We start from the raw sequence: 55,681 nt of genomic DNA on the forward strand, positions 1-55,681 counted from the left end.
ACGACGCCGAGGTCGCCGCCCAGCTCACCGAGGTCGTCGCGAAGCTGCACGGCCACGCCGGCGAGGCCGTCGCCGCCTGACCTCCCGTCTTCCGACGGCTTTCGGGGCCGGAGTCCGCACCGGGCTCCGGCCCTTCGCCGTGTCAGGTCACCGCGGTGGCCGCCAGGGCGCGCAGCTCCGCCAGGGCCGCGGCGACCGCCGGACGCCGGTCGCCGCCCGCGCGGGTGCAGGTCAGGAACTTGCGGTGCGGGCGGCCCGCGCACCGCACCCGCACCAGCGGCAGGGCCGGGGAGAGCGCGGCCAGCCGGGGGACCAGCGCGACCCCGAGGCCGTGGGCGACGAGGTGGGCGGTCACGTTCCAGTCCAGGGCGTGGTGGACCACGTCCGGGGTGAAACCGGCCGCGCCGCACGCCGACATCACGTGCGGCCGGCACGGGCTCTGGGGCACCGGCGCGATCCAGGGCTCCCGGGCCGCCTCCGCCAGGTCGATGCCGTCCCGCCCGGCCAGCGGATGGCCCTCGGGGACCACCAGGTCGAACGGGTCGTCGAGCAGCGGCCGCTGGTCGAACCGGGCGTCGCCCGGCGGCGGGTTGTGCGGCGTCGACTCCACCACCGCGAGATCGGTCTCCCCCTCGAAGAGCAGGTCGAACGCCTCCGGCACGCCCGCCTCCCGGATGCGGACCGCCAGTCGGGGGTGCCGCTCGCGCAACCGGGCGGTCATCGGGGCCAGCAGCACCGCGACCGCCACCGGGAACCCGGTCACCCGCAGCGGCCCGGCCGGGGTGTCCCGCCCCGAGTGCAGCTCCCGCTCGGCCTCCTCCCAGCGCGCCTGGATGGCGTCGGCGTGCGCGAGCAGACTCTCCGCGGCCGGGGTCAGCCGCACCCCCCGGCCCTGCGGTTCCAGCAGGTCGACGCCGAGGTCCCGGGCGAGCTGGCGGATCTGCTGGGAGGCGGCGGACGGGGTGAAGTGCAGCGCGCGGGCGGCGGCGGTGACCGTGCCGTAGTGCGCGACCGCCCGCAGCACGTGCAGCCGGCGCAGATCAATCATGAAGCCCACGCTTCACGGTGAGGTCCGGGAAGTCAACCTGGACGTGAACGGACACGGCGGCGCACCCTGGCCGGGACGCGACAATCAGCCGTCCCTCCCCCGCCCCTTCCCGACCATTCCCGTCCGTTCCCGTCCGCTCCCGACCGAGGAGGCCGCCATGACCAGCACGACCGGGACCGCCTGCCCGCACTGCGGCTGGCCGGACCGCGCCGAGCCCTACCGGGTGGTGTCGCGGCACCCCACCGCCCACGGCCACACCACCTGGGTGCGGTGCGCCTGCGGCTCGCTCCAGGCCCGCCTCACCGACGGCCGCGGCACCCGGGTCGTCTCCCGCAGTTGCCCGACACGCGGGTGAGGACCGGCCGGACCTGACGCCCCGGGATCGCCGCGCGCGGACGTCGTGGCCCGGGACCGTCCGCGCCTACCAGGGCAGCGGACCCGACCGGTCGAAGAACGTCCCGGTGGGCCCGTCCGGGCCGAGCAGCGCCGCCCGGACGATGACCTCGGCGCCCTCGGCGACGGTCTGGATGCCCGTGTTGCCGTTCAGGTCCGTCTTGGTGAAGCCGGGCTCCACCGCGTTGATCCGCATCCCCGGGAACGCCTTGGCGTACTGCACGGTCACCATGTTGACGGCCGCCTTGGACGCCGGGTAGGCCACCCCCGGGTAGGCGTAGGCCGGTGTCGTCGGATCGGTCACGCCGGTCAGCGAGGCCAGGCCGCTGCTGACGTTGACCACGACCGGCGCGGCCGACCGGCCGAGCAGCGGCAGGAAGGCGTGCAGGACCCGGACGACGCCGAAGACGTTGGTGTCGAACAGGGTGCGCAGGTGGTCGGCGGTGGTGTCGGCCGCGCCGATCACCACGTTGCCCTCGCCGCGCCCCTCGATGCCGGCGTTGTTGACCAGGACGTCCAGGCCGCCGTCGGCCTCGACGGTCTTGGCGGCGGCGGCCACGGAGGCGTCGTCGGTGACGTCGAGCGGCAGGTACCGCGCGCCGAGCCGGTCGGCGGCGGCCCGGCCGCGCTCGGGGTCGCGGCTGCCGACGTAGACGGTGTGGCCCTCGGCGAGGAGACGGCGGGCGGTCTCGAAACCGAGACCCTTGTTGGCTCCGGTGATCAATGTGTTCGTCATGTCCACCAGCGTCGGACCGGGCGGCGCGGGCAGCCAGGTACCCCGTCTTCCTGGGACCACGGGTACCAGGAAGCCCGGCCCCGGCGGGTGTTCACTGGGACCATGGCGAGCACGGAGTTCGGACGGACGCTACGACGCTGGCGGGACCGCGTGTCCCCCGCCGCGGCCGGACTGCCGGCCGGCGGCCCCCGGCGGGCCGCGGGCCTGCGCCGCGAGGAACTGGCGCTGCTGGCGGGCATCTCCGTCGACTACGTCACCCGGCTGGAACAGGGCCGGGCGGCCAACCCCTCGCCGCAGGTCGTCGAGGCGCTGGCGCGGGCGCTGCGGCTGCCGCCCGAGGAGCGGGCGTACCTCTTCCGGGAGGCCGGGCTGGCCCCGCCCGGTCCCGGCACGGTACCGGCGTACATCACCCCCAGCGTCCACCGGCTGCTGGACCGGCTGACCGGCACCCCGGTCGCGGTGTACGACGCGGCCTGGAACCTGCTGCTGGCCAACCCCCCGTACGCGGCCCTGATGGGCGACCCGTCCGGCTGGCGGGGGCTGGAACGCAACAGCGTGTGGCGCGCCTTCGCCGGTCCCGGCAGCCGGGCGCGGTTCACCCCCGAGGAGCGGCGGCTGTTCGAGGAGTCGCTGGTCGGGGATCTGCGGGAGACGGTGAGCCGGTACCCGGCCGATCCGGGACTGCGGCGCCTGGTGGCCGAGCTGCGGGCCCGCAGCGGGCGGTTCGCGACGCTGTGGGACGCGGGTGTCGTCGGCCGGCACCTGGCGGCCCGCAAGACCATCGACCACCCGGAGGCCGGTCCGGTGACCCTGGACTGCGACGTGCTGGGGGTGGCGGGCAGCGATCTGCGCATCATGGTGTACTCCGCCGAGCCGGACACCCCCGATGCCGACCGGCTGGCGCTGATCTCGGTCCTGGGCATCCAGTCCCTGACGGAGTGACGGGCCGCCCGGCCGCGCGCCGTCGACGGGCCGGCGCGGGCCGTCAGCGGAGCCGGTCCAGGGCCGCGAGCCAGGTGTCGACCGGGCCGAAGGTGAGCAGCCCGCTGCCCGCGCCCGCGAGCTGACCGGAGGCGGGCAGCAGACGCGGGTACGTCCGCCGTGCCGCCGCCCGGTCGCCGAGGGCCACCGCGAGGGCGGCCTCGGCGCAGCTCAGGGCCTCCTGGAGCAGGTCGGGCGGGGGTTCGGGCAGGGCGCCCAGGGCGGCGCGGGCCCGGTCGGCGCGGCCCTCGGCGAGCAGGGCGAAGGGCCGGGCCCAGGGCAGGTACGGTCCCCAGTCGTCGCCGAGGTCGGCCTCGGGCGGGCGGCCGTGGGCCAGCTTCAGGCCGAGCAGGGCGAGGGGCAGCAGCCCGTGTGCCAGGCCCGGCATGCCGGCGCCGTCGAGGGTCCCGGCGGCGGCCCGGTAGCCGGCCTCGGCTTGGTGGTACGGGGCGCCGGTGGCGGCCTCGCGCAGGGCGCGGTACCAGGTGGTGAAGACGGTCACCAGGGGCCGTTCGTGCCGCTCGGCGAGGTGGTCCGCGGCGGTGGCGTGCCGGTCGGCGGCGGCGAAGTCGCCGTGCGCGGCGCGGGCCTGGAGGCGGATCAGATGGCCGAGGATCTCGTAGGTGACCAGGCCGTGGCGGCCGGCCAGCGCGAGGAGTTCGGCGCCGATGGCGTCCCGGCGCGGGGCCTGTCCGGGGGTGGCGCAGGACTGCATGAACGCGCCGTTGAGCGCGAACGCCAGCAGCGCCGGGTCGTCCAGGCGGCGGGCGATCCGCTCGGCCTCGGCCGCCGCCTCGGGGCCGCGCGGGGAGCGTACGCCCCGGGACTCCAGGGCGACGGTGGCCAGCAGCTTGCCGCGGGCCGCGGCGGTGGTGCCGTCGTCGGGGAGGGCGGCGAGGGTGCGTTCGGCCGCCGCGACGATCGCCCGGGCCGCCCCGGGGTCGTCGGCGCGGGTCCAGATCGCGGGCACGTCGTAGGCGCCGATCACCCGGGCCGTCAGGTCCGCGTCGCCGGTCTCCTCGGCCGCGGCGACCGCCGCCGTACGGTGCTCCCGGGCGGCCTCCAGACCGCCGCCGCCGGTCAGGGCGAGGACGCGCAGCAGGCCGACGGCCGACTCCAGGCGGGCGCGGGACCCGGCGGCGACCGTCCGGTCGTACGCCTCGGTGGCCCGGGTCCACAGCCGGGCGGCGGCCTCGGCGGGTTCGGCGGGCGGGTCGAGGGCGGGGTCCTGGGCGAGGATGCCGGCCTCCAGTCGACGCAGCCGCGGGCCCGGGTCGACGCCGAGTCCGTCGGCGAGCAGGGCGCGGGCGCGGCGCAGGGCGGCGAGGGCGTCCGCCTGCCGTCCGGTGCGGTACAGGGCGAGGGCGAGCAGCCGCCACGCCTCCTCGCGCCAGGGGTGCTCGGCGAGGTGCGCGTCCAGGTCGGGGACGGCGTCGGCGGCGCGCCCGGCCGCCATCAGGTGCTCGGCCCGCCGTTCGACCGCGCGCAGGCGCAGTTCGGTGAGCCGGGAGCGTTCGCCGCGCGCCCACTCCTCGCCGCCGAAGTCGGCGTAGGCCGGGCCCCGCCACTGACCCAGCGCCGCCGTGAGCCGGGCCGCCGCCCGGTCGGCGGGCAGGTCGCCGGCCTCGGCGACGGCCGTCTCGAACCGCCAGGCGTCCACCGCGCCGGGCGCGGCCCGCAGCGCGTACCCGGGGCCCTCGGTGACCAGCAGCCGGGCGGGGGCGCGGCGCGGGCGCTCCGGTTCCAGGGCGCGGCGCAGGTCGGCGACGAAGGTGCGCAGGGTGCCGACGGCCCGGGCGGGCGGCACCTCCCACAGGTCGGCGACCAGCCGGTCGACGGGGACGACCCGGCGCCGGGCGGCGATCAGCCGGGCCAGCAGCGCCCGGTGCCGGGGCCCCTTGAGGTCGACCGGGTCGCCGTCGCGTCCGGCCGTGACGGGTCCGAGCACCCCGAAGGCGACCGCTGTCATGTGTTCCGTCCGCTTCCCGTCCCGTCGTACCGCGCGGGGACCACCGTAACCGTGCTGATCGGTTGCTGATTCGCGGGCGGGAGGCTCGGGACCGTTCGCGGAGACGGTCCGCGACCCCCTCGACAAAGGAACGGATCAGTCATGGCACCGACCATCCCCGGCTTCGCCCACGACCGGATCGCCGTCGCCGACGGCGTGCGGCTGCACGTGGCCGTCGGCGGCTCCGGCAGCCCGCTGGTGCTGCTGCACGGCTTCCCGCAGACCCATCTGATGTGGCGGCACGTCGCCGCCGATCTGGCGGCCGAGCACACCGTCATCTGCCCCGATCTGCGGGGGTACGGCGACAGCGACAAGCCCGCCGACCCGGACGGCACCGCCTACGCCAAGCGGACCATGGCCGCCGACGTGGTCGCCCTGGCGCGGGCGCTGGGGCACGAGCGGTTCGCGCTGGCCGGGCACGACCGGGGCGCCCTGGTCGCCGTCCGGGCGGGCCTGGACCATCCGGACGCGGTGACGCACCTGGCCGCGCTGGACGTGCTGCCCACCCTGGACATGTGGGACGTGCTGCGCGGCGTCTCGGCGGCCGTCGGCTTCCACCTGTACCTGATGGCCCAGCCGGCCGGGCTGCCGGAGCAACTGATCGCGGGGGCGCCGGACGCGTTCTTCGGGCACTTCCTCGACGTCTGGACCAAGGACCCGCGGGCGCTGCCCGCCGAGGTCCGCGCCGCCTATCTGAAGGCGTCCCGGGAGGCGGTGCCGTCCATCGTCGCCGACTACCGGGCCTCGGCCGGCGTCGACCTCGTCCACGACCGGGCCGACCGGGACCGCGGCGACCGGCTGCGGATGCCGGTGACCGTGCTCCAGCAGGACTGGGGCACGGCCCTCGGCTACGACGCCGCCGCCCTGTGGCGGGCCTGGGCCCCCGACCTGCTGCACCGCACGGTGGGCTGCGGCCACTTCATGGCGGAGGAGGCCCCCGGCGAGGTCGCCGGGGCCCTGCGCGACCTGCTGGCCCGGTAGGACGGGCCCGGCGGGCGGGTCAGCTCGACGACTGGTCGTTGTCCTTGTGCGCGCCCCAGCCGTGCCAGCGGTCGATCTCGACCCAGGCGCTGACCCGGGCGCGGGACCGCTGGGGGTAGGGGCCGCCGGTGTAGTGGGTGGAGAGGCGGTCGATGTCGGCCAGGTTCTCGTCGTCGCGGGTCTCGGTGACCCGGCCGATCAGGGTGACGTGGGTGTACCAGTCGTCGGCGTCAAGGACGGTGAGGGTGACCCGGGGGTCGCGGCGCAGGTGCTTGAGGCGGACCCGGCCCTCGTCGAGGTTGATCAGCACCCGGCCGTCGTCCTCCCACAGGTACCAGGTGGCCGTGGAGACGGGGGTGCCGTCGGAGCGGAGGGTCGCCATCACGCAGGGGTTGGGGCGGCGCAGCAGGTCGACGGCCTCGGGCGGCAGCGGCGGCTTGGACACGTGAACTCCTTGATCGTTGCGTGGTCCGAGGCTACTTGGACTCGTCGAAGCTGGCGAAGTAGACGGCGGCCATGTCCTCGTCGCCGTGTCCCTGGGCGGCGGCGCGGGCGAGGCGTTCGGCGCCGGCGGCGGCCCCGTCCAGACGCAGGCCGGCCCGTTCGCCGGCCTCGACGATCAGCCGGGCGTCCTTGGCGGCGGTGGCCACCGCGAACTGCGGCGGGGTGAGCGCGCCGTCCCGGACCAGGGCGGCCTTGGCGCGCAGATAGCCCATGTCGAGCGGGCCGCCGGCGATGGCGTCGAAGAAGCGGTCCGGGTCGACGTCCAGGGCCTCGGCGAGGGCGAGGACCTCGCCGGTGGCGTTGGTGGCGGCGATGACCCAACTGTTGGCGACCAGCTTCAGCCGGGTGGCGCTGCCGGCGGCGCCGTCCTCGCCGGTCCACACGGTGCGCGAGCCGACCGCGTCGAACACCGGCGTCACCGTGGGGCGGGCGTCGGCGGGGCCGGCCGCGAGGACCAGCAACTGCCCGGCCTCGGCGGGCTGCCGGGTGCCGAGGACGGGGGCGTCGAAGAAGACCAGGCCGTGTTCCCGGGCGAACCCGGCCAGTTCGCCGAGGGCCCCGATGCCCGCGGTGGTCGACTGCACCCAGGCGGCGCCGGGGCGCAGACCGGGCGCGGCCTGCCGCATCACGTCCAGGGCGGCCGGACCGTCGTAGAGCATGGTCAGCACCACGTCGGCGGCGCGGACCGCGTCCGCGGGGGTGCCGGCGACGTGAATGCCGTCGGCGGCGAGCGGCTCGGCCTTGGCACGGCTGCGGTTCCAGGCGTGGACGGTGTGTCCGGCGCGGGCGAGGTTGCGGGCCATGGCGGCGCCCATGATGCCGGTGCCCAGGACGCTCACGGTGAGCTGGTCGGTCATGTGGTCGGCTTCCTGTTCTGGTGTCCGTGCGGTGACCGTGATCAGCTTGCCACTTCCGTCCCGGTGGCGGCTCTCCGGCCGCGCGCCGCCCCGCGGGCGCGCGGTCACGGCGCCACCCCCGTGGGTGCCGTGACCGCGCCCCGCGTGGCCTCCCCCGTCGTGCCGGTGAACGCATCGTGAGCGATGCTGGGCGTGCGGTGCAACGGGGTTTCCGGGGCACGGGCGTTGCCGGAAAACATGGGTATGCACCCTTGTGCCGAGGGGCACGAGGGTCTTGGGTGGGACGAGTGCGCCGACCCGGCCGCCCGGCTCGCAGGTCGGTGACATGGTGGAATCTCAGGAGGATCCCGACATGTCAGATTCGGTAGGCGGCTGTACCGATCAGCCGCGCTCCGCCGTCACCGAAGCGGAGGTCGAGGCTCTGGTCCGCGGCATCTGCTTCAAGACCGGCCCGCCCCGACGCCTCGGGGTGGAAGTGGAATGGCTCGTCCACGAGCTGCGCGACCCGCGGCTCCCCGTCACACCCGAACGGCTCGACGCGGCCTACGCCGCACTGCGCACCGTGCCCCTGAGGTCGGCGCTCACCGTGGAGCCCGGCGGCCAGTTGGAACTGAGCTCGCCGCCCGCGGCCTCCCTGACGGACCTCGTCGATACCGTCTCCGCCGATCTGGCCGCCGTCCGCGCGGTCCTGCGCGAGCAGAGTCTCGTCCTGGCCGGCTTCGGCCACGATCCCTGGCGGATTCCCCGCCGTTACCTGCGCCTGCCCCGCTACGACGCCATGGAGGCGTGCCTGGACCGCACCGGTCCGGCGGGCCGCGCGATGATGTGCGCCTCGGCCTCCGTGCAGGTCTGCGTGGACGCGGGGTACGAGGAGCCCGGCCCGCTCGGCCATGTGCGGCGCTGGTGGCTCGCCCACTATCTGGGCGCGGTGCTGGTGGCCGCGTTCGCCCACTCGCCGCTGGACGGGCGGCGTCCCACCGGCTGGCGCTCCACCCGGCAACTGCTCTGGGAGCACATAGGCCCGGACCGGGCGGGCGGCCCCCCGCTGGACACCGAGCCACGCACCGCCTGGGCCCGGCATGTGCTGGACGCCCCGGTGATGTGCGTACGCCGGGACAGCGGCCCCTGGGAGGTGCCCGAGGGGCTGACCTTCCGGGAATGGACCCGGTCGCGGTCGCCGCGGCCGCCGACCCGGGACGACCTCGACTACCACCTCACCACGCTGTTCCCGCCGGTCAGACCGCGCGGCCACCTGGAGCTGCGGATGATCGACGCGCAGCCCGGGGAGGACGGCTGGATCGTGCCGCTGGCCGTCACGGCGGCGCTGTTCGACGACCCGGAGGCCAGCGAGACCGCCTACCGGACCGTGAAGCCGCTGGCCGAGCGGACCGGCGGGCTGCCCGCCCCGCACAACCCGCTGTGGCGGGACGCGGCCCGGCACGGGCCGGCCGACCCGGAGCTGCGCGAGGCCGCCGCCGGGTGTTTCGCGGCGGCGCTCGAAGCGCTGCCCCGGCTCGGCGCGGACGCCCGGGTGACGGACGCCGTCGCCGCGTACCGGGACCGCTATGTCGCCCAGGGCCGCTGCCCCGCCGACGATCTGCTGGAGGAACCGGCCGGCGCGGGCCGCCGGCCGAACCGGAAGGACATCCGCCCATGACCGAGCCCGCGTACGACGCCGAGGCGCTGCGCGAGCGGGCGCTGGCCACGCTGGTCGCCGCCCGGGAGCGCACCGCGCTGCTGACCGACTGCGTGGACGGACCCGACCTGACCGCCCAGCACTCGCCGCTGATGTCACCGCTGGTGTGGGACCTCGCCCACATCGGCAACCAGGAGGAACAGTGGCTGCTGCGGGCCGTCGCCGGGCAGGAGGCGATACGGCCCGAGATAGACAGCCTCTACGACGCCTTCGAGCATCCCCGCGCCGAACGCCCCAAGCTGCCGCTGCTGCCGCCCGAGGAGGCCCGCCGGTACGCGGCGGACGTGCGCGGCCGGGCCCTGGACGTGCTGGAGCGCACCGCGTTCCACGGGTCGGACCTGACCGAGGCGGGCTTCGCCTTCGGGATGGTCGCGCAGCACGAACAACAGCACGACGAAACGATGCTGATCACGCATCAGCTCCGCAAGGGGCCGCGGGCGCTGGTCGCCCCCGACCCGGAGCCGGTGCCGCCGTACGACGGGCCGGCCGAGGTGCTGGTGCCCGGCGGCCCGTTCACGATGGGCACCTCCACCGAGCCCTGGGCGCTGGACAACGAACGGCCCGCGCACCGCCGCGAGGTGGCCCCGTTCCTCATCGACACCACACCGGTGACCAACGGCGCCTACCAGGCGTTCATCGCGGACGGCGGCTACCAGGACCCGCGCTGGTGGACGCCCGAAGGATGGGCGCACATCCAGCGCAACGCGATCTCGGCGCCGCTGTTCTGGCGCCGGGACGGCGGGCAGTGGCTGCGCCGCCGGTTCGGGGTCACGGAGGCGGTGCCGCCGGAGGAGCCGGTGGTGCACGTGTGCTGGTACGAGGCCGACGCCTACGCCCGCTGGGCCGGGCGGCGGCTGCCCACCGAGGCGGAGTGGGAGAAGGCCGCCCGGTACGACCCGGCGACCGGCCGCTCCACCCGCTACCCGTGGGGCGACGCCGACCCGGGCCCCGAGCACGCCAACCTGGGCCAGCGGCACCTGCGCCCGGCGCCCGCCGGCAGTTACCCGGCGGGGCAGTCGCCGCTGGGGGTACGGCAGTTGATCGGGGACGTGTGGGAGTGGACGGCGAGCGACCTGGCGCCCTACCCGGGGTTCCGGGCGTTCCCGTACCGGGAGTACTCGGAGGTGTTCTTCGGGCCCGAGTACAAGGTGCTGCGCGGCGGTTCGTTCGCCGTGGACGCGGTGGCCTGCCGGGGCACGTTCCGCAACTGGGACTATCCGGTCCGGCGGCAGATCTTCTCCGGCTTCCGCACCGCCCGGTCCGCGGAGGGTGTCTGATGTGCCGTCACCTGGCCTACGTGGGCCCCGAGGTGCGGCTCGGGGAGCTGCTGGTGGCGCCCGCGCACGGGCTGTACCGGCAGTCCTGGGCGCCGCGCCGGCAGCGGTACGGGACGGTCAACGCCGACGGGTTCGGCGTCGGCTGGTACGCCGGCGGCGACCCGGTGCCGGCCCGGTACCGCCGGGCCGGGCCGGTCTGGGCCGACCTGTCCTTCGCCGACCTCGCCCGGGTGGTGCGCTCCGGCGCGCTGCTCGGTGCGGTGCGGGACGCGACCCTGGCGGGGGCGGACGCGGAGGCCGCGGCGGCGCCGTTCGCCGCGGGCACCTGGCTGTTCAGCCACAACGGGGCGGTGGCCGGGTGGCCCGGCTCGCTCGCCCCGCTGGTCGCGTCCCTGCCGCCGGCCGAGGTGCTCGCGCTGGAGGCCCGTACCGACTCGGCGTTCGTGTGGGCGCTGGTGCTGGCCCGGTTGCGGGCCGGGGACGACCCGGGCCGAGCGCTGGCCGGGACGGTCGCCGAGGTCGCCGCGGCGGCCCCCGCCTCCCGGCTGAACCTGCTGCTGACCGACGGGACGGCGGTCACCGCCACCGCCTGGGGCGACACCCTGTGGTACCTGGCCCGGCCCGGCGGCGGCACCGTCGTGGCCTCCGAACCCTACGACGACGATCCCGCCTGGCAGGAGGTGCCCGACCGCACCCTGCTCACGGCGAGCCGCACCGAGGTGCTGCTGACGCCGCTGAAGGAACCGAGCGACACCCTGGCACCCGCGTCCGCTGAGGAGTCCCGCACGTGAGCCCGTTCCGCATCACCCGCATCCTGCCCGAGGACGCCACGGAGGCCGCGCTGCGCGCCGATGTCCGGGCCGGTCTGACGGGCACGCCGAAGACCCTGCCGCCGAAGTGGTTCTACGACGCGCACGGCAGCGAGCTCTTCGAGCGGATCACCGAACTGCCCGAGTACTACCCGACCCGCGCCGAACGCGAGATCCTGCGGGCCCGGGCCGGCGAGATCGCGGCGGCCACCGGCGCGGCCACCCTGGTCGAGCTGGGCTCCGGGTCGTCCGAGAAGACCCGCTATCTGCTGGACGCCCTGACCGGGCTGCGCGGCTACGTCCCGGTCGACGTCAGCGAGAGCGCCCTCACCGGGGCCGGGCGGGCGCTCGCCGCCGAGCGGCCCGGGCTGGCCGTGCACGCGCTGATCGCCGACTTCACCGCCGGGTTCACCCTGCCCGACACGCCGGGGCCCCGGCTGCTGGCGTTCCTCGGCGGCACCATCGGCAACCTGCTGCCCGCCGAGCGCGCCGCGTTCCTCACCGCCGTACGGGCCCTGCTCGCGCCCGGTGACACGCTGCTGCTCGGCACCGACCTGGTGAAGGACGAGGAGGTGCTGGTCCGGGCGTACGACGACGCGGCCGGGGTGACGGCGGCGTTCAACAAGAACGTGCTCACCGTCATCGACCGGGAGCTGGACGCCGACTTCGACCCGGACGCCTTCGAGCACGTGGCGGTGTGGGACCCCGGGCGGGAGTGGATCGAGATGCGGCTGCGCTCCCGTACCGCCCAGACGGTGAAGGTGCAGGCGCTGGACCTGGCCGTGGAGTTCGCGGCCGGGGAGGAGATGCGCACCGAGGTGTCGGCGAAGTTCCGCGAGGAGGGCGTACGGGCGGAGCTGACGGCGGCCGGGCTGGAACCGGTGCGCTGGTGGACGGACGGCGCGGGCCGGTTCGCGCTCTCCCTGAGCACGGTGCGCTGAGCGCGGCGCACCGGGCGCGGGCCCCGTCCGCCGGGCCGGGTCACTCGCCGTCGAGGTCCAGCAGGTCGGTGACGCGTTCGGAGGCCCGGCGGGCCTCGGTGGCCGCGTCGCCGCCCTTGAGGACGGCGGTCATGTACTCCTTGATCGGGTTGTCCGCCTCGACCGCGCCCCACCGGGGGGTGGTCGGGGTGGCCCGGCCCCGGGCGGCGCCGGCCGCCATCGCGGTGACGCCCTCCTCACCGGCCACGGCCGCGGCGAGGGACTTCTTGTTGGGGACGTAGTTCATGGCGCGGGCCAGTTCGGTGTTCCACTTCTCCCCCGCCAGCGCCTCGACCACCGCGACGGCCGCCTCCCGGGCGTCGGTGTTCTTGGCGACGACCAGGTCGGAGCCGCCGGTGAAGACGGCGCCGGGGGCGCCGGCGCTCTTGCCGGGCACCGGGAAGAAACCCAGCTTCCCCTCCAGCTCCGGGTTCTGCTCGACGATGGCGCGGGCCAGGCCCGGCACGGCGACGATCTGGGCGACCTGCCCGCCGGCGAACACCCCGGCCTGCGGCGGGTGTTCCTCGTCGGCGTCGACCGGCCCGTCGCCGAGCGCCTGGAGGCGGCGGTAGTAGTCCATGCCGCGCAGGGCCGCGGCGCTGTCCAGGGTGCCCTGCCAGACGGCGCCGCGCTGCCGGGCCAGTTCGCCGCCCTCCTCCCAGATGAACCCGGCGAGCGTGTACCAGTCCTGGCCGGCCAGGTAGATGCCCTGGGTGCCGCCGGTGTCGAGGCGTTCGGTGATGTCGAGCCACTCCTGCTGGGTGCGGGGCGGCGCGGTGATCCCGGCCCGCTCGAACAGGTCCTTGCGGTAGACGACCACGCGGTTGGCGGCGTACCAGGGCACGCCGTACTGCCGGGACATCCACTGGCCGGGTTCGGCGAGGCCGGGCAGCCAGTCGCGCAGGCCCCAGTCCCGCATCGACTCCAGGGTCAGGTCGAGCAGCCCGCCGTCCTCGGCGTACTGCGGGACCTGGGTGTTGCCGACCTCGATGACATCGGGTCCGCCGGTGCCGTCCGCCTTCAGCGCGGCCCGCACCTTCTCGCCGATGCCGGTCCACTGCTGGATGCGGACCTGGAGGTCGAGGCCGGGGTGGTCGCCCTCGAACTCCTCGGTGAAGCGGTCCACGAAGTCCTTCGAGGCGCTGTCCTTCATCAGCCACACCGTGACGGAGCGCTGCTCGGCGGCGTCCTCCCGGGCGACCAGGCCGCACCCGCTGAGCAGGGCGGCGGACACACAGACGAGGGCGAGGGGGCGACGACGTCTCACGGGGGGTCCTGTTTCTCTGTGCGGGGCACGGCGACGGGGAACCCGGCGTGGGGGGACGAGCGGAGCGCTCGTACGGGTGTCTGGATTTTGGTATGTACCAATGCGTTGGTCAAGCGATCGGGAGCCACCGGGCCGCCGTCTCGCGCCCGGTCACCTCTTGAGGCACCGTGGAGGCACGTCACGTCGTCACCGAGAGGAGCACCCGCATGTCGAACCACACCTACCGGGTCACGGAGATCGTCGGCACCTCGCCCGACGGCGTCGACCAGGCGGTCCGCAACGGCATCACCCGCGCCTCCGAGACCCTGCGCAACCTGGACTGGTTCGAGGTGACCCAGGTGCGCGGCGCGATCGCGGACGGGCGGATCTCGCACTGGCAGGTCGGCCTGAAGGTGGGCTTCCGCCTGGAGGGCGCGGACGGGGAGTGACCCCCTGGGCCGCCCGGCCCGGCGTCAGGTGCGGCCCTCGCGCTCCTGCGCGTCCCTCAGCTCCGCCGACCGGTCCGCCCACCGCGCCCGCAGGACGGTGAACCCGGCCCGTTCGGCGTCCGCGCAGACCAGTTCGTCGTCGTCCACCAGGACGCGGACCTCGCGGGTGCGGGCCAGCCCGCGCAGGATCTCCAGCTTGGTGTGCCGGGCGGGCCGGCGGTCCCGGTCGCGCCGCATGTGCAGTCGCCCCTCGGGGAGCCCGTGCGCGGCCAGCCAGTCGAGGGTGTCGCGGCGGCAGCGCTCCGGGCGGCCGGTCAGATAGACGATCTCGCACTCCTCGGCGCTGCGCCGGGCCAGCGCCACGCCCTCGGGCAGCGGCGGGTCGTGCGGCGCGGCGGCGAAAAAGGCGTCCCAGTCGCGCGGGCGGCGCTCCAGGAAGCGCTGCCGGTGCGCGGTGTCCGCGAGGGTGTTGTCCAGATCGAACACGGCCAGGGGACGCTCACTGCTCTCGCGCACGCTCACGCCGCCCAGCCTAGGCCGGGCGGCGGCCGGGGGCGGGAATGTCCCGGCCCGCCGGGCGTTGACACGGTCGTGAGCTCGTTGATCGCAGGTACCCGTTTCTCCGTCCTCGACCGTTCGCGCACCCGGGAGGGGCGTCCGCCCGGGGAGGCGCTGCGGGACACCGTGGAGCTGGCGCGGGAGGCGGAGCGGCTGGGGTTCCACCGGTTCTGGGTCTCGGAGCACCACGGCGTGCCCGGGGTGGCCGGGTCGGCGCCCACCGTGCTGGCCGCCGCCGTCGCGGGCGCCACCCGGACCATCCGGGTCGGCACCGGCGGGGTGATGCTGCCCAACCACCGGCCGCTGGTGGTCGCCGAGCAGTTCGGGGTGCTGGAGTCGCTCTTCCCGGGGCGGATCGACATGGGACTGGGTCGCTCGGTGGGCTTCACCGACGGGGTGCGCAAGGCGCTCGGCCGGGACAAGGACGACGCCGACCGCTTCGAGGAGCAGCTCGCGGAGCTGCTCGGCTGGTTCACCGGCACCTCCCCCACCGGAGTGCGTGCCCGGCCCGCCGAGGGGCTGCGGGTCCCGCCGTTCGTGCTGGCCATGGGCGAGGGCGCGGCCGTCGCCGCCCGCGCCGGACTGCCGATGGTCATCGGCGACCTGCGCGACCGGGACCGGATGCGCCGGGGCATCGACCGCTACCGCGACGGCTTCCGCCCCTCCCCCTGGGCCGCCGAGCCGTACGTCGTCATCTCCGGCACCGTCGCCGTGGCCGGCACCCCCGAGGCGGCCCGGCGGCTGCTGGTCCCGGAAGCCTGGTCCATGGCCCACTCCCGCACCCACGGCACCTTCCCGCCGCTGCCGCCCGCCGAACGGGTCGAGGCCCGCGCGATGACCGCCAAGGAGCGCGGCCTGTACGAGTCCGGCCTCACCGGCCACCTGGCCGGCACCGAGGAGCAGGTCGCCGACGCGCTGGAGACCCTGCTGAAGGAGACCGGCGCCCAGGAGGTCCTGGTCACCACCAGCACCTACGACCGGGAGGCACTGGTCGACTCCTACCGGCGGCTCGCCCGGATCGTCGCGGACGCCGGCGCGTAGGATCACGGGGTTTTGTCCCACCGTCCGCAGCAGTCCCGTACGGAGCCCGCCATGCACCACCCCCACGACCCGTACGTCCGTGTCCGCGGCGCCCGCGAGCACAACCTCAAGGGCGTGGACGTCGACATCCCCCGGGACGTGATCGCCGTGTTCACCGGGGTGTCGGGCTCGGGGAAGTCGTCGCTGGCGTTCGGGACGGTGTACGCGGAGGCGCAGCGCCGGTACTTCGAGTCGGTGGCGCCGTACGCCCGGCGGCTGATCCACCAGGTGGGGGCGCCGAAGGTCGGGGAGATCACCGGGCTGCCGCCCGCGGTCTCGCTGCAGCAGCGCCGCGCCGCCCCGACCTCCCGCTCCTCGGTGGGCACGGTGACGAACCTCTCCAACTCGCTGCGGATGCTGTTCTCCCGGGCCGGTGACTACCCGCCCGGCGCCGAGCGCCTGGACTCGGACGCGTTCTCGCCCAACACGGCGGCCGGGGCGTGCCCTCAGTGCCACGGGCTGGGCCGGGTGCACCGGACCACCGAGGAGCTGCTGGTCCCGGACCCGTCGCTGTCGATCCGGGAGGGCGCGATCGCCGCCTGGCCCGGCGCCTGGCAGGGCAAGAACCTGCGGGACGTGCTGGACGCCCTCGGCCACGACGTGGACCGGCCCTGGCGGGAGCTGCCCGCCGAGGAGCGGGAGTGGATCCTGTTCACCGACGAGCAGCCGGTGGTCACCGTGCACCCCGTGCGGGAGGCCGGACGCATCCAGCGGCCGTACCAGGGCACGTACCTGAGCGCCCGGCGGTACGTGCTGAAGACCTTCGCCGATTCCAAGAGCCCGGCGCTGCGGGCGAAGGCCGAGCGCTTCCTGACCAGCGAGCCCTGCCCGGCCTGCGGCGGCGGCAGGCTGCGCCCGGAGGCGCTGGCGGTGACGGTCGGCGGCCGGACCGTCGCCGAGCTGGCCGCGCTGCCGCTCACCGACCTCGCCGCGTGCCTGCCGAGGGAGGGCGGCACGGCCCGGGTGCTCACCGAGGACCTGCTCGCCCGGATCGCGCCCGTGGTCGAGCTGGGCCTGGGCTACCTCAGCCTGGACCGGGCCACCCCCACCCTGTCGGCCGGCGAACTGCAGCGGCTGCGGCTGGCGACCCAGCTCCGCTCGGGCCTGTTCGGTGTCGTCTACGTCCTGGACGAGCCGTCCGCGGGGCTGCACCCGGCGGACACCGAGGCCCTGCTGACCGTGCTGGAGCGGCTGAAGGCGGCCGGCAACTCGGTGTTCGTGGTGGAGCACCACCTCGGCGTGGTGCGCGCCGCCGACTGGGTCGTGGACGTCGGCCCGGGGGCGGGCGAGCACGGCGGGCGGGTGCTGCACAGCGGGCCGCCCGCGGAGCTGGCCGGGGTGGCGGGGTCGGCGACCGCCCGCTACCTGTCCGGGCGGTCCGCCGCACCGGCCGGGGCGGTACGGGAACCGCGCGGCACGCTGACGGTGGGCCCGGTCACCCGGCACAACCTGCGCGGGGTGACCGCCGAGTTCCCGCTCGGCGTCCTCACCGCGGTGACCGGGGTCTCCGGTTCCGGCAAGTCCACGCTGGTCGGCGAGATCACCGAGGAGCTGCCCGGCGTGCCCAGGCTGGTCTCCGTCGACCAGCGGCCGATCGGCCGCACCCCGCGCTCCAACCTGGCCACCTACACCGGTCTGTTCGACGTCGTGCGCAAGGTGTTCGCGGGCACCGAAGGGGCGCGGCAGCGCGGGTACGGGGCGGGCCGGTTCTCGTTCAACGTGGCCGGGGGGCGCTGCGAGACCTGCCAGGGCGAGGGGTTCGTCAGCGTGGAGCTGCTGTTCCTGCCCAGCACCTACGCGCCCTGCCCGGACTGCGCCGGGGCCCGCTACAACCCCGGGACCCTCCAGGTGACCTACCGGGGGCGGAACATCGCCGAGGTGCTGGACCTGACCGTGGAGGGCGCGGCGGAGTTCTTCGCGGACGTCCCGGCGGCGGTCCGCAGCCTGCGCGCGCTGCTCGACGTGGGCCTCGGCTATCTCAAGCTGGGGCAGCCCGCGACCGAGCTGTCCGGCGGGGAGGCCCAGCGCATCAAGCTGGCGAGCGAACTCCAGCGGGGCCGCCGGGGCCACACGCTCTACCTCCTGGACGAGCCGACGACCGGGCTGCACCCGGCCGACGTGGAGGTGCTGACCCGGCAGTTGCACGGGCTGGTCGACGCCGGGCACACGGTCGTCGTGGTCGAGCACGACATGGCGGTGGCGGCGGGCGCGGACTGGGTGATCGACCTGGGTCCGGGCGGGGGTGACGCGGGCGGGCGGATCGTGGCCGCGGGCCCGCCCGGTCAGGTGGCGCGGGCGGCGGGCAGCGCCACCGCGCCGTATCTCGCCGAGGCCCTCGGGCGGGCGCCGCGCCGCTGAGCGGCGGCGCGGCGGCCTCGCCCGCTGTTCACTTGTGAGGCCAGCGGCCGGTGCGGCCGGTGTCGTCCTCGACCCCCTCGGTCTCGATGCGTTCCTTGCGGACCTGACCGCGGACGGTCTCGTTCTCGACGTGCTCCTCGGTGGTCAGGCGCACCCGCTCCACCGGGACCGTCTCGGTCTCCACCACGGCACGTTCCTCGTGCAGGGTGACCTCGTGCTCGGCCTCGCTGATCTCCGGGCCGGCCAGCGCGTCCCCGCGGTTGGCCTCGGTGATCGGCTCGCGCTCGACGCGTACCTCCTCGTGCCGGACCGGGACGGTCTGCTCGACCTCCTCGGTGACGACGTACTTGCGCAGCCGGGCCCGGCCGCTCTCGTGCCGCTCGACGCCGACGCGCAGCCGCTCCTCGGAGACGGTCATGGCGTCGTCGCCGCGCATTCCCGCGCGGTCCGTGCCGCCCCGCTCGCCGGCGGCGCCCATGCCGGTCATGCCGGCCCTCCGGCCGCTGCCGGGCGCCCCGGCCATGCCCGCGGTACCCGCCGTGCCCGCCGCTGCGGTCGTGCCGGTGCCCGTGTCCGTGGAACGGTCGCCCGGCGTCTCGGCATCGGTCAGGACGTTGTCCCAGTTGATGCCGTAGTAGTCGTAGAGGCGGTGCTCCTCGGTCGCCGACAGGTGTCCGCCGGCGTCGACGTCGACACTGGGGGCGTCCTTGATCTGGTCCTTGCGGTACGGGACCTCGAGGTGGTCCTCGACCAGGGAGGCGTCCCGGATGGGCACGAAGCACTCCTTGGAACCGAACATGCCGGTCTTGACGCTGACCCACTCGGGACGTCCGGTCACGTCGTCGAAGAAGACATGACTGGCCTCACCGATCTTGTTGCCGTCACCGTCGTAGACGGGATGGTCCAAGAGGTTCCTGATCTGTTCACGGGTGATCATCTGGCCTCACCCTCCTTCCGGAGTGACACTCCTCCGGTTTTCCGCATCAAAACGGAGAAAACGGAACCTGCGCTACAAAGCGCACATATTTTTCGTATGCGCCGTCGTCTTCCGGCCGCCGGCCGGCGGCACCGCGTCCCCCGGTTCGGCGGCCCGGGCCAGCGCCCGCCGGTCGGGGAGGCCGCCCGGCGCGAGCACCGGCCGCACCTGCGCCTCGGCCACCAGACCGCGCGTCGAGGCCACCCGCCACACCGAGGCCAGCAGCGTGTCCTCACCGACGAACGCGGGTGCCGTGCTCACCGTCCGCCCGCCGGCCAGGTAGCGGATGCGCACCGGCTGCACCGGCACGCCCGCGTCCAGCGCGGCCTGGAACACCGCCCGCCGGAACGGCCCCCGGGCCCGCCCGCACCAGGTGCTGCCCTCGGGGAAGACGGCGACCGCGGCGCCCTCGCGCAGCGCCCCCGCGATCCGGGCGACGGCGCCGGGCAGGGCGCGCAGCCGGTCCCGTTCGAGGAAGAGCACCCCAGCCTTCGCGGCGACCGCCCCCGCGACCGGCCAGCGGCGGATCTCGGCCTTGGCGACCATCCGGGCCGGGCGGACGGCGGCGAGCAGCGGCACGTCCAGCCAGGAGACGTGGTTGGCGACGAGCAGCAGTCCCCCGGCGGGCGCGGCCCGCCCGGTGATCCGCACCCGGACCCCGGCGGCCCGGACGATCCACCGGCACCACGCGCGCACCAGCGCCGCCGGGAGGCGGTGGCCGGCCGGCACCAGCGCGATCCCGGCCAGCAGCAGGACGGCGACGGCGGTGAGCCGCAGCACGGCCCGCGGCACGGCCGCCCGGGTCCGGGCCGGCTCCACGCACGCCCGGGGGGTGCAGGGCGCGGTGGGCAGCCAGGCGCTCACCGCGCGGCGGGTACGAGGGAGAGGAAGTGCCGCAGGTAGCGCGGGTGGATCCGGCTCATCGGCAGCAGCACGTACAGGTCGGCGACGCCGAAGTCGGGGTCGTGCGCGGGCGCCCCGCAGACCCAGGCGCCGAGCCGGAGGTAGCCGCGCAGCAGGGCGGGCAGCTCGGTACCGGCGGCGGGCGTGGCGGGGCGGGGCACCCAGGGCAGCAGCGGCCGTACCCGGTACTCGGGCGGGGCGAGGTGCCGTTCCCGGACCCGGTCCCAGGTGGCGGCGGCGAGGGCCCCGCCGTCGGCGAGCGGGACCGAGCAGCACCCCGCGAGCCAGGCGTGGCCCCGGTCGGCCAGGTAGCGGGCGATGCCGGCCCAGATCAGGCCGATGACGGCGCCGTCGCGGTGGTCGGGGTGCACACAGGACCGGCCGACCTCGACCAGCTCCGGCCGGATCGGGTCCAGCGCGCTCAGGTCGAACTCGCCCTCCGAGTACAGCCTCCCGGCGACCGCGGCCCGCTCCGGCGGCAGCAGCCGGTAGGTGCCGACGACCTGCCCGGTGCCCTCCTCACGGACCAGGAGGTGGTCGCAGTACGCGTCGAAGGCGTCGGCGTCGAGCCCCGGCTGCGGTCCGGTCAGCAGGGCGCCCAGTTCCCCCGCGAAGACCTCGTACCGCAGGCGCTGCGCGGCGCGGACCTCGTCCTCGTCGCGGGCGAGGGAGACGGTGTAACGGGTGGCGGGCTGCGGGGGACGGTCGACGGTCAGTGCACCGGTCATGGCTGCTCTCCTGGTCGGTAGCCGGGTCCGCCCCAGTTCTCCCGAGCCCGGCTGTCCTGCACATGACCGCCGCCGGGAGTACGGATGTGCGTCCGCTGAACCCCCGGATCCCGGCATGCGAGACGGGGCCGGAAGGAGCACCACTCCCGACCCCGCCCGTCCGCACCTTTCCGGCGAACGTTCACTGAAGCGCCCCGAAAGGGGCGCGGGGAACTGCGCGACCAGCCACGACGCACCCGCACCCGGCGACGACGCACACCGCTTCCCGGCCTCACCCAAAGGGGCGCGGGGAACTGCGCGACAAGCCACGACGCACCCGCACCCCCGTGACAGGACTTACCGCTTCCCGGCCTTCCGGGTCGCCCGCAGCCACTCCTTGTTCATGTTCGTGATGGACATCAGCGGAATCCCCTTGGGACAAGCCGTCGCGCACTCACCCGCGAGCGTGCACCCCCCGAACCCTTCCGCGTCCATCTGCGCCACCATGTCCAGCACCCGCGTCTCCCGCTCGGGCGCCCCCTGCGGCAGCACGTTGAGGTGGTTCACCTTCGCGGAGGTGAACAGCATCGCCGCCCCGTTGGGGCACGCCGCGACGCACGCCCCGCACCCGATGCACTCCGCGTGCTCGAAGGCGAAGTCCGCGTCCGGCTTCGGCACCGGCGTCGCGTGGGCCTCCGGCGCCGCGCCGGTGGGCGCGGTGATGTACCCGCCGGCCTGGATGATCCGGTCGAACGCGGACCGGTCCACGACCAGGTCCTTCACCACCGGGAAGGCCGCCGCGCGCCACGGCTCGATGTCGATGGTGTCGCCGTCCCGGAAGGACCGCATGTGCAACTGGCAGGTCGTGGTCCGCTCCGGCCCGTGCGCGTCACCGTTGATGACGAGCGAGCACGCGCCGCAGATGCCCTCGCGGCAGTCGTGGTCGAAGGCGACCGGGTCCTCGCCCTTGAGGATCAGCTCCTCGTTGAGGGTGTCGAGCATCTCCAGGAACGACATGTCCGGTGAGATCCCGTCCACCTCGTACGTGGACATGGCGCCTTCGGCGTCGGCGTTCTTCTGGCGCCAGACGCGCAGGGTGAGCTTCATGCGTAGCTCCGCTGAGTGGGGTGGACGTACTCGAAGACCAGGTCTTCCTTGTGCAGCACGGGGGCGGTGCCCGTACCGGTGAACTCCCAGGCGGCGGCGTAGGAGAACGTGTCGTCCTTGCGGGCGGCCTCGCCGTCGGGGGTCTGGGACTCCTCGCGGAAGTGACCGCCGCAGGACTCCGAGCGGTGCAGCGCGTCGAGGCACATCAGCTCCGCCAGCTCCAGGTAGTCGACGATGCGGTTGGCCTTCTCCAGCGACTGGTTGAACTCCTCGCCGGTGCCCGGCACCTTGATCCGGCGCCAGAACTCCTCGCGGATCTGCGGGATCCGCTCCAGCGCCTTGCGCAGTCCGGTCTCGGTACGGGCCATGCCGCAGTACTCCCACATCAGCTCGCCCAGCTCGCGGTGGAAGGAGTCCGGGGTGCGGTCGCCGTCCACGGAGAGCAGCAGGTTGAGCCGGTCCTCGGTCTCGGCGAGCACCTCCTGCACCACCGGGTGGCCAGCGTCGACGGTGTCCGTGCGGGGGTTGCGGGCGAGGTAGTCGTTGATGGTGGCCGGCAGCACGAAGTAGCCGTCGGCCAGGCCCTGCATCAGCGCGGAGGCGCCGAGCCGGTTGGCGCCGTGGTCGGAGAAGTTGGCCTCGCCGATCGCGAACAGGCCGGGGACGGTGGTCTGGAGGTCGTAGTCGACCCACAGCCCGCCCATCGTGTAGTGCACGGCCGGGTAGATCCGCATCGGCACCTCGTACGGATCCTCGTCGGTGATCCGCTGGTACATGTCGAAGAGGTTGCCGTACTTCGCCTCGACGGCCTTGCGGCCCATCCGCCGGATGGCGTCCGCGAAGTCCAGGTAGACGCCCTGGCCGCCGGGGCCCACTCCCCGGCCCTCGTCGCAGACGTTCTTCGCGGCGCGGGAGGCGATGTCGCGGGGGACGAGGTTGCCGAAGGACGGGTAGATGCGCTCCAGGTAGTAGTCGCGCTCGTCCTCGGGGATCTGGTGCGGCGGGCGGGTGTCGCCCTTGGCCTTGGGCACCCAGATCCGGCCGTCGTTGCGCAGCGACTCGCTCATCAGGGTCAGCTTGGACTGGTGGTCGCCGGTGCGCGGGATGCAGGTGGGGTGGATCTGGGTGAAGCAGGGGTTGGCGAAGTAGGCGCCGCGCCGGTGCGCCCGCCAGACGGCGGTCGCGTTGGAGTTCATGGCGTTGGTCGACAGGTAGAAGATGTTGCCGTAGCCGCCGCTGGCCAGCACCACGGCGTCCGCGAAGTAGGTGTCGATCTTCCCGGTGATCAGGTCCCGGGCGACGATGCCCCGGGCCCGTCCGTCGATGACGATCAGGTCCAGCATCTCGGTGCGGGCGTGCAGCTCGACGTTGCCGGCCGCGATCTGCCGGCTGAGCGCCTGGTAGGCGCCGAGCAGGAGCTGCTGACCGGTCTGGCCGCGGGCGTAGAAGGTGCGGGAGACCTGGACGCCGCCGAAGGAGCGGGTGTCGAGCAGGCCGCCGTACTCGCGGGCGAAGGGCACGCCCTGCGCCACGCACTGGTCGATGATCTCCACGCTGATCTGCGCGAGCCGGTGGACGTTGGACTCCCGGGCGCGGAAGTCGCCGCCCTTGACGGTGTCGTAGAACAGGCGGTGGACGGAGTCGCCGTCGTTGCGGTAGTTCTTCGCCGCGTTGATGCCGCCTTGCGCGGCGATGGAGTGGGCGCGGCGCGGGGAGTCCTGGTAGCAGAACTGGATGACGTGGTAGCCCTGCTCGGCGAGGGTCGCGCCGGCCGAGCCGCCCGCCAGGCCGGTGCCCACCACGATCACGGTGTGCTTGCGCCGGTTGGCCGGGTTGACCAGCTTGGCCTCGAACCGGCGCTTGTCCCAGCGCTCGTGGACGGGACCCGCGGGGGCCTTGGTGTCGGCGACCGGCTCCCCGGTCGTGTAGTCGGCGTAGAAGGTCATGGTCAGCTCACCACTCCGGTCATGACGCCCACGGGTACGGCGATGAAGCCGGCCGTGAGCAGCAACGCGAGGACGTTCGCGACGGCCTTCAGGGCGCGGTCCCGGCTCCGGCTGCCGGCCCCCAGGGTCTGGGCGGCGCTCCAGAAGCCGTGCCGGATGTGCAGGCCGAGGGCGAGCATCGCGACGATGTAGACGGCGTTGCCGTACCAGGTGGAGAAGGTGTCCACGACGTTCTGGTAGGGCTTGCCCGACTCGAAGCCGCCGGAGTGCACGGTGCCGGTGGTCAGGTCGAGGAGGTGCCAGACGATGAACAGGCCGAGGATGACCCCGCCCCAGCGCATGGTGCGCGTCGCGTAGCTCGCCCGCGGCTTCTTGTGCACGTACCTGCTGGGCCGGGCCCTGAGGTCGCGGCGGCTGAGCTGGTAGGCGGCGGTGGCGTGCGCGACGACGGCGACGACGAGCACGACGCGGATCAGCCACAGCGTCCACTCGTAGTGCATGAACGGCTCACCGACCGTGCGCAGCCAGTGGGCGTAGTGGTTGAACTCCTCGGTGCCGAAGAAGATCTTCAGGTTCCCGATCATGTGGGCGATCAGGTACAGCAGCATCACGAGCCCGCTGACCGCCATCACGGTCTTCTTGCCGACGGTCGAGTCCCACACGGTGCGTGCCATGGACGGCCGTCGGTCCGTCCGCGTTGCCAGAGCCATGGCACAGGACGTTAGGGCCCCCGAGCCCCATCGGTCCAAGACATGGTACGGCTCGTTTCGATAGGCGATGCCTATGCTGGGCGCATGCAGTTCCAGCAGCTCCAGTACTTCGTCGCCGTCGCCGAGACCCGGCACTTCACCCGGGCCGCCGACCTGGTCCATGTCGCCCAGCCGTCGCTGTCCCAGCAGATCAAGGCGCTGGAGCGGGAGCTGGGCGCGGACCTGTTCCAGCGGGCCCGCGGCAACATCACGCTGACCGACGCCGGGGAGGCGCTGCTGCCGCTGGCCCGGCGCATCCTCGCCGACGCGGAGACCGCGCGGCACGAGGTGCAGGAACTGGCGCAGTTGCGCAGCGGCCGGGTGCGCCTGGGCGCCACGCCGAGCCTGTGCACCGGGCTGCTGCCGGACGTGCTGCGCGCCTTCCACGACCGGTACCCGGGGATCCGGCTGCTGATCGAGGAGGGCGGCAGCCACGACCTGGTACGGGAGCTGGCCCGGGGCGCGCTCGACCTCGCGCTGGTGGTGCTGCCGCTGCCGACGCCGTCACCGGCGCTGACCACGGTGACGCTGCTGCGGGAGGACCTGGTGGTGGTCTCCTCACCGGAGGAGCCGCGGCCCGGCGGGGGGCGGCGGACGGTCCGGATCGCCGACCTGGAGGGCGAACGGCTGGTGATGTTCCGGCACGGGTACGACCTGCGGGAACTGACCGTCGCCGCGTGCCGCGCGGAGGGCTTCGAGCCGGCCTTCGCGGTGGAGGGCGGCGAGATGGACGCGGTGCTCGGCTTCGTCCGGGCGGGGCTGGGCGTCGCGGTGGTCCCGCGCATGGTCGCGGCCCGCTCGGGGCGGGGGCTGCGGGTCACGCCGCTGGCCCGCCCGGGCCTGCACCGGACCATCGCCCTGGCCCACCGCAGCGATGTGGCTCCGCCTCGGGCGGCACGGGAGCTGCAGCGGATGCTGCTGGAACGGTGACCCTTCCGGCGCCGGGTGCGGTGACGCCGGTAAGGGGCGCGGGGAACTGCGCGACCGGCCGAGACGGGCCCGCAGCCGACGTCGGACGTGCGGGTTTCGTCGTGGCTGGTCGCGCAGTTCCCCGCGCCCCTTGGGGGCGTCAGTCACCCCGTCGCGTCCGCCAGCGCGAGGTCGTGGAGGTGTTCCGGAGGACCCGGGCGGGCGTAGTACCAGCCCTGGGCCGTGTCGCAGCCCAGGACGCGGAGCTGGTCGGCCTGGGCGCCGGTCTCCACGCCCTCGACGGTGACCGAGAGGTCGAGGCTGTGGGCGAGGGAGACGATCCCCTCGACGATCTTGAGGTCGACGGGGTCGGCGGGGAACCGCTGCATGCTCTGGGTGAAGGAGCGGTCCAGCTTCAGGACGCTCACCGGCAGCCGGCGCAGGTTGGCCAGGTTGGAGTAGCCGGTGCCGAAGTCGTCCAGGGCGATGTCGACGCCCATCTCGGCCAGTTGCCGCAGCGGCTTGAGCAGGCCGTCGTCCGCGCCGATCAGCGCCGACTCGGTCACCTCCAGGCAGAGCGCGTCGGGCGCCACGCCGGTCCGCTCCAGGATCTCGACGGTGTCCTGGACCAGACCCGGGTGGGTGAGCTGGCACGGCGAGAGGTTGACGTTGATGCGCAGCGGGTCCGCGGCGCCGCCGTCGCCGTCGCCGTACCGCTCCCGCCAGGCGCGGGCCTGGCGTACCGACTGCTCCAGCACCCAGCGGCCCAGCGGCACGATCAGGCCGGTGTGCTCGGCGAGCGGGATGAACCGGTCCGGGCCGAGGACCCCGTGCTGCGGGTGCAGCCAGCGCACCAGCGCCTCGGCGCCGCGCACCCCGCCGTCGCCGAGGTGGACCAGCGGCTGGTACTCGATGAAGAACTCGCCGCGCTCCAGTGCCGCCGGCAGCGCGGTGGTCAGGCCGTGCCGGGTGATGACCCGGGCGTCGGCCTCCGGGTCGGCCAGTTCGTAGCGGTTGCCGCCCGCCGACTTCGCCCGGTACATGGTGATGTCGGCGCTGCGCAGCACCTCCGCCGCGCTGCGCTCCCCCGCCGGGCCCTCGACCACGCCGATGCTGCCGCGCACGGTCAGCTCCCGGCCGTCGATGCTGATCGGGGCGAGCAGGGCGTTCATGATGCGGCCGGCCAGTTCGTCCACCTCGTGCCCGGTGTCCGGGCCGGTGGTCAGCGCCACGAACTCGTCGCCGCCGAGCCGGGCCACCATCTCGCCGGGCGCGGTGGCGCAGGACTGGAGCCGGTCGGCGACCTCGACGAGCAGCCGGTCGCCGGCCGCGTGGCCCAGGCTGTCGTTGACGGTCTTGAAGCCGTCGAGGTCGAGGTAGCACAGGCCGAAGCGGCGGCCCTCCCCGGCGTTCAGGGCCTTCTCCAGGCGTTCGAAGAAGAAGCTCCGGTTGGGCAGGCCGGTGAGCGCGTCGTGGGTGGCCTCGTAGCGCAGCCGCAGGTTGAGCAGCCGCCGCTCGGTGGTGTCCTCCATCAGGGCGAGCTGGTACTGCGGGCTGCCGTCGGCGTCCCGCAGCAGGGAGACGGTGAGGTTGGTCCACAGCACGGTGCCGTCGGGCCGGTAGAACGCCTTCTCCAGGTGGTAGTGCTCGCGCTCGCCGCGCACGAGTTCCTCGTAGAGCCGCCAGGTCTGCGGGGCGTCGTCGGGGTGGGTCCACTCCAGGACGTTGCGGCCGCGCAGCGCCTGGTCGGTGAGGCCGAACATGCGGGTCAGCGCCTGGTTGACCTGGAGAACGGTGCCGTCCAGGCCGGCGATGCCGATGCCTATGGCGGCACCCTCGAAGACGGCGCGGAAGCGGGCCTCGGAGGCGTGCAGCGCCTCGGCGACCACGCCCTGCGCCCGGAGCGCGGCCTGCGCGATGGCCTCCTGCTCGGCCAGGGTCCGGGCCCGCAGCGCGGCGGCGAACCCGGCCGCCATGGCGTGCTGCATCCGGGCCGAGCGGGCCCGCAGCGCCTCCTGGTCGCCGTCCTGCCCGCAGTACAGGACCAGGTAGGCGTCGACGCAGTCCAGGGTCCGGCTGAGCGCCTCGGGGTCGGTGCAGTGCGCGTCGACCAGGGCGGCGCCGAGCGCCTTGGCCTCCTCGGCGTCGAACGCGCGGGCCCGCAGCACCTCGCTCAACCGCCTGGCCAGCGGCAGCAGTTCGGCCTCGAACTCGGGTCTGGTCGCCGCGGTCGTGGTGACCGGGAACACCGCCCGGCTCCAGATCGTCGCGAACCGGCGGAGTCTGTCCTCCGGTCCGTCCGGTACCGCCGTCACGCCGTACGCCCCACGCCCGCGTAACCCGAGAACGCGTACGGGTCCTCGTCCTCCGGCGCCGCCTCGGGCCGCCAGCGCGGCATCGGCACCAGCCCGGGTTCCACCATGTCGTACCCCTCGAAGAACCGCGCGATCTCCTCGCGCGAGCGCATGATCAGCGGATTGCGGATGTCCTGGTACACGTCGACCGCGCGCCCGGCCCGCTCGGGCGGCAGCGGCATTCCCTCGTACGAGGCATGGGTGAGGACGAGGAGGCTGCCGGGCGCGAGCGCGCCGCTCAGCTCGGCCACCGCCCCGTACGGGTCGTCCGCATCTTCCACGAAGTGCAGTATGGCAACGAGGAGCAGGGCCACCGGCCGATTCAGGTCGATCAGCCGCTCCACCTGGGGCGCGGCGAGGATCTCGCGGGGCTTGAGCAGGTCGGCGGCGACCACGTCGGTGTTCTCGTCGCCCGCCAGCACCGACTGGCTGTGCGCGACCGCGACCGGGTCGTGGTCGACGTAGACCACGCGGGCCCCGGGCCGGGCGGCCCCCGCGACCTCGTGGACGTTGCCGAAGGTGGGGATGCCGGAGCCGATGTCCAGGAACTGGTCGATGCCCTCGGCGGCGGCGAAGCGCACGGCGCGGCGCAGGAACGCCCGGTTCGCCCGCGCGATCCTCGGCAGCCCCGGCACGAACTCCATGGCCCTGCGGGCGGCTTCCCGGTCGACCTCGAAGTTGTGCGAGCCGCCCAGGTAGAAGTCGTAGATCCGGGACACGCTGGGCACCGTGATGTCGATGTTCCGCGGGGCCCAGGCGGGACGCTCCATCTGGCTCTCCAAGGCTGAAGGCGATCCGGTGTTCGAGCAGAGGCTACTGATCGTCCGCCAACAGGGCGAGCCGAACCGGAAATTGACCATCCGTTCCCGGTCACTGCCCGCGGCACGTGCCGCACGAAAAGCACGGGAAACTCCGGAAACACGGGAAGCTCCGGAAACTCCGGAAACACGGGGGAACACGGAAAAGGGGCCGCTCCCTCCGTCCGGAGGCGGAGGGAACGGCCCGGGGGCCGGTGCGCCGGGGCGGGCCCGGGGAGGGCTACTTCTTCTTCGGCGCGCCGACCGGCTTCCCGTCGGGCGCGACGGCGTACCAGGTGCCGCCGACGCCCTGACCGTTGGTGTCGCCGGGCTGCTTGTCGCCGGCGAAGGTGTAGACCGGCCAGCAGTCGATGGTCTGCTGGGCGGTGCCGTCGGGCCGGGTGAAGCTCATCAGGCCCTTCTTCTCGATTCCCTTGGTGTCGTCGGCCCGCACCGGGGCCACGACCGGCCACTTGTCCAGGCAGTCGCCGGTGCAGGCGGAGACGGGTTTCGGCCAGGCCGTGTCCTTCAGGAAGCGGTAGACGGTCATGCCGTCGCGGTCGACGACGATCTCGCCGAGTTCGGGGTCGTTCCGGGTGGCCAGGCCGGGCCGCTCGGCGCCCGCCTTCTTGCCGTCGGCGGCCAGCGCGTACCACTTGCCGCCGACGCCCTGGCCCTTGACGTCGCCGGCCCGGGTGTCCTTGGCGTAGCGGTACGCCGGCCAGCCGCCGATGGTCAGTTGCCTGGTGCCGTCGGCGCGGGTGACCTCGCCGAGCAGCTTCTCGTCGATGCCCTCGCCGGCGAGGGCGTCGTCCGCGGCGACCGGTGGCCAGGCGGTGGCGCAGTCGGCCTCGCAGGTCGCCTCGGAGGGGTCGGCGGTGTCCGCGTCGAACCGGTAGAGGGTGCGGCCGGCGCCGTCGGTGACCAGCTCGCCGATCTTCGGGTCGGTGGACACGGACAGCTTGCCCGCGGGAGCGGGCGCGCTCGCCGACTGCCGGGCGTCGGCGCCCAGGCCCTTGCCCGCGCCGGCGCCGATCGCGCCGGCGTCGCCGGGCGCGGCCGTGGCGCCCACGTTCTGGCTGCCGCTGCCGGTGGTGCCGCTGTCCTGACCGCACGCCGTCGTCAGCACCAGCACCGCCGCGGCGCTCGCCACGAGTGAGGCGTTCCGCCACGAGGTCTTCATCGTCGACTCCCCTGCCTGGGACGGGTATCGCGGCGCTCCGTCGGGCCGCCGCACGGCATGGGGTACGGACGCGGGTGAGGGTTGTGTTCAACGGGACGGGGGATTTCCCGGGCCGTGCTCCCGGTGCCCGTGCGGGGCCCGTCCGGCGCCCGTGCGAGGCCCGTCCGGCGACCGTCCGGCGCGGAAGTGTACGGGAGTTCGGGGACGCCGGTAGCCCGCTGTCCCTCCTTCGGAGTAATCGGCGGCGACGGGGGCACGGTCCGGCCCGGCAGGCTTCATGCTCTGCTCGTGCATGGACCCGAATCGACCCGATCCGCCTCTGCCGGACGGGCGTTGGCGCTGGTGACGCTGGTGTTCGCGTTCGCCGGCGCACCGGCCGGCCTCGCGGAGGCGGACGCCTGCGCGTACGTGTCGGCCGGCCCGGGCGGCATCAGCGCCACGGCGGTCGCCGGGAGCGGCACCTGGCCGACCTGGCCGCCCTGCCCGCCGCCTCCGCCGCCACCGCCGTGTCCCAAGCCGCCCCCGCCGAAGCCGACCCCGCCGCCACCCAGCCCCACACCCACTCCGACGCCGACGCCAACGCCGACACCCACTCCGACGCCCACGCCTACCCCGACGCCGACACCCACACCGACGCCCACCCCGACCCCGACGCCCCCCGCGTCGACGCCGCCCGCCCGGCCCACGTCCGAGCCACCGGCGGCCCGGCCGCCCGCCCCGTCGGAGACCGCCACGCCGACCCCGACCCCGACGCCCCCGTCCCGGACCCCGGCACCGGAGCCGACGACGGCAAGTCCCACGCCCCGGCCGTCCGTGACGCCGGTGCACTACCCGCGCCACCGCGCCGCCCAGCCCCGTTCACGTGCCCCGCAGGGCGCGACCTCGCCGCTGGTCTTCGTCCTGCTCATCACGGTCCCCGCGCTGGTCGCCGTCGTCGCGCTGCGTCCCCGCTGATCCCTGGAGGCACCCCTTGCCGGAATGGCTTGTTCTCACCCTCGCGATGCTGGCCGCCTGTGCCGTCGTGGTCGTCATCACCCTCGTCCGCCACCGCCGGGCCGCTGAGGACGAGGACACCACGGAGACCCCGGACGTCATCGAGTACATGACGATGTGGATCGGCGTCATCTACGCCATCGTGCTGGGCCTGGCGATCGCCGGGGTCTGGGAGGCCCGCAGCGCCGCCCAGGACCACGTGCAGACGGAGGCGGTCGCGCTGCACGAGATCACCGAGCGGGTCCGGGTCTACCCGCCCGAGGTCCGTGACCGGATTCGGGACGATGTCAATGCCTATGTCGGACACGTCGTCACCACCGAGTGGAAGGCGATGTCCGAGAAGGGCGAGGTCACCGAGCGCGGCACCGAACTCTTCGAGCGCATCCGCGTCGACGTCACCGACTACCGGCCCGCCGACGACTTCGAGGCCCAGGCGTACCAGCCGCTGGTGGACCAGGTGACCGCCGCCGACCAGGCGCGCCTGAACCGGGCGGACTCGACGGGGGCCACCATGCCGGGCGTGGTGTGGTTCGGGCTGATCATCGGGGCCGTCGTCACCATCGGCATGGTCTTCGCCCTGCAGATCCGGCGCACGCCGCGGGAGCTGGTGCTCGCCGGGGTGTTCTCCGCGCTGATCGCCTTCATGCTCTTCCTGATCTGGGACTTCGACGCGCCGTACAGCAGGGGCCTGTCGGCGTCGACGGACCCGTTCCTCAGCCTCTTCCCGGGCGTCAAGGGGTGAGCCCGCCAGGGGGCGGCACGCCGGTGCCGTCCCCTGACCGGCCCACCGCCTTGCCCCATTCGCGCGACTGCGATCGCGCCGCCCGGCGCGCCTTCCTAGCGTTTCGGGCAGCGAGGTGCATGTCCGGCATGAGCGGAACAGGTCCGCCGCTGCTCCTCGGGACCCGGAGGTTCCACCATGCGCATGCGCGCGATACCCGTCGCCGCGGCCGCACTGCTGGGCGCCTGCGCCCTCACGTCCTGCGTGCCCGCCGCCGGCGCGGTCGGCCAGGGCGACATCACGCCGTTCGGTTTCCGTGTCGTGCCGGCCACCGTGCCGCCGGGCGGCGAGGTCACCTTGCGGGTGGACCGCGCCGACGGGACCTGCAAGGGCCCGGCGACGGTCTCCGCACCGGTCTTCGACACGGTCACCATCCCGCGCGGGCGGTCGACGGCGAAGGCGGTGGTCGACCCGGACGTCGAACCGGGGGGCGTCTACCAGGTGTCGTTCACCTGTGACGGCGCCAGCGGCACCACGAGTCTGACCATCGCGGGCCACTCGCCGACTCCGCCCCCCAGCCCCTCGGTCCCCGCGCCCAGCCACCCGGGCCACCACCGGCCCCCGCCCCCCGGGCACCCGCAGCAACCCGAACACCCGCAGCAGCCGGAGCACCCGGAGCATCCGCGGAAGGGCGTGCACGCCGGTGAGGGCGGCACGTTCGCGGACCTCGACCCCGGGAGGATCGGGCTCGGCGCGGTGCTGATCGCCGGGGCGCTGGGAGCGGCGTACCACCTCTCGCGGCGGCGCGGCGGCGAGGACGGCGCCTGACGCACGTACCCGCACAGGGCTTCGCCCCGGGTCCCGTTGAGGGGTCCGGGGCGAAGCCCTGTCGGCGTGCGGTCCCGCGGCGGGCGCCCGGCCCGGGACCGCGGTCAGGCGCGTCGTTCGGCCCGGCGGCGCATCCAGAACAGGCCGCCGCCCGCGACCGCCGCCGCCACCAGCCCGCCGCCGATCGCGATGTCGGTCGGCGTGGCGCCGCTGGAGCTGCTGCCGCCGATGCCGCCGTGCACCCCGCCGATGACGGTGAAGGCGGCCGGGCGGGTCAGCGTGCGGCCCGAGCAGTTGACGGTGATGTCGTACGAGCCGGGGCGGGCGTTGCTGTTGATGGTGGCGATGCCCTTGGAGGTCTCGTTGGCGCCCCGGACCGGTGTCAGCGGGGTCGTGGGGAAGGCCCGTGAGGTCATCGTGCCGCCGTGCGGGCAGCCGTCGACCGTGACGGTCAACTGGCCGCCCCGGGCGATCACGCTGGGCAGGGCGACGATGTTGCTCGGCGTGTCCCAGGCGGCGGCGGTGGGGGCGGCCGGCCCGAGGACAGCGACGGCGGCGCCTGCGGCCGCCAGGGCACGAGAGATACGCATGTGATCCTCCGCGGAAGACGCCCCGGGTCCCGTCCCCGGTGGATCGGCGAGAAAGCGCCTCCCTGGAAAGACCCTCAGTTGCGGTGGCGGGGGCCGCATGTCGGCGCTGGTCCGTCCTGGTGAGCGCGTGTCCCGCGGCGGCGCCCGGGAGCCGATATCGCCGCAGGTCACGGTCGGTCGGAAAGGTTGCGGCAAGCGCGCCTCGGATGGCGCACCCGGCGGGCGGGGCCACCCGTTCGCATCCGCCCCGTCGCCGGTCGGCCACGCGGCACTTAGCGTGCTGCGTAGGCGCGAACGACAGGGCGACGGCCCTGTCGAGAGGGGATGGCGAATGTCTGCGTCCGAGCTGGCCGAAGAGGAGGAGCGGCGCGGGAAGCGCGCTCCCTGGGGCGTCATAGCGCTGGTTCTGCTGACCGGCCTGGCGCTCATCCGCAACGGCTCGGGGGAATTCGACGTGGGCCCGCCCCAGCCGGCCTCGGCCGCCGCCTCGGACACCCGGCGGGCCGGGACCGGCCCGGTCGTCGAGGCCGTCCGGCCGCTGCCGTACGCGGTGCCGGCCCGGGTGCGGATCGAGGCGATCCAGGTGGACGCGCCGGTGATGCCGGTCGGTCTGGACGCGGACGGCTGGGTGGGGGCGCCGCCGCCGGAGGACCCGAACCTGGCGGGCTGGTTCAGCGGCGCGGTGTCGCCCGGGGAGAAGGGCACCGCGGTCGTGGTCGGGCACGTCGACAACAAGCAGGGCCCGGCCGTCTTCTACGGCCTCGGGGCACTCAAGAAGGGCAACAGCGTCGAGGTCGCCCGCGAGGACGGGAAGACCGCGGTGTTCGAGGTGTACGGCGTCGAGGTCTTCGCCAAGGACGACTTCCCCGGCGACCGGGTGTACGGCTCGAAGGGCGCCCCCGAACTGCGGGTCATCACCTGCGGCGGCGGATTCTCCAAGCAGAACGGCTACGCGGGGAACGTCGTCGCCTTCGCCCGCCTGACCGGGGTCCGCTGAGCGCAGCCCCCGGCCGGGCGGCCCGCGAGCGGCTCACGCAGGTCCCCGCCGGGGCACGGTGAGGTGGTAGCCGGAGTCCAGCAGCCCGGGCAGATAGGAGCGCAGGGCGCGCACGCTCTGCGAACGGTCGCCCCCGGCGTCGTGCGAGAGCACCACGACGCCGGGGGCGGCGCCGTCCTCGACCCGGTCGACGATGGTCCGGGTGCCCGGCTCGGTCCAGTCCAGGGTGTCGACGGTCCAGGCGAGCGGCTCCATGCCGAGTTCGGCGCCGAGCTGGAACGCGGCCCGGTTCCACGCCCCGTACGGCGCCCGGAACCAGCGGGGCGGCTCCCCGTAGGCGCGGTCGACGATCTCGCTGGTGCGTTCCATCTCGCGGCGGATGCGGCGCCGGCCGAGGCGGGTGAGCAGGGGGTGGGACCAGGTGTGGTTGCCGACCACGTGCCCCTCGTCGGCCATCCGGGCCAGCAGGTCCCGGTTGTTCTCGGCCATCTCCCCGCACACGAAGAACATGGCGCGGACGTCGTAGCGGGCGAGGGTGTCGAGGATGCCGGGGGTGTAGCGGGGGTCGGGTCCGTCGTCGAAGGTCAGCACCATGGTGCGGCCGGGTGCGGGGACGTGCAGCAGCGGCTCGCGGCGTACCGGGGTGCGGGCGGGCGCGGCGCCCGGGGGGCCGTATCCGGTCAGGGGCCGGAGCCGGTAGGCGGAGGGCTGGACGGCGCGGTGCGGCCGGGGGCCGGGGGCGGGGGGCCGGACCGGCTCGCGTGCCGGGACCGTCCCCAGCGCGACGGCGGTGCCGGCCGCCCCCACGGCGGCGGCGCCGGCGAGCAGGGCGCGGCGCCGCGTGAGCAACTGATCCTTCGTCATGACTCATCAGTCGCCCGGTGGCGGCCCGACCCACCAGTACGGCACCGGGGCGGCGGCACGATTACACCCGCCCGGCCCAGCAGCGGGGTCCCGGCGGTCCGGGGGCGGCGGCCCGCAGGCGTTCCGATAGCCTCCCTGACGTGACGGAACAGCAGCACTCCTCTCAGTTCGAACGCGGCACCGACGGGCCGAAGGTGATCGTGGTCGGCGTGGACGGCTCCGCCTCCTCGCTGCGCGCCGCGGCCTACGCGGGCGGTCTGGCCCGGCGGCAGGGGGCGCTGCTGGCCCTGGTGTACGTGCAGCCGGTGATGGCGGCGGGGGCGGCGCTGGGGGCGCCGGTGGCGGAGACCACCGACGAGATCGCCGAGGAGCTGGTGGCGCAGATCCGGGAGGCGGCCGAGCGGGCCAAGGGGATATTCGAGGTGCGCTGGGAGTTCCACACCTTCCGCGGGGACCCCTACAACGGGCTGGTGCGGGCGGCCGATGAGCTGACGGCGGACGCCGTGGTGGTGGGCGCCTCGGAGCAGGCCGGGCACCGGCTCGTCGGGTCGGTGGCGGTGCGGCTGGTGAAGACGGGGCGCTGGCCGGTCACGGTGGTGCCGTAGGGCGGGTCCGGGGGCGCCCGTGCGCTACTGCCCCATCAGCAGGCCGTCCTGGGCGGCGCCGCGGGCGAGGACCACGTCCCGGATGCGGTCGCGCACGGCGCGCAGGTCGGCGCCGGCGGCGATCGCGCGGTTGAGGTTCACCACCCGGCCGGCGTCGACGTCGAAGAGGTGCGGGACGAACTCGGCCCGGGTGACCTGCCAGCGTCCGCCGGGCCGGGCGGGCGGGGAGAAGGTGAAGCGGCCCAGCGTGGACTGGTTGCCGCGCGGGTCGCGCAGCCCCTGGTCGTTGATCATCTCGCTGGCGATCTGGTCGCCCATCCCGTAGACCACCCAGGTGCCGTTGACCTTCTCGTACGCCTGCGGGACATGGGCGTGGGTGCCGATGATCAGGTCGATGTCGGGGCGGCCGGCGGTGCGGGCGGCGGTGAGGGAGGCGGCCAGGGCGGTCTGCTGTTCGTCGGGGGCGTCCTGCCACTCGGTGCCCCAGTGCAGGGAGACCACGACCACGTCGGCGCCGGCCGCGCGGGCGGCCCGGGCGTCGGCGAGGACGCGCGGCTCGTCGGTGATGTTCACCGCCCACGGCCGGTCCTCGGGCGGGTCGGCGGAGTTGACGCCGTAGGTGTAGGCGAGGTGGGCGACCCGGGCGCCCTGGGCGCGCAGCACGGTGACGGTGCGGGCCTCCTCCTCGGTGCGCGCGGTTCCGGCGTGCCGCAGGCCGGCCCGGTCCAGGGCGTCCAGGGTGCGGCGGATGCCGTCGGTGCCGTCGTCGAGGCTGTGGTTGGAGGCGGTGGAGCAGCCGTCGTAGCCGGTGGCGGCGAGGCCGGCGGCGACCTCGGGCGGGGACTTGAACAGGGGGTAGCCGGAGTAGTCGCCGTCGGCGCCGTAGACGGTCTCCATGTGGCACAGGGCGAGGTCGGCGCGGGCGACGACGGGGGCGGCGCCGGCCAGCATGGGGCGGAAGTCGTGGCCGGCGCCGCCGCCGTCGAAGCGGGCCCGTTCGATGATGGAGGCGTGCGGGAGCACATCGCCGGAGGCGACCAGGGTGAAGGCGCCGGTCGCGGTGCGGGAGGGGGCCGGGCGGCCGGGCGGCGGCTCCTCGCCGCGGGCCTGGCAGGCGGCGCCCGCGGCGAGGACGACGGTCAGGGCCAGGGCCGCCTGCCGACTGCGTGTGATCATCCGTTCACCCCGATGTGGTCCAACAGCATGATTAGTCGCATTTACCCACAAACAGGTAAGGGTGCGTCAGGCGTCCCACGCGGCTGCGACACGCGCATTGGTCCGTCCGGTACCGCCGCAGGGGGTCCGCGACCGTTCGTCGGACCGTTCGCCGACGCGATCGACCGTCCGTCGCACGCCCGTGCGCGCACCCTGTCCCCGACCGGTCCCCTGCGATGCCATACGGCCATGACGGCCGGAACCACCCTCCCCGAACGGACGACCGCCGAGCACGAGCTGGCCGCGCTCCAGCGTGAGCACGGCAGGCCGCTGTTCGCACTGCTGCTGCGGCTGTGCGACGGCGACCGGCAGCGCGCCGAGGACCTCGTGCAGGAGACCCTCGTACGCGCCTGGCAACACCCCGAGGCGCTCCGCGCGGACGGCTTCGACTCCGTACGGCCCTGGCTGCTCACCGTGGCCCGGCGGCTGGCGATCGACGCGCGCCGGGCCCGGCAGGCACGCCCCGCCGAGGTCGGCGACGCGGTCCTGGAGCACGCCCCGGTCTGCGCCGACCACGCCGAGCGGGCCGCCGCCGCGCTCGATGTGCGCGAGGCTGTGAAGACTCTCACGCCCGAGCACCGCGACGTCCTGGTGCTCGTGTACTTCCGGGGGGCCAGTGTGGCGGAGGCCGCCGCGGCGCTCGGCATCCCGCCCGGTACCGTGAAGTCCCGTGCGTACTACGCGTTGCGCGCCCTGCGCAGAGTGTTGCCGGGATACGCCGCCGACCTGCGCTGAAACCGACGGCTCGGTCAAGCCTCCGTAAAGCGCCTTGCCGTGGACCCCCGTCGGGTAATCGGCTGTCCTCATCCGTGTTCCGGACGGGGTCCTCGGCAGGGCCCGGGGTGGGGCGAGGCGCACGCACCGGAGGAAGGCAGGAAGGGATGCTGGACAGAGGTCGAGAGGGCACGGACGGCGGCGGCGCCGGGGGACTGACCGTGCCGATGGCGTGGCTGTACGCCGAGTACATCGCCGACGAGCTGCTGCGCAGCGGCGACCTGATGCCGCCGACGTCCTTCGAGTTCCGGGCCGGCCGGGACGCGCTGGCCCTGACCGTCTTCCTGTCCGACACCGGCGGCGAGCTGTGCGGCGTCGAGGTCGTCTCCCGGCTGGAGACCTGGCTCTCCCTGACCGCCTACGACCAGCCCTGGCAGGAGTGGGTGCGCGAGAAGCTGGCCGAGACCTCCGCCGGCGGCGCCGGCCGGTCCGCCGCCGACCTGGAGCTGGCCCGCGCGGCCTGGCGGTGGCTGCGGGAGACCGAGCTGCTCGCCCCGGACCTCAACGCGGTGCCGGGCGGGGCCGGCGGCGAGGACGAGGGGCCCAAGGTGTGGACCCCGGCCTGGCAGTTGGGCCTGCCGCTCGGCCACCTCGCCATCCACCTGTTCTAGGGCTCCGCCCGGCGGGCGCTGCCCTCCCCCGGCCGCCGGGCCGCGCCCCGTCCGTGGGGCCGTTCCGCGTCCACGGGGGCCGCTCCCGGTCCACGGGGGTCGTTCCGCGTCCGGCTTGAGTGTTTCGGCCGTCCGCCGCGTACGGGTGGGAGCGGCGGTGGTCCCCCGCGCACCCGACGGCACGAGGATGCGGCATGAGGTCCCTGGAGAGGCATCGCGACGCGGGCGCCTACGCGCTCGGTGTGCTCGGCGCGGCGGACGCGTTCCGCTTCGAGGACCACCTCATGGAGTGCCCCCGCTGCACCGTCGCGGTGACCGAGTTCGCGCCCACGGCCCGGCAGTTGCTGCTCTACCGGCGCGCGACACCGCGCTTCGCGCACCCGCCGGCCGCGCCCGGCGCCGGTCTGCTGGACCGGCTGGTGTCCGAGGTGGCGGCCCGCCGCCGGACCGCCCGCCGGGGGTTCCGGTACGCCGTGGCCGCCGCGGTCGTCTGCGCCGTCACCGCCCCCGCGGCGGCGCTGGTCGCGGCGGGCGGCGAGGAGCCGGTGCGGGTCACCGCGACGGACGCCCGGTCGGGGGTGTGGGCGCAGGTCACGGCGGTGGACGAGCCCTGGGGCAGCGGGGTGGCGGTACGGGTCCGGGACGCTGCGGGGCCGCGCGCCTGCCGCCTGGTCGCCGTCGGCCGCGACGGCTCCGAGGAGACGGTGGCGACCTGGCGGGTGCCCCGGCACGGCGCCCGGCCCGCCGAGGTGCGCGGCGGCGCCGCCCTGCACCCGGACCAGATCGCCCGTTACGAGGTGCGCACCTCCGCCGGACAACGCCTGGTCGCCCTCCCCGCGGGCTGAGCGGCCGGGCTCACTTCAGCAGCCGGGACAGCCGCCGGTCGGCCAGCGGTCTGCCGCCGGTCTGGCAGGTCGGGCAGTACTGGAGCGAGGAGTCGCTGAAGGAGACCTCGCGGACGGTGTCGCCGCACACCGGGCAGGGCTCGCCGGTGCGGCCGTGCACCCGCAGGCCGCCCTTCTTCTCGGCCTTCAGCTTCCCGGCCGCCACGCCCCGGGAGCGCTCGACGGCCTCGGTGAGCGTGGCCCGCAGGGCCGCGTAGAGGGCGCCGGTCTCCTCGGGGGTGAGCGAGGCGGCCAGCTTGAAGGGGGACATCCGGGCGGCGTGCAGGATCTCGTCGCTGTAGGCGTTGCCGATGCCCGCGATCAGGCCCTGGTCGCGCAGGGCGCCCTTGAGCTGCCGCCGCTCGCCGCCGAGGAGGGCGGCGAACCGGGCCTCGTCGAAGTCGTCGGCGAGCGGGTCCGGGCCGAGCCGGGCCACCCCCGGCACCTCGCGCGGGTCCGTCACGACGTACACGGCGAGCCGTTTCTGCGTGCCCGCCTCGGTCAGGTCGAACCCGGCGCCGGTGGCGAGCGCCACGCGCAGGGCGAGGGGGCCCTTGCCGGGGCGGGGGACGCCGTCGGGCAGGCGGTCCTTCCACTGCAGCCAGCCCGCGCGGGCCAGGTGGGTCACCAGGCGGGGACCGCCGTCGGTCTCCACGTCGAGGAACTTGCCGTGCCGGTGCACGGCGGCGACGGTCCGGCCCTCCAGGGCGGCGGGCGGGGGGTCGTAGGTCTTCAGGACGCTGATCGCCACCGGCAGCACCCGGACGATCTCCTGGCCGGTGAGGTGCTCGGTCAGGAACTCCCGGAGCGCCTCGACCTCGGGCAGTTCTGGCATACGTCCAGGGTGCCACCCGGCGGCGCGACCGCACGGCGGGCCTCAGCCGTCCCGGCCCGGGGCGAACTCCGACCACACGCACTTGCCGCCGCCCCGGGCCTCCACGCCCCAGGCGTCGGCCAGCGCCTCGACCAGCAGCAGACCGCGCCCGGAGACCCCGCGGTCGCCCGCGTCCCGGCGGCGGGGCAGGGCGCTGGAGGAGTCCTCGACCTCGACCCGGAGCCGTCCGGGGCCGGTGAGGGCCCGGGCGGTGACGACGGCGGAGCCCTCGGTGTGCATCAGCGCGTTGGTGATCAGCTCGTCGGCGACCAGCTCGATCTCGTCGCCCCGGTCCCCGGCGCCCCAGGCGCGCGCCGCGGTGCGGACCATGCGCCGGGCCTCGGTGAGCGCCTCGGGGTCACCGGGCGCCACGTGCTGCCGGAGCCGGCCGCCGGTCCGCGCGGCCTCCGGGGCGCGGCGGCGCAGCAGGAGCAGTGCCACGTCGTCGTCGCCGCCGCGCCGCCCGGCGGAGTCGATGAGCAGGTCGGCGAGGTCCCGCACGTCCTCGGGGCCGGCGGTGACGGCCGCGGCCAGGGCGCGGGTGCCCTCGCCGAGGTCCGTGCCGGGCCGTTCCACCAGGCCGTCGGTGCACAGCAGCAGCGTGCAGCCGGGGTCCAGTTCCAGGGTGCCGACCGGGTAGGCCAGGCAGCCGAACTCGGCGGACAGGCCCAGCGGCAGCCCGCCCTCCACGGAGACCCGGCGGCAGGCGCCGTCGCCGTGCCGTACCAGCGGGTCGATGTGCCCGGCGCGCACCACCTGGACCACTCCGGTGGCGAGGTCGGCCTCGGCGTACAGGCAGGTCGCGAAGCGGTCGGTGTCGAGTTCGTGGAGGAAGGCGGAGGCGCGGGCCATGACGGTGGCCGGGGGGTGGCCCTCGGCGGCGTAGGCGCGCAGCACGATCCGCAACTGGCCCATCACGGCGGCGGCGTGCGTGTCGTGGCCTTGCACGTCGCCGATGACCGCGCCGACCCGGCTGCCGGGCAGCGGGATCAGGTCGTACCAGTCGCCGCCGATGCCGCGGCCGGCGGTGCCGCCGGCCCCGGCGGCGCGGTAGCGCACCGCGACGTCGCACCCCGGCACGCTGGGGATGGTGCGCGGCAGCATGGCCTGCTGGAGGCCGGCGGCGAGGTCCATCTCGCGTTCGTAGAGCACGGCCCGCTGCAGGCTCTGGGCAATGGCGCTGCCGAGGGCGACCAGGACGTCGCGGTCCTCGGGGGAGAAGCCGCGCCGGTCGCTGTAGAGCAGGCCCATCGCGCCGATCGGGCGGGCCTGCGCGATCAGCGGGAGGTAGGCGGCGGAGGTGATGCGCAGCCCGGCCAGGTGCGGCCAGAGCACGGGGTAGCGCTCGGCGAACTCCTCCGGCGACTCGATGAAGCGGGGGCTGAGGGTGCGCACCGCCTCGCTCATCGGGTAGGGCTCGTCGATCCGGGTGACGCGGGTGCCGGGGACGAAGCTGTTCTCGGGGCCGTCGGCGACCAGCCGGATGTGGCCGGCCTCGACCAGGCCCATGACGAGGCTGGTGGCGCCCAGCCGGGTGAGGCCGTCGGTGTCCCGCAGCACGTCGATCACGTCGTCGACGGTGCGGGCGTGCGCCAGGGCGGCGGTGGCGGTGCGCACCACGTCGGTCCGGCGGCGGCGGGCCGCGTGCCGGGCGGCCCGGTCGCGGCGCTCCTCGATCTCGCCGAGCTCCGCGGTGGCGTCCCGGACGATGCCGACGATCCGGTACGGGCGGCCGGTGGCGTCCCGCCGGATGTAGCCCTGGGTGTGGGTCCAGCGCAGGCTGCCGTCGCGGCGGCGCAGCCGGAAGTAGGTGCCGTAGTTCTCGCTGCCGTCCTTGATGGCCCGGGCGACGAGCGCGTCCAGGTGGCTGCCCTCGGCGCGCGGGACGCGGGCCGCGAGGGACTCGGCGCGGCCGTCGTACTCCTCGGGGCGCAGGTCGAACACCTCGTGGGCCTGGGCGTCCATGTGGAACAGGCCCTGGTCCAGGTCCCAGTCGAAGCTGCCCATGCGGTTGAGCGCCAGGATGGGGTCCGGGTGGGCGGGCCGGTCGTCCGGAAGTGGCCGGGCGCTCGCTCCCCGATCCGTCATGAGCCCCACCTTGCCAGTGTTTGTCCGAATCTTCGACCCGTTCGGCCGACCGGAGGGGAGGGTAATCGTCAACCGGTACAAAACGAACAAGGGAGTACCCGGCCGTGGAGTGGTTCACCGCACCCGACTACTGGCTGAGCAGGCTGGTCCTCCAGAAGGCGCTGGCCGCCGTGTACCTGGTGGCCTTCCTGACGGCCGCCCTCCAGTTCCGTCCGCTGATCGGTGAGCGGGGGATGCTGCCGGTGCCCCGGTTCGTGGCCCGGGTGCCGTTCCGGCGGGCGCCGAGCCTGTTCCAGTGGCGGTACTCCGACCGGCTCTTCGCGCTCTGCGCCTGGGCGGGCTGCGCGGTGGCGGTGGCGCTGCTGGCGGGCGTGGACGGGCTGGTGCCGCTGTGGGCGGCGATGCTGCTGTGGCTGGTGCCGTGGGCGCTGTACCTGTCGATCGTCAATGTCGGGCAGACCTGGTACGGGTTCGGCTGGGAGTCGCTGCTGCTGGAGACCGGGTTCCTCGCCGTGTTCCTGGGCAACGACGAGGTGGCGCCGCCGGTCGTGGTGCTGTTCCTGCTGCGCTGGCTGCTGTTCCGCGTCGAGTTCGGGGCGGGGCTGATCAAGATGCGCGGCGACGAGTGCTGGCGGAAGCTGACCTGTCTGGAACACCACCACGAGACCCAGCCGATGCCGGGCCCGCTGAGCTGGTTCTTCCACCATCTGCCCCGGCCGCTGCACCGCGCGGAGGCCGCCGCCAACCACGTCACCCAGCTCGTGGTGCCGTTCCTGCTGTTCACCCCGCAGCCCGTGGCCTCGGCCGCCGCCGCGCTGATGATCGTCACCCAACTGTGGCTGGTGCTGTCGGGCAACTTCTCCTGGCTGAACTGGATCACCATCGTGCTGGCCTGCTCGGCGCTGCGGTTCCCCGCCGACCCGCCGGCCACGGGGGCCGCGCCGCTCTGGTACGAGGTGGTGGTGCTGGCGGTCTCCGCGCTGCTGCTGGGGCTGAGCTACCGGCCGGTCGCCAACATGCTCTCCCGGCGCCAGGTGATGAACCGCTCCTTCGACCCGCTGCACCTGGTCAACACCTACGGCGCGTTCGGCAGCGTCAGCCGGGTCCGTCACGAGGTGGTGATCGAGGGCACCGCCGACGAGGTGCCCCGCGAGGACGGGGACTGGCGGGAGTACGAGTTCAAGGGCAAGCCCGGCGATCCGCGGCGCTGGCCGCGCCAGTTCGCGCCGTACCACCTGCGGCTGGACTGGATGCTGTGGTTCGCCGCGCTGTCGCCGGCCTACGCCGGGTCGTGGTTCGGGACGCTGGTGGAGCGGCTGCTGGAGAACGACCGGGACACGCTGAGGCTGCTGCGCCGCTCCCCGTTCCCGCCGGACGCGCCGCCCCGGCACATCCGCGCCCGCCTGTTCCGCTACCGGTACACGAGCTGGCGGGAGCTGCGGGAGACGGGCGCCTGCTGGGAGCGGGAGTACGTGCGGGAGTACCTGCCGCCGACCCGGCTGGCGGGGCCGGTTCAGGGGCCGTAGCCGCGGGTGGCGGTGGCGCCGAGGACGCCCGCCGCCCGGGCCTCGGGGGCGAGGTGGGCGTCGGCGGTCATCGCGGCTCCGAGGCGTCCCCGGACAGCGGCCCCGTCTCCCCCGGCTCGGAGGCGTCGGCGGGCAGCGGCCCCGTCTCCCGCGGCTCGGAGGCGTCCCCGGGCAGCGGCCCCGTCTCCCCCGGCTCGGAGGCGTCGGCGGGCGGCGGAGCGGTCTCCCGCGGCTCGGAGGCGTCGGCGGGCGGCGGAACGGCCTCCCGCGGCTCCGGCGCGTCCGCGGGCAGCAGGCCGGTTCCCTTCAGTTCCCGCCAGAACGCGGCGGGCACCGGTGCCGCGAACCGGTCGGTGCCGTCGTGCACCTCGGCCGCCGAGCGGGCGCCGAGCAGGACGCAGCCGACGGCCGGGTGCGCGGCGGCGAAGGCGAGGGCGGCGCCGCGCAGCGTGGTGCCGTGCCGTTCGGCGGCCTCCTTCAGGCGCAGGGCGCGCTCCAGCAGGTCGGCGGGCGCGGCCCGGTAGTCGTACCGGGCGCCGGGCGCGGGGTCGGCCAGCAGGCCGGAGTTGAAGACGCCGCCGACGACGACCGTGGTGCCGCGGTCCCGCGCGGCGGGCAGCAGGTCGGTCAGCGCGCTCTGGTCGAGGAGGGTGAAGCGGCCGGCGCAGAGCACCACGTCGACGTCGGTGTCGCGGACGAACCGGGTCAGCATGGCGGTCTGGTTCATGCCGGCGCCGATCGCCCCGACGACGCCCTCGGCGCGCAACCGCTCCAGCGCCGGATAGCCCTCGTTGAACGCCTGTTCGGCGTGGTCGTCGGGGTCGTGCAGGTAGACCACGTCGACCCGGTCCAGGCCGAGCCGCTCCAGGGAGGACTCCAGGGTGCGGCGCACCCCGTCGGCGCTGAAGTCCCACACCCGGCGGTGGCGGGCGGGCACGGCGAATCCGTGGGCGAGGTCGTCGCCCCCGTCCTCGGCCGGCTCCAGCCTGCGGCCGACCTTCGTGGAGACCGTGCAGGCGTCGCGGGGGTAGGCGCGCAGGGCCCGGCCCAGGCGGCGTTCGGCGAGGCCGAGGCCGTAGTGCGGGGCGGTGTCGAAGTAGCGCAGGCCGCGCTGCCAGGCGGCGGCGACGGTGGCGTGGGCGGCCTCCTCGCCGTCGTCGGTGTAGAGGCCGCCGAGGGGGGCGGTGCCCAGACCGAGGGCGGTGACCTCGACGCCGCTGCGGCCGAGCCGCACGCGGTTCACCGCTGCCCCCGGCCGGGGCGCAGGCCCTGCATGCCGCCGTCGACGGCGAGGGAGGTGCCGGTGGTGGCGCCGGAGAGCGGGCTGGCCAGGTAGGCGACGGCGCCCGCGACCTCGGCGGCGGTGACCAGGCGTCCGGTGGGCTGGCGGGCCGCCAGGGCGGCGCGTTCGGCGGCCGGGTCGTCGGCGGCGGCCAGCAGTCTGCCGACCCACGGGGTGTCGACGGTGCCGGGGTTGACGCAGGTGACGCGGATGCCGTCGGGGAGGTGGTCGGCGGCCAGGGCGAGGGTGAGGGAGAGCACCGCGCCCTTGGTGGCGCTGTAGAGGGCCCGGCGGGGCAGGCCGGCGGTGGCGGCGACGGAGCAGGTGTTGACGATCGCGGCGTGCCCGGAGGCCCGCAGGTGCGGCAGGCAGGCCCGGGTGGTGCGGACCATGCCGACGACATTGACGTCGTACACCCGGTGCCACTCGTCGTCGTCGTGGTCCTCGACGGTGCCCTGGGCGCCGATGCCCGCGTTGTTGACCAGGACGTCCAGACCGCCCAGGGCGGCGACGGCGGCGGCGACCGCCGTGCGCACCGAGGTGTCGTCGGTGACGTCGGCGCGGTGGGCGAGCAGCGGGGCGGCGACGGTGGAGCAGTCGAGGTCGAGGACGGCGACGGCGGCGCCGCGCTCGGCGAGCAGTTCGGCGGTGGCCCGGCCGATCCCGGAGGCCCCGCCGGTCACCAGGGCTTTCAGCCCGGCGAAGTCGTTCATGCCGTTCGTCCTCCGGTCGGGTCGAGGTCCGCGGCCCAGAAGGTGCCGCCGGGGTAGGTGTAGCGGGCCACGGACTCGGGTCTGAGGGCCGCCGAGAAGCCCGGGGCGGTGGGGGCCGCGTAGCGCCCGGCACGGATCACCACCGGGTCGAGGAAGTGGTCGTGGAGGTGGTCGACGTACTCGATGGCGCGGTCCTCGGTGGTGCCGGCCAGCGCCACGTAGTCGAACATGGCGAGGTGCTGGACGAGTTCGCACAGGCCGACCCCGCCGGCGTGCGGGCAGACCGGGACGCCGAACTCGGCGGCCAGCAGCAGGATGGCGAGGTTCTCGTTGACGCCGCCGACCCGGGCCGCGTCGAGCTGGACCACGTCGACGGCACCGGCCTGGAGCAACTGCTTGAACACGACCCGGTTGGCGGCGTGTTCGCCGGTGGCGACCTTCACCGGGGCGACGGCCCGGCGGATCGCGGCGTGGCCGAGGATGTCGTCGGGGCTGGTGGGTTCCTCGATCCAGTACGGCCCGAACTCGGCGAGCGCCCGGGTCCAGCGGACCGCCTCCGCCACCTCCCAGCGCTGGTTGGCGTCGATGGCCAGCTTCACGCCGGGGCCGATCGCGGCGCGGGCGGCCCGGCAGCGCCGGATGTCGTCCGCGAGGTCGGCGCCGACCTTCAGCTTGATCTGGGTGAACCCGTCGGCGACCGCCTCCCGGGCGAGCCGGGTGAGCTTGTCGTCGTCGTAGCCGAGCCAGCCCGGTGAGGTGGTGTACGCCGGGAAGCCGGTGGCGAGCAGGCGCGCGGCGCGCCCGTCGGCGCCGTCCCGTCCCCGGCGCAGCAGCTCCAGGGCCCGTTGCGGGGTGAGCGCGTCGGTGAGGTAGCGGAGGTCGGCCTGCCGCACCAGCCACTCGGGTTCGGCGTCGGCGAGCAGCTTCCACAGCGGTTTCCCGGCGCGTCGGGCGGCCAGGTCCCACACGGCGTTGACGACCGCGCCGACCGCCATGTGCAGCACGCCCTTCTCCGGTCCCAGCCAGCGCAGTTGGCTGTCGCCGGTGAGGTCCCGGTAGAGGGCGCCGGGGTCGGCGCAGAGCGCGGCGACGGACCGTCCGACCACGTGGTGGCCGAGCGCGTGGATCGCGGCGACCTGGACCTCGTTGCCCCGCCCGATGGTGAAGGCGAAGCCGTGCCCGTCGGCTCCCTGGGCCTCGTCGGTGCGCAGCACCACATAGGCGGCGGAGTAGTCGGGGTCCGGGTTCATCGCGTCGGAGCCGGCCAGCTCCCGTGAGGTGGGGAACCGGATGTCGTAGGTGTCGACGGCGGTGATACGGGCGTCGGTGTCGGGCACGCGGCTCCTCGGGGGACGGCGGCTGGGATGCGGCTCGGATGCGATGCGGAGGGCGGCTCGGGCGACCGGTTCCCGCATACTTATCAGACCACTTGGCCCGGCGAACACCCCGCGAACGGCGGAATTCCGGGACGGCTCCGGCGGGGTGGTCCTACCAGTGGCGTGGCTAGACTGCGGCCACGGCAACGGGAGGAGCGGCATGGACGAGACCCTCGCCGGGACGGAGACCGGGACCGCTCCGCCGAAGGGCACGGTGACGCAGCACGCCATCGACCGGATCACGGCGATGATCGCCCAGGGCCTGCTGGAGCCCGGCCAGAAGCTGCCGACGGAACGCGACCTCGCGGCCCAACTGGGCATCTCCCGCAGCTCGATGCGCGAGGCGGTGCGCGCGCTGACCGTGCTGGGGGTGCTGGAGGCCCGGCACGGCTCGGGCATCTACGTGACCCGTCTGGAAGCCGGCGATCTGCTGGAGACCTTCGGGGTGGTGGCCGACCTGTCCCGGGGGCCGCGCCTGGTGGAGCTGCTGGAGGTGCGGCGGGTGCTGGAGTCCACGGCGACCGCGCTGGCCGCCGCCCGCATCACCCCGCAGGCGCTGGCCGGGGTGGAGCGGCACCTGTCGGCGATGGAGGCCACCGACGACCTGGAGGAGATCCTCGCCCACGACCTGGCCTTCCACCGGGAGATCGTGGCGGCGGCCGGGAACACCGCGATGGCCGCGATCCTGGACGGCCTGTCCTCGCGCACCTTCCGCGCCCGGGTCTGGCGCGGCTACCAGGAGCAGGGCGCCGTCGAGCGGACCCGGCGCGAGCACGCCGCGATCCACCGCGCGCTGGCCGCCCGGGACCCGGAGGCGGCCCGGGCGGCGGCCGCCGCGCACGTCGGCGAGGTCGAGGAGTGGCTGCGCGCCCGGCTCGCCGACTGACCCGCTCAGGCCCGCCGCAGCCGCAGGGTGGTCAACTGGAACGGCCGCAGCCGTAGGGCGATCCGGTCGCCGTCCAGCACGGGCGCAGGCTCCCCGTCGAGCGGGCGTTCCAGCAGGTCGGTGACGGTGACCCCAGCGACCGGGAAGCCCGCGGTGAGGGTGGCGCGGGCCCGGCCGCCGTGCGCCTCGTGGCAGCGGACCACCACGTCGCCGCTGCCGTCGTCGGCGAGCTTGACGGCGGTGACCACCACGGCGTCGTCGTCCACCGCGATCAGCGGCGCGACCTCCCCGGCGCCGGTGCGGGCCCGCTCGGGCAGGTTGATCCGCCAGCCCTCGGTGACCGCGTCGCCGATGGACGCGCCCGGGACCAGGGCGTGCCGGAAGCGGTGGACGCCCTGGTCGGTCTCGGGGTCGGGGAAGCGCGGGGCGCGCAGCAGGGACGCCCGGACGGTGGTGGTGGTGCCGCCGTCGGCGCGGACGGTACGGGTCACGTCGTGGCCGTAGGTGGCGTCGTTGACGACGGCGGCCCCCCAGCCGGGTTCCTCGGCGTGGACGAAGCGGTGGTTGCACGCCTCGAACCGGGCCGCCTCCCAGGAGGTGTTGGTGTGGGTGGGGCGGTGGACGTGGCCGAACTGGGTCTCGGACGCGTACCGCTCGGCGTGCAGGTCCAGGGGGAAGGCCAGCTTGAGGAACTTCTCCCGCTCGTGCCAGTCGACCTCGGTGTCGATCAGCAGCCGCCGCTCCCCCGGTGGCAGCGTCAGCACCTGGGTGACCCGGGACGCCCCGAAGGCGCGGACCACCCGCACCGAGGCGCCGTCCGGTCCGGCCGTGACCGACTCGGCGGCGGTGAGGTCGGTGCCGGTGTTGCGGTAGAAGGCGTCGACGTCCCAGGCGTCCCACTTGTTCGGCAGGTCGGGGTGCACCTGGAGCAGGTTGGCCGTCCCGCCGGGCGCGACCGTCTCGCGGTCGGCGCCGAGGTCGTACACGGACGGGACCAGTCCGCGGTCGTCGATCTCGACCCGGAGCAGCCCGTTGTCCAGCACCTGTCCGCCGCCGGGGCGCTCGGTGCGCCGGGTGCGGCCCTCCCGGACCGGGGTGCGGGCGCCGCCGGCCGGGACGCCGGCCCGCGCGTGGGGGGCGGCGTTGAAGACCAGCTCCCGGTCGCCGTCCCCGGCCAGGGCGCGCTGGGCCGCGTCGATGATCGCCTCCAGCTCCCCGGCGAGGCGGGCGTAGGTGGCGCGGGCCTCGCGGTGCACCCAGGCGATGGAGGAGCCGGGCAGGATGTCGTGGAACTGGTGCAGCAGCACCGTCTTCCAGATCCGGTCCAGTTCCTCGTAGGGGTAGCGGAATCCGGTGCGCACGGCGGCCGTGGCCGCCCACAGCTCGGCCTCGCGCAGGAGGTGCTCGCTGCGCCGGTTGCCCCGCTTGGTCCCGGCCTGGCTGGTGAGGGTGGCGCGGTGCAGTTCGAGGTACAGCTCGCCGACCCACACCGGTGCCTCGGGGTACTCGGCGGCGGCCTGCTCGAAGAAGGCGCGCGGGGTTTCCCAGGTGACGCGGGCGGAGCCTTCGAGGTCGCGCAGGCGGGCGGCCTTGGCGACCATCTCGCGGGTGGTGCCGCCGCCCCCGTCGCCCCAGCCGGTGGGGGCCAGGGAGTGCCGGGCGCGGCCCTTGTCGCGGAAGGTGCGGACCGCGTGGGCGAGTTCGGCGCCGTGCAGGGCGCAGTTGTAGGTGTCGACGGGCGGGAAGTGGGTGAGGACCCGGGTGCCGTCGATGCCCTCCCAGCGGAAGGTGTGGTGCGGGAAGGCGTTCGTCTGGGACCAGGAGATCTTCTGGGTGAGCAGGTACTTCGATCCGGCGGCCTGGATGATCTGCGGCAGCCCGGCGGCGAACCCGAAGGTGTCCGGCAGCCACACCTCCTCGTTCTCGACGCCGAACTCGTCGAGGAAGAACCGCTTGCCGTGCACGAACTGCCGGGCCATCGCCTCCGACCCGGGCATGTTGGTGTCCGACTCCACCCACATCCCGCCGGCCGGCACGAACCGGCCCTCGGCGACGGCCTGCTTCACCCGCGTCCACACCTCGGGCCGGTGGTCGCGCAGCCACGCCCACTGCTGGGCCTGGGACATGGCGAACACGAACTCCGGTTCCTCCTCGATCAGCGCGGTCATGCTCGCCGCGGTACGGGCGACCTTGCGCACGGTCTCGCGCAGCGGCCACAGCCAGGCGGAGTCGATGTGCGCGTGTCCGACCGCGCTGATCCGGTGGGCGGACGGCACGGCGGGCGCGGCGAGCACCCCGGCCAGCGCCGAACGGGCCCCGGCGGCCGTCGCGTTGACGTCCTGGAGGTCGAGGGCGTCCAGGGCCCGGTCCACCGCGCGCAGGATCTCCCAGCGGCGCTCCCCGCCGACGGGCAGCTCGGCCATCAGCTCGCCGAGCACCTCCAGGTCGAGGACGAGCCGCCACACGGTCTCGTCGAACACGGCGAGATCCATCCGGCCCAGCGTGTACTGGGGTGCGTCGCCCGCGGTCTCCGGGTCGCCGAGCGGTGTCGGCGCGAACGGCCGGGATCCGAAGATCACCGGGTTGGAGGCGGCCTCGATGTGCAGGCGGACCCGCTCGCCGCCCTCGGCGGGGGCGGCGATCCGTACCCACTGGTTGCGCGGGTTCAGGCCCTTCACCGGGGTGCCGTCGGGCCGGTAGACCAGGCCCTCGCACTGGAAGCCCGGCATGTTCTCGTCGAAGCCCAGGTCGAGGAGGGCCTCGACGGTGCGTCCGGCCCAGGCTTCGGGGACGGTGCCGGTGACCCGGAACCAGCTCGTGCCCCAGGGGGCGCCCCAGCGGGTGCCCACCGCGACGGGCTCGGGTCGGGCGGCCAGTCCCTCGGCGACCGGTACGGGCTCGCCGGGCGCGTGCCACACCGCCACGTCCAGCGGCACGGACCGCGGGTACACGGCGGGTCGGACGCGTTCGTCGAGGACGCGCTTGAGGCGGGCTTCGACCAGACGGCGGTCGTCATGCATACGGCTGCTCCCTGGGGGTGGGGGGACGGTGCCGACGAGGAGTACTGCTCCCCCGCCCGGGGCCGTTCGAACCGCGCGGGCGCCGCGCCCCGGCGGGGGCTCTCGACGGGAACCCCCTCCCCCGGGCACAGTTCTCCCAGCGTGCCCGCCCGTGGCCCGCGCCCGGAGAGGAGTCCGCCATGAGCGACTGGACCGGCCGGAGCGCCGTCGAGATCGCCGCCGCCGTCCGCGCGAAGCGGGCCGCGCCCCGGGAGGTCGTCGCCGCGCATCTGGCGCGGATCGCCCGGCTCGACGGCCGGATCGGCGCCTTCCGCACCGTCCGGGCCGAGGCGGCGCTCGCCGAGGCGGAGGAGCTGGGCGCCCGGGGCGACCTCGTTGAACTGCCGCTGGCGGGTGTGCCGGTGGCGGTCAAGGACAACCTGCCGGTGCGCGGCGAGGCCAGTCGCGCCGGCTCGGCGGCGACGCCGCAGACACCGGCCGCCGCCGACCACGTCACCGTGGCCAGGCTGCGGGCGGCGGGCGCGGTGGTGGTGGGGCTGACCAACGTGCCCGAGCTGTGCGCGTTCAACACCACCGAGAGCGTGTACGGCACCACCCGCAACCCCTGGGACCCGGCGCGCTCGGCGGGCGGCTCCTCGGGCGGCAGCGCCGCCGCGGTCGCCGCCGGGATGGTCCCGCTGGCGCTCGGCAACGACGCGATGGGCTCGCTGCGCATCCCCGCGGCCGTCTGCGGGCTGGTCACCGTCAAGCCGGGCCACGGGGTGGTGCCGGCCGGGATCGGCACCACCGGCTGGTACGGCCTGGCGGAGAACGGGCCGCTGGCCACCACGGTCGCCGACGCCCGGCTGCTGCTGTCGGTGCTCGCGGACACCGGTCCGGTACGCCCGGCCGACACCGGCGGCCTCCGGGTGGCCCTGTCGCTGCGCAGCCCGCTGGCCGGTATCCCGGTCGGCGGGGCGTACTCGGCGGCGGCCCGGGCGGCGGCCGAGGTGCTGATGCGCGCCGGTCTGCTGGTGCGGCGGGCCGACCCGCCCTACCCGGCGTCGCTGGGCGTCACCTCGCTGACCCACTGGACGGCGGGCGCCTCCTCCGACGCCCGGGACCTGGACCCGGGGCAACTGGCCCGGCGCACCCGCGTCCACACGGCCGTCGGGCGGCGCTTCGCCCCCCGGGTGGCCACCGGGGCGGCCCGGGAGCGGCTGCGCCGGCGCCTGGCGCCGTTCTTCGCCGCGTACGACGTCCTGCTCACCCCGGCGCTGGCCCGCCCCGCCCCTGCCGCGGCGCCCTGGCACGAGCGGGGCTGGCTGCGCAACCTGGCGGTCGACAGCGCCTTCTCGCCGTTCACGCCGCCGTGGAACCTGACCGGGCTGCCGGCGATGTCCGTGCCGTTCGGCACGCTGCCGTCGGGCGCCCCCTGCGCCGTACAGCTCGTGGGGCGGGCCGGGGCGGAGGCGGAGCTGCTGGCGGTGGCGGAGCGGATCGAGCGCCTGCGGCCCTGGCGGCGGACGGCCCCGCTGGACTGAGACCGGCCCGCGCCGGCCTGGCGGCCCGGCGCGCTGGTCAGGAGCGAGGGCCGCGGACGCTCACAGCGCCCGGTACATGATGTGCAGCCCGACCCGGCCGTGCCGGGGGTGTGCGAAGGCGTCCGGCACGGTGCCCAGCACGGTGAAGCCCAGGGAGGTCCACAGCCGCACCGCCGGGTTGGTCTCCACGACCGCGTTGAACACCATCCCCCGGTAGCCCTGGGCCTTGGCCTCGGCCAGCACGTGCTCGGCGAGGGCCCGGCCGGTGCCGCGGCCCGCGTGGCCGGGGTCGACCATGAAGCCCGCGTTGGCGATCCGCGCGGCGGGGCCGCCGTAGTTGGGGGTGAGGTAGGCGGAGGCGATGACGGTGCCGGAGCCGTCCTCGACGACGTAGACCCGCTTGGCCGGGTGCATCCACAGCGCCCGGGCGTCCTCCTCGGAGGTCGCCGGGTCCCAGGTGTACGTCTCGCCGGCGGCGACGACGCGGTGCCAGAACGGCCAGATGCGCGGCCAGTCGTCCGGCGTCGCTTCCCTGATCAGCATGGGTGTGAGTGTGCCACGCCCATGCCGACCCGGATCGTCGAGGGTGCCGGCGCGGTCAGTCCACGCTGGGCAGGATGTGGGGCTCGGCGAGGTCGTCCTCGTAGCCCGCGAGGCGGATGGGGGCGGACCGGGCCCACACGTCGAGGCTGCCGATCTCACCCGGCCGCCGGCCTGCCCGGTCCCTGCGTTCCTTGGGGCGTTGCTCGCGATTCGTCTTCTCCGGTGTCACCGCGCACTCCTTATGTGTCGGTCACCCTCGGGCCTCGCCGGTCGGTCTGCTGTCCGGCCCTGGACGCCCGCTCGGGTCTGGGTCAAAGCGTTCGGACGCGGTGGCGCCGGTCAGTGGAGGAAGCAGGCCGCTGTGCACCGGCTCGTCCCATGACGGACCGTGGGTGTGGGTAGGACCCGTACTGCTGTCCGTCCGATCCAGATTAACCAGATGAGCGGGGGTCCGCTCCATGGCACCGCAAACTCCGCGTAACCATTACGCTTCCTACGGCGCACAGTTGAGGCGGTTCGCCCCGGTTCATCGCGCTTTGCCCGGAGAGTGACTCACCCGTTCGGCCCACATCTCGGGCAACCATTCGAACGGACGTCGCGGTTCGCAACTCCCGTCCGGGCGGCACCGGCTGGCGCTCACCACTTGCCGGGGGCGTAGTCCTTGAGGAAGACACCGTACAGGTCCTCGCCCTGCTCGCCGCGGACCACCGGGTCGTACACCCGGGCCGCGCCGTCGACCAGGTCGAGCGGGGCGTGGAAGCCCTCCTCGGCCAGGCGCAGCTTGTCGAAGTGGGGCCGCTCGTCGGTGATCCAGCCGGTGTCGACGGAGGTCATCAGGATGCGGTCGGTCTCGAACATCTCCTGGGCGCTGGTCCGCGTCACCATGTTCATGGCCGCCTTGGCGGCGTTGGTGTTGGGGTGCCCCGCGCCCTTGTAGCCGCGGGCGAAGACCCCTTCCATCGCCGAGACGTTGACGACGTAGGCGCGGCCCGAGGCGGCCCGGCGCGCGGCCTCGGCCATGGCCGGGCGGAGCTTGCTGATCAGGATGAAGGGTGCCGTGTAGTTGCACAACTGGGTCTCCAGCAGCTCCACCGGGGAGATCTGCTCGATGGTCTGCACCCAGGTGTTGGAGTCCACCACGTCCGGGACCAGACCGCCCGCGTCGATGGCGGTGCCCTCGCGGTGCCGGTCCACGCTGGCGTTCCCGGCGACCAGCGCCAGGTCGGCGACCTGCTGGGCGTCCAGCCCGCTGATCCCGGCCGGCAGCGCGGCGAGGCCGTCGACCGAGCCGGAGCCGAAGGCGCCGATGACGTGGTGGGCGGGCAGCTCGCCGGCGGGCAGCGGGGCGCTCTCGCCCTCGACCAGGGCCGCGTACGCGGAGGGCAGCCGGCGTACGGTCTGGGTGGCGTTGTTGATCAGGATGTCCAGCGGGCCCTGCTCGGCGACCCGGTCGGCGAGCGCGACGGCCTGCGCGGGGTCGCGCAGGTCGATGCCGACGACCTCCAGGCGGTGCAGCCAGTCCCCGGAGTCGTCCATGGCCGTGAAGCGGCGGATGGCGTCCTTGGGGAACCGGGTGGTGATCGTGGTGTGGGCGCCGTCGCGCAGCAGCCGCAGCGCGATGTACATGCCGATCTTGGCCCGGCCGCCGGTGAGCAGCGCCCGCTTGCCGGTGAGGTCGGCGCGGGCGTCGCGGCGGGCCCGGTTCTCGGCGGCGCAGCGCGGGCAGAGCTGGTGGTAGAAGTAGTCGACCTCGACGTAGCGCTGCTTGCAGACGTAGCAGGACCGGGGGCGCTGGAGTATCCCCGCGATCGTGCCCTCCTCGGTGCGGGAGGAGGGCAGGATGCCCTCGGTCTCGTCGTCGATGCGCTCGGCGGAGCCGGTGGCGGTGGCCTCGGTGACCGCCTTGTCGTGGGCGGTCTTGGCGGCCCGGCGCTCCTGGCGGCGGCGCTGCTTGACCGTGCGGTAGATGTGCGAGGTGGCCCGGCGCACCAGGATCGCGTCGGGGTGGTCGACGTCGAGCCGGTCGAGTTCCTCCAGCACGCTGAGGCAGACCGCCAGCCTCTCGGGGTCGATGCCGGGGCCGTACGCCGAGGTCTCCGTCCCCTCGGTGGTCGCCGAGTCGTCCTGTGTCACCGTCATCGCCGCTGCCGTTCCCTGATCACCCGTCGCGGCGCTCCGACTCGCGTCCGCTTTCGAACGGCGGATTTTACGCGAGCGGGGGCGCCGGCCGCCAAACCGTCCGGTTCAGCGGCCGCAGACGGCCGTCAGCGCCGCCGCCTCCTCGGTCACCGCGGCGGCGAACCGGTCCAGGTCGGGGACGGCCCGGGCGTCCGCGACGAGCCCGTAGTGGACGCGGCCCCGGTAGGTGGAGACGGCCACGGCCAGGGAGTGGCCGCGGGCCAGCGGGGCGAGCGGGTAGACCTCGGCCAGCGGGTGGCCGCCGAGGCGCAGGCCGAGGCTGGGCAGCGGCACGCTGGTGACCAGGATGTCGAACCAGAGCCGGGCGGCCTGCCCGGCCAGCGGCCCGCCCAGCCGGTGGCCGAGCGCGGGGACGTGGTCGGCGAGCAGCGCGACGGCACCGGCGCCCCGGGCCGGTCCGGCGTCCTTGTTGCGGTCCATGGCGGTACGGACGCAGCCGAGGCGGGAGCGGGGGTCGGGGTCGCCGACGGGGAGCCGTATCAGGTAGCCGGAGAGCCGGTTGCCCTGCGGGTGGGCGGCGCGGGGGCGGCGCTGCGACACGGGGATCAGCGCCCGGGGCGCCAGGCCCTCGCTGCCGTCGCCGCGCTCGTCCAGCCAGCGGCGCAGGGCGCCCGCGACCACGGCGATCAGTACGTCGTTGACGGTGCCGCCCGCGGCCTTGCGGACGCGGTGCACGTCGTCCAGGTCCAGGGCGACGCCGGCGGTGCGGCGGGTGCCGGAGGGCTCGGCGGTGAGCGCCGGGCAGGACCGCGCGTCGAGGGTGGACAGGGCGACGGACGCGCCGATGTCCAGGGCGCGGCCCGCGTCCGCGAGGGCGCCGCGCACCCGGCCGGGCAGGGCGCGCAGGTCGGGCAGCGGGCCGCGGCGGGGCGGCTCGGGGCGGGGGCGGGGCGCGGGCAGGTCCGTCGGGTCCAGGACGGCGGCGGCCAGCCCGAGCGCCCGCAGCCCGTCGGCGAGCGCGTGGTGGAACTTGAACA

General features: G+C 74.9%; 51 protein-coding genes and 1 pseudogene (2 of these 52 only partly in view). 23 read left to right on the forward strand and 29 right to left on the reverse strand.

Features of this window, described 5'->3' with window-relative positions:
* Positions 1–80, forward strand: partial view of an NAD(P)H-dependent oxidoreductase gene (locus tag IE316_RS27560; RefSeq protein WP_190207206.1) — the 3' portion only. Its footprint begins 484 nt before the window's first position; 80 of the gene's 564 nt are visible here — the last part of the coding sequence; the start codon falls outside the window, past its left edge; it ends in the stop codon at positions 78–80.
* Between the two features lie 62 nt (positions 81–142).
* Here IE316_RS27560 and IE316_RS27565 read toward each other — a convergent pair whose 3' ends face one another.
* Positions 143–1,048 (reverse strand): LysR family transcriptional regulator, encoded by a 906-nt coding sequence (locus IE316_RS27565; protein WP_190207207.1) that lies wholly within the window; start codon positions 1,046–1,048, stop codon positions 143–145.
* Positions 1,049–1,205: 157 nt separating this feature from the next.
* On the opposite strand from IE316_RS27565, the gene IE316_RS27570 reads away from it, so the two are divergent.
* Positions 1,206–1,403, forward strand: coding sequence for a hypothetical protein (locus IE316_RS27570; protein ID WP_190207208.1), 198 nt, complete (start codon positions 1,206–1,208; stop codon positions 1,401–1,403).
* Between the two features lie 66 nt (positions 1,404–1,469).
* Here IE316_RS27570 and IE316_RS27575 read toward each other — a convergent pair whose 3' ends face one another.
* A complete protein-coding gene (locus IE316_RS27575; protein WP_190207209.1) occupies positions 1,470–2,177 on the reverse strand; it encodes an SDR family NAD(P)-dependent oxidoreductase in 708 nt (235 codons plus the stop codon).
* A gap of 102 nt (positions 2,178–2,279) precedes the next feature.
* Here IE316_RS27575 and IE316_RS27580 point away from each other — a divergent pair, with 102 nt between their 5' ends.
* Positions 2,280–3,119 (forward strand): helix-turn-helix transcriptional regulator, encoded by an 840-nt coding sequence (locus IE316_RS27580; RefSeq protein WP_190207210.1) that lies wholly within the window; start codon positions 2,280–2,282, stop codon positions 3,117–3,119.
* 43 nt (positions 3,120–3,162) lie between these two features.
* Here the strand turns inward: IE316_RS27580 and IE316_RS27585 are convergent, their stop codons facing one another.
* Positions 3,163–5,127: an AfsR/SARP family transcriptional regulator gene (locus IE316_RS27585; protein ID WP_190207211.1), complete on the reverse strand. Its 1,965-nt coding sequence runs from the start codon at positions 5,125–5,127 to the stop codon at positions 3,163–3,165.
* A gap of 141 nt (positions 5,128–5,268) precedes the next feature.
* Between IE316_RS27585 and IE316_RS27590 the strand changes: the two genes are divergently transcribed.
* Positions 5,269–6,147: an alpha/beta fold hydrolase gene (locus tag IE316_RS27590; RefSeq protein WP_190207212.1), complete on the forward strand. Its 879-nt coding sequence runs from the start codon at positions 5,269–5,271 to the stop codon at positions 6,145–6,147.
* A 19-nt stretch (positions 6,148–6,166) separates the two neighbouring features.
* Here the strand turns inward: IE316_RS27590 and IE316_RS27595 are convergent, their stop codons facing one another.
* Complete coding sequence (locus IE316_RS27595; RefSeq protein ID WP_190207213.1) at positions 6,167–6,592, reverse strand: PPOX class F420-dependent oxidoreductase; 426 nt, start codon at positions 6,590–6,592, stop codon at positions 6,167–6,169.
* A gap of 31 nt (positions 6,593–6,623) precedes the next feature.
* Positions 6,624–7,508: an NAD(P)-dependent oxidoreductase gene (locus IE316_RS27600; protein ID WP_190207273.1), complete on the reverse strand. Its 885-nt coding sequence runs from the start codon at positions 7,506–7,508 to the stop codon at positions 6,624–6,626.
* Positions 7,509–7,860: 352 nt separating this feature from the next.
* On the opposite strand from IE316_RS27600, the gene egtA reads away from it, so the two are divergent.
* The 4 genes from egtA to egtD are packed head-to-tail and all read left to right on the forward strand — an operon-like array spanning position 7,861 to position 12,231.
* On the forward strand, positions 7,861–9,165 hold the full coding sequence (gene egtA, locus IE316_RS27605; RefSeq protein WP_190207214.1) for an ergothioneine biosynthesis glutamate--cysteine ligase EgtA: 1,305 nt from the start codon (positions 7,861–7,863) through the stop codon (positions 9,163–9,165).
* Positions 9,162–10,481, forward strand: coding sequence for an ergothioneine biosynthesis protein EgtB (gene egtB / locus IE316_RS27610; protein ID WP_190207215.1), 1,320 nt, complete (start codon positions 9,162–9,164; stop codon positions 10,479–10,481). The genes egtA and egtB overlap by 4 nt, the downstream gene beginning before the upstream one ends.
* A complete protein-coding gene (egtC, locus tag IE316_RS27615) occupies positions 10,481–11,272 on the forward strand; it encodes an ergothioneine biosynthesis protein EgtC (RefSeq protein WP_190207216.1) in 792 nt (263 codons plus the stop codon). Before egtB ends, egtC begins: the two co-directional genes overlap by 1 nt.
* Positions 11,269–12,231 (forward strand): L-histidine N(alpha)-methyltransferase, encoded by a 963-nt coding sequence (gene egtD, locus IE316_RS27620; protein ID WP_190207217.1) that lies wholly within the window; start codon positions 11,269–11,271, stop codon positions 12,229–12,231. Before egtC ends, egtD begins: the two co-directional genes overlap by 4 nt.
* A 40-nt stretch (positions 12,232–12,271) precedes the next feature.
* Here the strand turns inward: egtD and IE316_RS27625 are convergent, their stop codons facing one another.
* Positions 12,272–13,537, reverse strand: coding sequence for an extracellular solute-binding protein (locus IE316_RS27625; RefSeq protein ID WP_229910571.1), 1,266 nt, complete (start codon positions 13,535–13,537; stop codon positions 12,272–12,274).
* Between the two features lie 206 nt (positions 13,538–13,743).
* Here IE316_RS27625 and IE316_RS27630 point away from each other — a divergent pair, with 206 nt between their 5' ends.
* Complete coding sequence (locus IE316_RS27630) at positions 13,744–13,965, forward strand: dodecin (protein ID WP_190207218.1); 222 nt, start codon at positions 13,744–13,746, stop codon at positions 13,963–13,965.
* Positions 13,966–13,989: 24 nt separating this feature from the next.
* Here IE316_RS27630 and IE316_RS27635 read toward each other — a convergent pair whose 3' ends face one another.
* Entirely contained in the window at positions 13,990–14,481 is a 492-nt protein-coding gene (locus tag IE316_RS27635; RefSeq protein ID WP_190207275.1) for a phosphatase domain-containing protein, read from the reverse strand.
* 75 nt (positions 14,482–14,556) lie between these two features.
* Between IE316_RS27635 and IE316_RS27640 the strand changes: the two genes are divergently transcribed.
* Both IE316_RS27640 and IE316_RS27645 read left to right on the forward strand, forming a co-directional pair.
* Positions 14,557–15,564, forward strand: coding sequence for an LLM class flavin-dependent oxidoreductase (locus IE316_RS27640; RefSeq protein ID WP_190207219.1), 1,008 nt, complete (start codon positions 14,557–14,559; stop codon positions 15,562–15,564).
* A gap of 51 nt (positions 15,565–15,615) precedes the next feature.
* Positions 15,616–17,961, forward strand: coding sequence for an ATP-binding cassette domain-containing protein (locus IE316_RS27645; protein WP_190207220.1), 2,346 nt, complete (start codon positions 15,616–15,618; stop codon positions 17,959–17,961).
* Positions 17,962–17,989: 28 nt separating this feature from the next.
* On the opposite strand, the gene IE316_RS27650 is transcribed toward IE316_RS27645, so the two are convergent.
* From IE316_RS27650 to IE316_RS27675, 6 genes are all read right to left on the reverse strand, one after another.
* Positions 17,990–18,898: a DUF2382 domain-containing protein gene (locus tag IE316_RS27650; protein ID WP_190207221.1), complete on the reverse strand. Its 909-nt coding sequence runs from the start codon at positions 18,896–18,898 to the stop codon at positions 17,990–17,992.
* Between the two features lie 72 nt (positions 18,899–18,970).
* Entirely contained in the window at positions 18,971–19,801 is an 831-nt protein-coding gene (locus IE316_RS27655) for a lysophospholipid acyltransferase family protein (RefSeq protein ID WP_190207222.1), read from the reverse strand.
* On the reverse strand, positions 19,798–20,568 hold the full coding sequence (locus tag IE316_RS27660; RefSeq protein ID WP_190207223.1) for a GNAT family N-acetyltransferase: 771 nt from the start codon (positions 20,566–20,568) through the stop codon (positions 19,798–19,800). Before IE316_RS27660 ends, IE316_RS27655 begins: the two co-directional genes overlap by 4 nt.
* Before the next feature lie 336 nt (positions 20,569–20,904).
* On the reverse strand, positions 20,905–21,654 hold the full coding sequence (locus IE316_RS27665) for a succinate dehydrogenase/fumarate reductase iron-sulfur subunit (RefSeq protein WP_190207224.1): 750 nt from the start codon (positions 21,652–21,654) through the stop codon (positions 20,905–20,907).
* Complete coding sequence (locus tag IE316_RS27670; RefSeq protein ID WP_190207225.1) at positions 21,651–23,600, reverse strand: fumarate reductase/succinate dehydrogenase flavoprotein subunit; 1,950 nt, start codon at positions 23,598–23,600, stop codon at positions 21,651–21,653. The genes IE316_RS27665 and IE316_RS27670 overlap by 4 nt, the downstream gene beginning before the upstream one ends.
* 2 nt (positions 23,601–23,602) lie before the next feature.
* On the reverse strand, positions 23,603–24,274 hold the full coding sequence (locus IE316_RS27675) for a succinate dehydrogenase (protein ID WP_190207226.1): 672 nt from the start codon (positions 24,272–24,274) through the stop codon (positions 23,603–23,605).
* Positions 24,275–24,394: 120 nt separating this feature from the next.
* Here IE316_RS27675 and IE316_RS27680 point away from each other — a divergent pair, with 120 nt between their 5' ends.
* Positions 24,395–25,279: a LysR family transcriptional regulator gene (locus tag IE316_RS27680; protein ID WP_190207227.1), complete on the forward strand. Its 885-nt coding sequence runs from the start codon at positions 24,395–24,397 to the stop codon at positions 25,277–25,279.
* Between the two features lie 143 nt (positions 25,280–25,422).
* On the opposite strand, the gene IE316_RS27685 is transcribed toward IE316_RS27680, so the two are convergent.
* From IE316_RS27685 to IE316_RS27695, 3 genes are all read right to left on the reverse strand, one after another.
* On the reverse strand, positions 25,423–27,573 hold the full coding sequence (locus tag IE316_RS27685; protein ID WP_190207228.1) for a putative bifunctional diguanylate cyclase/phosphodiesterase: 2,151 nt from the start codon (positions 27,571–27,573) through the stop codon (positions 25,423–25,425).
* Positions 27,570–28,382 carry an SAM-dependent methyltransferase gene (locus IE316_RS27690; protein WP_190207229.1) on the reverse strand — a complete coding sequence of 271 codons (813 nt, stop codon included), beginning with the start codon at positions 28,380–28,382 and terminating at the stop codon, positions 27,570–27,572. Before IE316_RS27690 ends, IE316_RS27685 begins: the two co-directional genes overlap by 4 nt.
* A gap of 268 nt (positions 28,383–28,650) precedes the next feature.
* Positions 28,651–29,592, reverse strand: a complete 942-nt coding sequence (locus IE316_RS27695) for an SCO0930 family lipoprotein (protein WP_190207230.1) — start codon at positions 29,590–29,592, stop codon at positions 28,651–28,653.
* Positions 29,593–30,414: 822 nt separating this feature from the next.
* On the opposite strand from IE316_RS27695, the gene IE316_RS36020 reads away from it, so the two are divergent.
* From IE316_RS36020 to IE316_RS27705, 3 genes are all read left to right on the forward strand, one after another.
* The gene (locus IE316_RS36020; protein ID WP_268257654.1) at positions 30,415–30,546 is read left to right on the forward strand and encodes a hypothetical protein; all 132 of its coding nucleotides are present in this window, start codon (positions 30,415–30,417) and stop codon (positions 30,544–30,546) included.
* A 16-nt stretch (positions 30,547–30,562) separates the two neighbouring features.
* Positions 30,563–31,327 carry a bestrophin-like domain gene (locus IE316_RS27700; RefSeq protein WP_190207231.1) on the forward strand — a complete coding sequence of 255 codons (765 nt, stop codon included), beginning with the start codon at positions 30,563–30,565 and terminating at the stop codon, positions 31,325–31,327.
* Between the two features lie 183 nt (positions 31,328–31,510).
* Complete coding sequence (locus IE316_RS27705) at positions 31,511–32,134, forward strand: hypothetical protein (RefSeq protein ID WP_190207232.1); 624 nt, start codon at positions 31,511–31,513, stop codon at positions 32,132–32,134.
* Between the two features lie 104 nt (positions 32,135–32,238).
* Here IE316_RS27705 and IE316_RS27710 read toward each other — a convergent pair whose 3' ends face one another.
* Entirely contained in the window at positions 32,239–32,724 is a 486-nt protein-coding gene (locus IE316_RS27710) for a hypothetical protein (RefSeq protein WP_190207233.1), read from the reverse strand.
* A 331-nt stretch (positions 32,725–33,055) separates the two neighbouring features.
* Here IE316_RS27710 and IE316_RS27715 point away from each other — a divergent pair, with 331 nt between their 5' ends.
* Positions 33,056–33,721: a class F sortase gene (locus IE316_RS27715; protein ID WP_190207234.1), complete on the forward strand. Its 666-nt coding sequence runs from the start codon at positions 33,056–33,058 to the stop codon at positions 33,719–33,721.
* A gap of 33 nt (positions 33,722–33,754) precedes the next feature.
* Here the strand turns inward: IE316_RS27715 and IE316_RS27720 are convergent, their stop codons facing one another.
* Entirely contained in the window at positions 33,755–34,585 is an 831-nt protein-coding gene (locus IE316_RS27720) for a polysaccharide deacetylase family protein (protein ID WP_190207235.1), read from the reverse strand.
* A 140-nt stretch (positions 34,586–34,725) separates the two neighbouring features.
* On the opposite strand from IE316_RS27720, the gene IE316_RS27725 reads away from it, so the two are divergent.
* Positions 34,726–35,190, forward strand: coding sequence for a universal stress protein (locus IE316_RS27725; protein ID WP_190207236.1), 465 nt, complete (start codon positions 34,726–34,728; stop codon positions 35,188–35,190).
* 24 nt (positions 35,191–35,214) lie between these two features.
* Here IE316_RS27725 and IE316_RS27730 read toward each other — a convergent pair whose 3' ends face one another.
* Positions 35,215–36,366 (reverse strand): CapA family protein, encoded by a 1,152-nt coding sequence (locus IE316_RS27730; protein WP_190207237.1) that lies wholly within the window; start codon positions 36,364–36,366, stop codon positions 35,215–35,217.
* Between the two features lie 228 nt (positions 36,367–36,594).
* Between IE316_RS27730 and IE316_RS27735 the strand changes: the two genes are divergently transcribed.
* The 3 genes from IE316_RS27735 (at position 36,595) to IE316_RS27745 (ending at position 38,635) form a co-directional block, all read left to right on the forward strand.
* The gene (locus IE316_RS27735; RefSeq protein WP_190207238.1) at positions 36,595–37,140 is read left to right on the forward strand and encodes a sigma-70 family RNA polymerase sigma factor; all 546 of its coding nucleotides are present in this window, start codon (positions 36,595–36,597) and stop codon (positions 37,138–37,140) included.
* 146 nt (positions 37,141–37,286) lie between these two features.
* A complete protein-coding gene (locus IE316_RS27740) occupies positions 37,287–37,790 on the forward strand; it encodes a hypothetical protein (RefSeq protein ID WP_190207239.1) in 504 nt (167 codons plus the stop codon).
* Positions 37,791–37,984: 194 nt separating this feature from the next.
* Positions 37,985–38,635 carry a zf-HC2 domain-containing protein gene (locus IE316_RS27745; RefSeq protein ID WP_190207240.1) on the forward strand — a complete coding sequence of 217 codons (651 nt, stop codon included), beginning with the start codon at positions 37,985–37,987 and terminating at the stop codon, positions 38,633–38,635.
* A gap of 10 nt (positions 38,636–38,645) precedes the next feature.
* Here IE316_RS27745 and IE316_RS27750 read toward each other — a convergent pair whose 3' ends face one another.
* Positions 38,646–39,509: an Fpg/Nei family DNA glycosylase gene (locus tag IE316_RS27750; RefSeq protein WP_190207241.1), complete on the reverse strand. Its 864-nt coding sequence runs from the start codon at positions 39,507–39,509 to the stop codon at positions 38,646–38,648.
* Positions 39,510–39,551: 42 nt separating this feature from the next.
* Positions 39,552–41,636 (reverse strand): SpoIIE family protein phosphatase, encoded by a 2,085-nt coding sequence (locus IE316_RS27755; protein ID WP_190207242.1) that lies wholly within the window; start codon positions 41,634–41,636, stop codon positions 39,552–39,554.
* A 104-nt stretch (positions 41,637–41,740) separates the two neighbouring features.
* Between IE316_RS27755 and IE316_RS27760 the strand changes: the two genes are divergently transcribed.
* Positions 41,741–43,162, forward strand: a complete 1,422-nt coding sequence (locus IE316_RS27760; protein WP_190207243.1) for a lipase maturation factor family protein — start codon at positions 41,741–41,743, stop codon at positions 43,160–43,162.
* Between the two features lie 274 nt (positions 43,163–43,436).
* Here the strand turns inward: IE316_RS27760 and IE316_RS27765 are convergent.
* From IE316_RS27765 to IE316_RS27775, 3 genes and pseudogenes are all read right to left on the reverse strand, one after another.
* Positions 43,437–44,405, reverse strand: a pseudogene (locus tag IE316_RS27765) (aldo/keto reductase); the annotation flags it as partial.
* Positions 44,402–45,157 carry an SDR family NAD(P)-dependent oxidoreductase gene (locus IE316_RS27770; RefSeq protein ID WP_190207245.1) on the reverse strand — a complete coding sequence of 252 codons (756 nt, stop codon included), beginning with the start codon at positions 45,155–45,157 and terminating at the stop codon, positions 44,402–44,404. The pseudogene IE316_RS27765 and the gene IE316_RS27770, both read right to left, overlap by 4 nt.
* Positions 45,154–46,494 carry an enolase C-terminal domain-like protein gene (locus IE316_RS27775; RefSeq protein WP_229910572.1) on the reverse strand — a complete coding sequence of 447 codons (1,341 nt, stop codon included), beginning with the start codon at positions 46,492–46,494 and terminating at the stop codon, positions 45,154–45,156. Before IE316_RS27775 ends, IE316_RS27770 begins: the two co-directional genes overlap by 4 nt.
* A gap of 199 nt (positions 46,495–46,693) precedes the next feature.
* On the opposite strand from IE316_RS27775, the gene IE316_RS27780 reads away from it, so the two are divergent.
* Positions 46,694–47,419, forward strand: a complete 726-nt coding sequence (locus IE316_RS27780; protein ID WP_190207247.1) for a FadR/GntR family transcriptional regulator — start codon at positions 46,694–46,696, stop codon at positions 47,417–47,419.
* A gap of 5 nt (positions 47,420–47,424) precedes the next feature.
* Here IE316_RS27780 and IE316_RS27785 read toward each other — a convergent pair whose 3' ends face one another.
* Positions 47,425–50,439, reverse strand: coding sequence for an alpha-mannosidase (locus IE316_RS27785; protein WP_190207248.1), 3,015 nt, complete (start codon positions 50,437–50,439; stop codon positions 47,425–47,427).
* 179 nt (positions 50,440–50,618) lie between these two features.
* On the opposite strand from IE316_RS27785, the gene IE316_RS27790 reads away from it, so the two are divergent.
* A complete protein-coding gene (locus IE316_RS27790) occupies positions 50,619–51,962 on the forward strand; it encodes an amidase (protein ID WP_190207249.1) in 1,344 nt (447 codons plus the stop codon).
* 60 nt (positions 51,963–52,022) lie between these two features.
* Here IE316_RS27790 and IE316_RS27795 read toward each other — a convergent pair whose 3' ends face one another.
* The 4 genes from IE316_RS27795 to IE316_RS27810 form a co-directional block, all read right to left on the reverse strand.
* On the reverse strand, positions 52,023–52,505 hold the full coding sequence (locus IE316_RS27795) for a GNAT family N-acetyltransferase (RefSeq protein WP_190207250.1): 483 nt from the start codon (positions 52,503–52,505) through the stop codon (positions 52,023–52,025).
* Between the two features lie 55 nt (positions 52,506–52,560).
* The gene (locus IE316_RS27800; RefSeq protein WP_190207251.1) at positions 52,561–52,734 is read right to left on the reverse strand and encodes a hypothetical protein; all 174 of its coding nucleotides are present in this window, start codon (positions 52,732–52,734) and stop codon (positions 52,561–52,563) included.
* Between the two features lie 407 nt (positions 52,735–53,141).
* Positions 53,142–54,644 carry an SDR family NAD(P)-dependent oxidoreductase gene (locus tag IE316_RS27805; protein ID WP_190207252.1) on the reverse strand — a complete coding sequence of 501 codons (1,503 nt, stop codon included), beginning with the start codon at positions 54,642–54,644 and terminating at the stop codon, positions 53,142–53,144.
* Between the two features lie 105 nt (positions 54,645–54,749).
* On the reverse strand, positions 54,750–55,681 hold the 3' portion of the coding sequence (locus IE316_RS27810; protein WP_190207253.1) for a wax ester/triacylglycerol synthase family O-acyltransferase. 409 nt of this gene lie beyond the right edge of the window; 932 of the gene's 1,341 nt are visible here — the last part of the coding sequence; its start codon lies beyond the right edge, outside the window — the gene reads right to left on this strand; it ends in the stop codon at positions 54,750–54,752.

The sequence above is a fragment of the Streptomyces fumanus genome, from assembly GCF_014655295.1.
GTDB lineage: Bacteria > Actinomycetota > Actinomycetes > Streptomycetales > Streptomycetaceae > Streptomyces > Streptomyces fumanus.

Excerpts from the sequence above, each read along its gene's own strand:
- IE316_RS27565 (WP_190207207.1), bottom strand. The coding sequence starts at position 1,048 with ATGATTGATCTGCGCCGGCTGCACGTGCTGCGGGCGGTCGCGCACTAC.
- IE316_RS27675 (WP_190207226.1), bottom strand. The coding sequence starts at position 24,274 with ATGGCACGCACCGTGTGGGACTCGACCGTCGGCAAGAAGACCGTGATG.
- IE316_RS27740 (WP_190207239.1), top strand. The coding sequence starts at position 37,287 with ATGCTGGACAGAGGTCGAGAGGGCACGGACGGCGGCGGCGCCGGGGGA.
- IE316_RS27645 (WP_190207220.1), top strand. The coding sequence starts at position 15,616 with ATGCACCACCCCCACGACCCGTACGTCCGTGTCCGCGGCGCCCGCGAG.
- IE316_RS27735 (WP_190207238.1), top strand. The coding sequence starts at position 36,595 with ATGACGGCCGGAACCACCCTCCCCGAACGGACGACCGCCGAGCACGAG.
- IE316_RS27710 (WP_190207233.1), bottom strand. The coding sequence starts at position 32,724 with ATGCGTATCTCTCGTGCCCTGGCGGCCGCAGGCGCCGCCGTCGCTGTC.
- IE316_RS27590 (WP_190207212.1), top strand. The coding sequence starts at position 5,269 with ATGGCACCGACCATCCCCGGCTTCGCCCACGACCGGATCGCCGTCGCC.
- IE316_RS27805 (WP_190207252.1), bottom strand. The coding sequence starts at position 54,644 with ATGACGGTGACACAGGACGACTCGGCGACCACCGAGGGGACGGAGACC.
- IE316_RS27585 (WP_190207211.1), bottom strand. The coding sequence starts at position 5,127 with ATGACAGCGGTCGCCTTCGGGGTGCTCGGACCCGTCACGGCCGGACGC.
- IE316_RS27715 (WP_190207234.1), top strand. The coding sequence starts at position 33,056 with ATGTCTGCGTCCGAGCTGGCCGAAGAGGAGGAGCGGCGCGGGAAGCGC.
- egtC (WP_190207216.1), top strand. The coding sequence starts at position 10,481 with ATGTGCCGTCACCTGGCCTACGTGGGCCCCGAGGTGCGGCTCGGGGAG.
- IE316_RS27790 (WP_190207249.1), top strand. The coding sequence starts at position 50,619 with ATGAGCGACTGGACCGGCCGGAGCGCCGTCGAGATCGCCGCCGCCGTC.
- egtB (WP_190207215.1), top strand. The coding sequence starts at position 9,162 with ATGACCGAGCCCGCGTACGACGCCGAGGCGCTGCGCGAGCGGGCGCTG.
- IE316_RS27705 (WP_190207232.1), top strand. The coding sequence starts at position 31,511 with ATGCGCGCGATACCCGTCGCCGCGGCCGCACTGCTGGGCGCCTGCGCC.
- IE316_RS27570 (WP_190207208.1), top strand. The coding sequence starts at position 1,206 with ATGACCAGCACGACCGGGACCGCCTGCCCGCACTGCGGCTGGCCGGAC.
- IE316_RS27755 (WP_190207242.1), bottom strand. The coding sequence starts at position 41,636 with ATGACGGATCGGGGAGCGAGCGCCCGGCCACTTCCGGACGACCGGCCC.
- IE316_RS27680 (WP_190207227.1), top strand. The coding sequence starts at position 24,395 with ATGCAGTTCCAGCAGCTCCAGTACTTCGTCGCCGTCGCCGAGACCCGG.
- IE316_RS27660 (WP_190207223.1), bottom strand. The coding sequence starts at position 20,568 with ATGACCGGTGCACTGACCGTCGACCGTCCCCCGCAGCCCGCCACCCGT.
- IE316_RS27720 (WP_190207235.1), bottom strand. The coding sequence starts at position 34,585 with ATGACGAAGGATCAGTTGCTCACGCGGCGCCGCGCCCTGCTCGCCGGC.
- IE316_RS27580 (WP_190207210.1), top strand. The coding sequence starts at position 2,280 with ATGGCGAGCACGGAGTTCGGACGGACGCTACGACGCTGGCGGGACCGC.
- IE316_RS27795 (WP_190207250.1), bottom strand. The coding sequence starts at position 52,505 with ATGCTGATCAGGGAAGCGACGCCGGACGACTGGCCGCGCATCTGGCCG.
- IE316_RS27575 (WP_190207209.1), bottom strand. The coding sequence starts at position 2,177 with ATGACGAACACATTGATCACCGGAGCCAACAAGGGTCTCGGTTTCGAG.
- IE316_RS27780 (WP_190207247.1), top strand. The coding sequence starts at position 46,694 with ATGGACGAGACCCTCGCCGGGACGGAGACCGGGACCGCTCCGCCGAAG.
- IE316_RS27770 (WP_190207245.1), bottom strand. The coding sequence starts at position 45,157 with ATGAACGACTTCGCCGGGCTGAAAGCCCTGGTGACCGGCGGGGCCTCC.
- IE316_RS27750 (WP_190207241.1), bottom strand. The coding sequence starts at position 39,509 with ATGCCAGAACTGCCCGAGGTCGAGGCGCTCCGGGAGTTCCTGACCGAG.
- egtA (WP_190207214.1), top strand. The coding sequence starts at position 7,861 with ATGTCAGATTCGGTAGGCGGCTGTACCGATCAGCCGCGCTCCGCCGTC.
- IE316_RS27600 (WP_190207273.1), bottom strand. The coding sequence starts at position 7,508 with ATGACCGACCAGCTCACCGTGAGCGTCCTGGGCACCGGCATCATGGGC.
- IE316_RS27665 (WP_190207224.1), bottom strand. The coding sequence starts at position 21,654 with ATGAAGCTCACCCTGCGCGTCTGGCGCCAGAAGAACGCCGACGCCGAA.
- IE316_RS27630 (WP_190207218.1), top strand. The coding sequence starts at position 13,744 with ATGTCGAACCACACCTACCGGGTCACGGAGATCGTCGGCACCTCGCCC.
- IE316_RS27650 (WP_190207221.1), bottom strand. The coding sequence starts at position 18,898 with ATGATCACCCGTGAACAGATCAGGAACCTCTTGGACCATCCCGTCTAC.
- IE316_RS27670 (WP_190207225.1), bottom strand. The coding sequence starts at position 23,600 with ATGACCTTCTACGCCGACTACACGACCGGGGAGCCGGTCGCCGACACC.
- IE316_RS27745 (WP_190207240.1), top strand. The coding sequence starts at position 37,985 with ATGAGGTCCCTGGAGAGGCATCGCGACGCGGGCGCCTACGCGCTCGGT.
- IE316_RS27785 (WP_190207248.1), bottom strand. The coding sequence starts at position 50,439 with ATGCATGACGACCGCCGTCTGGTCGAAGCCCGCCTCAAGCGCGTCCTC.
- IE316_RS27695 (WP_190207230.1), bottom strand. The coding sequence starts at position 29,592 with ATGAAGACCTCGTGGCGGAACGCCTCACTCGTGGCGAGCGCCGCGGCG.
- IE316_RS27730 (WP_190207237.1), bottom strand. The coding sequence starts at position 36,366 with ATGATCACACGCAGTCGGCAGGCGGCCCTGGCCCTGACCGTCGTCCTC.
- IE316_RS27690 (WP_190207229.1), bottom strand. The coding sequence starts at position 28,382 with ATGGAGCGTCCCGCCTGGGCCCCGCGGAACATCGACATCACGGTGCCC.